This window comes from Bacillus sp. EB01 (genome assembly GCF_000613125.1).
Classification (GTDB): Bacteria; Bacillota; Bacilli; order Bacillales; family Cytobacillaceae; genus Bacillus_D.
Genome location: NZ_HG964497.1, coordinates 1,195,791 through 1,253,461, shown reverse-complemented (window position 1 = coordinate 1,253,461; position 57,671 = coordinate 1,195,791). Strand labels below are relative to the sequence as shown.

The window sequence follows — 57,671 nt, the reverse complement described above, 5'->3', positions numbered from 1 at the left end:
GGGTCAAGGCCGCTTGTTGGCTCATCAAGGATAATCAGCTTCGGCTCATGAAGCAGAGCCTGAACGATCCCAACCTTTTTTCTGTTACCAAAAGAAAGATCGTCGATTCGCTTTTTCAGGTCGAGGTCCATGATGCTAGCCAGCTTATTAATCCGCTTTCTGCAATCCTTTTTATAAAAACTGGCGGAATACTTTAATAAGTCAATGACTTTCATTTTGTCATAATAAAACACCTCGGACGGGAGATAGCCTATGTCTTTCGCAATCTCTGGGGCAAATTTGATGCAGTCCTTCCCGAAAATTGTCGCGCTCCCGCTATCAGGGTAGATGAGCGATAGCAGGGTTCTAATAGTCGTAGACTTCCCTGCTCCATTCGGGCCAATGAACCCAAATATCTCGCCTTCCTTGACATTGAAACTCACATCAATAATGCCTCTAGACTTTCCATAGCTTTTGTTCAGACCGTTAATTTCGATAACATTCATGACGGCTTCCTCCTATATTATAGAAGCAACTCGCAATTCATTCTTGACCTCATTATAAACCTATTCCATTTCCCGCGGAGTAGTCTTTCTATAACTTTTTATACGTAAAACGCCATCTATTTTTTGGAACGGCGGCGTTAGTATCAAATTGGATGGAGTTACGATGATTGGAAGAATTGGCTGCTTTGGAGCCCAAGTATTCCTAGGTTATATTTTGGGTTTTCCCAAAACGGACAAAATGGATTATACTTAATGGACAAGCCAATCCAAACAAGGAGAGATTTCAATGAGCGAATCAAATGAGCCAAAAAAGAAAATTAGCCTCCAAGAGGCAATGAAACAGCAGCTTGCCAATAAAAAGAACCAGGCAGCCGCAAATAAAGGGAATGCAAATGGGGATATGTCGACAAAGAAAATGAAAAGTCAGCTTACGAAAAAGCCAAGCAATACTCGAAGGAAAATGGGTACCTAATGGATGGCCGCAGCCGCAAGGATATCACTCCCGGGTTTTCAGTGGATATAGTCCTAAAAGCCGACCAGAGGACAGGCAAGCTTACCCGGGGCATTGTAAAGGATATCCTGACCAATTCACCGTCACACCCACATGGAATTAAAGTCAGGCTGACAGATGGCCAGGTCGGCCGGGTTCAAAAAATCTATACAGATTGAACGAAAAATCCGATAAAAAATAGCAACTATCCCAATGGATAGTTGCTATTTTTAATTCAAGAGTACTTGGCTTACAGCCTTGTATCCCACTTATTGCACCAGACAAGTTCATTTGGAGTTCCTTTGAATTCGGACTCGCCCATGAGTTTATCAATGGTTTTTGTGATAGTGATTTCATCATCGTTGTAGGCGTTAATATATGCTTTCACCATAGGAACATCAGTCAAGTGAGTAGTGAAGTTCAAGGATACGAATACGGTTGGAACTTCATATACATACCATGGCACTTCATTGCTCATTGCTGTTTTCCATTGGATACGGTAGTTGTTTTGCGCGCCATAGCCGACGACATTGGCAAATACCAGAGCTGCATCAACCTCATCACGATATTTTAAAGTTGGGCCCTTGATACGGGTTGTTCCATCGTTCACTGTTACTTCAAAGCCGCGTCTTTCAAGCTCTGCTTTAATGAAATTCAGTGTTTCAGATCCTGCTTCATAAATTCCGCCCTTTTCACCTTCCAGGTAGTACAAACGGATGCGTTTATGTGTTTCGGGACGGATTGGCAGTTGGTCAAGAGTGTTCTTGACAAGAGTAATGCCCTTATCGGCAGCGGCTTTTGCACGCTCAATATGGTCCTCAGAGCCAACTACTTTCAGGTCGTCCCTAGTACGGAGCAATCCGCCTTCCTGTTGAGCTTTATGAAGGCCTAGAGAAGCCTTAAGGCCAAGAATTCTTTCAAGTGCATCCTGAAGGCGTTCTTCCGTAATCACGCCGTTTTTATAGCCGTTTAGCATGAAGTTATAGTCTTCATCGATATCGTTGAAGAATAAGAACATGTCACATCCGGCTGCAATCGCTTGAGGCACATACTCTTCGCGTTTCATGGCTGCAGTCATTCCCAGCATGTGGGCAGCATCAGTCAATACAAGGCCATTGAAGCCAAGCTTCGTTTTAAGTAACCCGTTAATAAGTTCTGGGGCAAGAGTTGCCGGCAGGACATCACGGTCGTCGAGGCCAGGAATCAATTGCTTTTGGTATTCAGGCAATGCAATATGCCCTGCCATGATAGAATGAACGCCGTTTTCGATGTGGTTGCGGTATACTTGACCGAACGATTCTTCCCACTCGTCTACGCCTAGTTCATTGACACCCATAACCAAGTGCTGGTCACGTTCCTCTGTACCGTCGCCAGGCCAGTGCTTGATACATACGCCGATGTTGCTTTCAGTCAAACCTTCAATATACGCATTAGTATGCTTAATAACCGTTTCAGCGTCTGTTCCATATGCACGGGTGTTGACGATGGTATTGCGCCAGTTTTTCAAGATATCGACGCAAGGGTCAAAATTCCAGTTAACTCCGATAGCTTGCTCCTCGCGGCCGCTGACATAACCGGCATCATAGGACACCTGTGTATCTCCGGAAGCTTCACACATTGCAGCCTTCGCTACATATGTACCGTCCTTCATAGCGCCATTACCGCCAGAGTCACAGTTTGCTGCCACAAGCAATGGCACCTTGGAGCCAGATTGCAAGCTGTTAATCAAATCCTGCACTTGCTCACCTGTACCGCCTTGATAACGAGCTCCACCGATATGGTACTTTTTCAAGATTTCTTCATTTGTCAAGTTGTTACCGCTGAATTGGTCTCCGCCAAAGAAGAAAAGATTAATGAACAATTGGCCGATTTTTTCTTCATCTGTCATTCCGGAAATTGTTTCTTGCACCCATTTAATGTCTTCATCGGATAAATTGTATGGCTTTGCCTTAAGATCGACTCTTGGCATTGGGATGTTTTTTCCTGCTATTTTCCGTTGCATTTTCAACACTCCTGATCTATTTCAAGTTGTCATTAAACTCATCAATCAGCATCTGCTGGTATTCACCCGCAAAGCTTCCATCAATGAATTTGCCTAGAGCTTCATTTCTAAAGCGGTCCCAGGAGAATTTTTCTTTGTTTACGAGGATTGGGTAAAAGAAAACGCCGTTTTTGTTGGCAGCATCCAAGTCGCCAGGCGCATCTCCAACCATTAATACCTGGCTTTCGTTAAAGCCGAATTCCTTCAATTGGCCAATGCAGTATGCCTTTGTGCCAGCTTCCTGGCCAAGCATAACGTCGACATGCGGAGCAAGCTCATGCCTTGTCCATTCATCCAATACTGCGGCACCATTAGCCGAAGAAACAATCGCAACATTCGCAACGTTTTGGGAAGCCTCAAGGCCTTCCTTTGCACCTTCGAAAGGTTTGTCTACTCCGGATAATTGTTCAATGGAATGATTAACAGCCTTACTCCACTCCAACGCTTTCTTTAGCTGCTCATCATTTGTTTTGTCAATTTCCCTTTGGAGAGCAGGTGCGGAAAGTTCAGGAGTTGTTTCAGTCCAGTTTTTAAAAGAAGAAATGTCAGGCATTTCAATGCCTTCTTTTTCAAGAGCTTCAAAAGTAGCTACTACACCTTTAAAACGGTTAATACCTCTAGTCATAGTGTAAAGGTTTAAATTGTTCCATACTTCAAGGAACCGATCCTCAATATGATGAAGTTTCCAGATGTTCACTGCCTCTGGACCAAAGGATTTCCGGTGCTTGACTTCCATCGTATCCATCGCACACCCATCGGAATCAACACATACCAGGAAGTCCTTCGTTTTTATGAACTCATTAATATTTTCTTTCATTGTTAGCCTCCACCTGTAAACAGTCATCTGTTGAAAACTGAAAACGTTTTTTGGAAAACACATAAAGGCTGCCCTGTCCGAAATCAATCCGGGCAGGGCAACCGAAAAATTGGTTAATTAAACTCCAGTGTAAGAAGAGAAACCACCGTCGATTGGAAGAACAACGCCTGTAACAAAGCTTGCTGCTTCTTCACTAGCCAAGAACAAGAGTCCGCCAACTAGCTCTTCAGGTTCGCCGAAGCGCTCCATTGGAGTGCTGTTCAGGATCTTGCCTGTACGTGCTGTTGGAGTTCCATCTTCGTTGAACAATAGCGCCCTATTTTGTGCAGTTGCCAGGAAGCCTGGTGCAATCGCATTAACACGGATGCCTGCTTTTGCAAAGTATGTTGCAAGCCATTGAGTAAAGTTTGAAATCGCTGCTTTAGCACCGCTGTATGCAGGGATTTTAGTCAATGGAGTGTATGCATTCATTGAAGAAACGTTGATGATGCAAGTACCTTTTTTCTCAGTCATGCCCTTCGCAAATACTTGGGAAGGAAGCAAAGTTCCAAGGAAGTTCAAGTCGAATACGAAGCCAACACCCTTAGGGTCAAGTTCGAAGAAAGTCTTTAGATCTGGGTTGTTTTTAACTTCCTCTGCATTGTAAAACTCATCATCTGTTGTACCGCGAGGGTTGTTTCCGCCTGCACCGTTTAGAAGAATATCGCAAGTGCCAAGCTCTTTCTCTACGATTTCGCGAGCTTTTTCAAGTGCTTCACGGTCAAGTACGTTAGCCGCAACACCAATCGCAGTACCGCCAGCTTCCTTGATTTCTGCAGCGATTCTATCAGCTGGTTCTTGGTTAAGGTCAAGGATTGCCACCTTCGCACCGCATTCAGCCAATGCTTTTGCAAAATATGAACCCAATACACCGCCGCCGCCTGTTACAACTGCGACTTTATTTGTTAAATCTACTTTAAATGGAACTGCCATTTCGGAATCCTCCTAAGTGTGAAAATTATTTGTTTTTTCTGCTCTTTTGTTCTGCTTCCCATAGGCCGTACAGGTAAGTTGCGCCAAGTGCGCGGTCATACAGGCCGTAACCAGGCTTTCCAGTTTCGCCCCAAATCATGCGGCCATGGTCAGGACGGATTGGGCCTTCGTAGTTGAAATCAGCCATTGAGCGAATCACTTCATACATATCGACTGAACCGTAAACAGATGGATGAGCTGATTCTTCGAACGAGAATCCGCCTGTCAGCTTAACGTTACGTGCATGAACAAAGTTCACGCGGCCTTTTTGGCCAAAGTATCGAAGCATTTCAGGGAAATCATTGTCAGGATGAGAACCAAGGGATCCACTGCACATTGTCAAACCGTTGTACGGGCTGTCGTAAAGATTGATGAAACGCTCAAGATTTTCTTTATTTGTAATGATACGCGGCAAGCCGAAGATGTCGAATGGAGGATCATCCGGGTGGATGGCCATCTTCACGCCAGCTTCTTCTGCAACCGGAATGATTTCCTTAATGAAATACTCAAGGTTTTCCCAAAGCTTTTCATGATCGACCTTGCTGTAGTGGTCAAACAATACTTGCAAATCTTCTTTTTTGTAGCTTGAATCCCAGCCTGGCAGGGAAAGTTCGCCTGTTAGCGGGTCCATCTTCTTGGCTACCTCTTCTTCGAAAATAAGAGCTGTTGAACCATCTGGAAGACGGTAATCAAGATCCGTACGTGTCCAGTCAAAGATTGGCATGAAGTTGTAGCAAACTACCGGAATGCCAGCTTTACCTAGATTGCGAAGAGTTTCTTTATAATTTTCAATGTACTTGTCGCGTGTTGGAAGACCGATTTTGATGTCTTCGTGAACAGGAACACTCTCAATAACAGAGATTTCAAGGCCTGCGTCTTCTACAGACTTTTTCAATTCCTCGATTTTATCCATTGGCCATGCTTCGCCAACCGGGATATCATAAATCGCAGTTACGATGCCTTTCATTCCGGGAATTTGGCGGATATACTCCAAAGGGATACTGTCTGTTTTGCCATACCAGCGAAAACTCATTTGCATAATAAAGTTCCTCCTTTTATTTCACTTCAATACTGAAGTAGTTCTTTGCATTGTTGTAACAAATATTTTCGATAAGCTTTTTCAATAAATCCTTATCGTTTGGTACTTCCCCATCCTCAACCCATTCTCCAAAAAGGTTGCAAAGGATGCGGCGGAAGTATTCATGGCGGCTGTAAGAAATAAAGCTTCGGGAGTCAGTCAACATACCGACAAAGTGCATAAGCAAGCCTTGGTCTGCCAATGCATTCAGCTGGCGCAGCATCCCTTGTTTTGTATCATTGAACCACCAGCCGGAACCAAATTGAATCTTGCCGGCTACCCCTGGTTCAGTTTGGAAATTCGCAAGCGTACTTCCAATCAAATCGTTATGGATAGGGTTCAGGTTATAAAGAATCGTTTTTGGAAGAGAGTTGTCCTTGTCCAGGGCATCAAGCAGCGCATTAAGCGGTGCTGCAACTTCACCTTCGTCATTGATGGAATCAAAGCCAGCATCTGCTCCCAGTTTGTTAAACATTCTTGTGTTGTTATTGCGAATCGCACCAAAGTGGATTTGCATTGCCCAATCGCGTTCCTTGTAGCACCTTCCTAAAAACACAAGAACAGCTGTTTTAAATTTCTCTTCGTCCTCAGCGCGCACGCTTTGGCCACCCAGTCCAGCTTCAAAAATTTTCTCGAGTTCAGCTGGCTCGGCCTTTGCAAATGGAATTGCTCCCAGGCCATGGTCGGAAAGCCTGCCGCCTTTTTGATGGAAGTACTCAACCCGCTCTTCCAGGGCTTTCAAGTAATCCTCAAATGATGTAATTTCCCGTCCAACAACAGTGCCAAGCAGCTCAACAAAGCCTTTGAAGGTATCTTTGTTGATTTCCACACCTTTATCCGGACGGAAGGTTGGCAATACGGTAACCGGAAAATCGCTGTTTGCAATTTGCTCATGGTATTGCAAGTCATCCGTCGGATCATCAGTGGTACAAATTACTTTTACATTAGAACGAAGGATTAGGTTTTGTACGGAGTACTCATCCTTTTCCAATAATTCGTTGCATTTGTCCCAAATTTTTTCCCAGCTGTTTTCGTCAAGCAACTCTTCAATACCGAAGTACTTTTTAAGTTCAAGATGAGTCCAGTGATAGAGCGGATTGCCGAGTGTGTTAGGAACTGTTTTTGCCCATGCGGCAAACTTTTCCTTTGGATCGGCGTCTCCTGTAATGAACCGTTCCTCTACTCCATTTGCTCTCAACGCTCTCCACTTATAGTGGTCACCCTCAAGCCAAAGCTCTGTGATATTGCTGAATTTCCTGTTTTCAGCGATATCCTTTGGTGAGAGATGGCAATGGTAATCATAAATCGGCAAATCTTTGGCATAGCTGTGGTACAAATCTACAGCTGTCTTATTTTTAAGCATAAAATTGTCGTGAATGAATACTGCCAAGTCACACACCTCCTAAAAGTAAAATGATTAACGATCAATTGCAAAAGACCGTGACATGTATCTCTCTACATCGGAAATCGGGATTAGATTGGCGTCGCCTTCAATCGTATGCTTTAAAGCGAAGCATCCGGTCGCAAATTCTATCGCATCTTGAGGCTTATAGTCGCTTATTAATGCATAGATGATTCCGGCCGAAAACGCATCGCCAGTGCCAACACGGTCAATAATGTCTACTTCCACTTCTCTGGACTGATAAATTTCCTTGCCATCATAGAGAAGAGCATAAAGCCGGTTTCGGTTAACAGAAACATGCTCACGCTTTGTCATGACAACATGTTTAAAGCCGAAACGCCTGCATAGAGCATCCATTATCTCCTGGTAATCCTTTGCAGATGGAGTTTCCGGGAGACGCTCTTTTAAATCCTGGCCGTTCTCATCAGGCAGGTTTAAAGGCTCTATGCCGATACAAACATCTACGTCCTTGATAAGCTCAGTCATTTTATTGCGTGCCACATCAAAAGGCCATAAAGCACTTCTGTAGTTAAGGTCGCAGCTTGTTGTCAGCCCCTTTTTCTTCGCAGCTGAGAGCGCTTCCTTGGCAATCATGAACAATTCGTCATTCAATGCCGGAGTGATTCCGCTTATATGGAACCAATCGGCATCCTCAAAAATTGCATCGAAGTCATATTCTTCTAGCTTGGACTCAGCAAAGGCACTGTGTTTCCGGTCATAATAAACCTTTGAAGAGCGGATCGAATACCCTTTTTCAAAAAAATAAATGCCAAGTCTATCTCCACCGCGCAGGACATGGCTCGTATCAACGCCAAACCTGTTTAGCTGCTGCTCAGCACTAGTACCTACAGCATTTTGAGGGAGTTTTGTAACAAACGAGCTTTGAAGGCCAAACTTTGCCAATGAAACAGCCACATTTGCTTCTCCTCCGCCATAAACTGCATCAAAAGATTGTGCCTGGACAATCTTTTGAAAGTTTGGGGCAGAAAGCCGAAGCATAATTTCCCCAAGTGTAACTATTTTTTTCATTGAGTTAGTCCGCCTTTACTTCAGCAAGCTTGTTCATAAACGAACGGGCTACTTCCTGTACAGAGCTGTAATCTCCATTTGTAACGCCCTTTGTTAGTGCGCTTCCGATTCCAACAGCAAATGCGCCATTTTTTACCCATTTATCAATATTATCGAGGCTTACTCCGCCGGACGGCATCAGTTCCACGTGAGGGATTGGGCCTTTAACATCCTTTATAAATGAAGGTCCCATAAGGCTTCCTGGGAACAACTTCACAACGTCTACGCCATATGAGAGAGCTTCCATAATTTCAGTTACAGATCCACAGCCAGGAAGATAAGGAACAGCATAGCGATTGCACATTGTGGCAATAGCTCCATCAAAATGAGGGCTTACTACATATCTAGCGCCCTTCATAATTGCGATTCGCGCTGTCTCTGCATCCAGGACCGTGCCTGCACCGATGATCATATTGCTGTCACCAAGCTTTGTTAGTTCTTCTATGGCATCCTCTGCTCCAGGTGTTGAAAACGTCACTTCAAGGGAGCGGATACCACCCGCGAAAGCTTGTTTGGAAATTTCCACAGCTTCTTCTTTGTTCTTGCCTCGAATAACAGCTACTAGATAGCCTTTGTGCATTTCATTGAGGACTTCGTATTTTGGTAGCATTGTTTTACCCCTTTCCTAATTTGGTTTGGAAAGAATCTATATTTCCGGACGTTTCCAATAAAAAATGTCGTATCCCGCAGGCACTTTTAACTAATCTTAGTGTGCATAACAACCTGCGTCCTATACGAAAACTTTTTCCATTTTGAAACGCCTTTCATATACACTTGTATACTAGCATACATCAAAGTTTAATGCTAGTTATAATGTTTATTTTTAACGAACTTTTTTCTCGGATGAAATTAGTGGAAATTTCACCCCATACTGACCCCCTTTTCAAGCGATTTCTAACCTTAAAAGAGGCTAACCTACTATCTAGAAGAGACCGATTATGAATCGGGACAACTTTTTATAGAATCAGGACAACTTTTTCAAAATACAGGACAGTTCCTGAAGGATACAGGACAGTTTTTGGACGATTTGGGACAAAGTTCATTCCAATGGAAAAGTCTCGCTCTACTTAGTGCACCCTACAATCAGTTTTTTCTAAAAAGCTGTGTTAATTGTTGGTTTGAGCGGAAGGCGCGAAAACTTGTTCGAAAATCCTCAACATCCTCAATTATGTAACGCTTAATTTCGCGCAATAATAACTTCCTTAGGGGAGTGAAAAGCAGACAAGCACAAACCCTTTTATGTGTTATCCTATAAATCCTATTAGGATGACATACTCCTGATAATTTATAAAAAAATCACAAATTCACCTAAAAAATGTCCATCATTAAAATTTAAGAATTGAAATTATAATAAGGGTAAGATTGAAAACGCTTTCTAAAGGAGGCAGCTAAGTGGAAATTCTCAAAAGAATAGGACTTATTATTGATTCTCTTTTCGAAAAATTCGCCCTGGCCTCATTATTGGGGCTGGTAGCAGTTGTATCCACTCAGGTCGTGACAAGGAAATTGTTTAACTTTGTTTTCTACTGGTCGGAAGAGATTACCTTACTGCTGCTTGTATGGTTCGCCTTTATGGCAATCGCGATTGGGTTTCGCGAAAACATTCATATGGGTGTGGATTCATTCACAGAATTCCTCGGTAAAGCATTCAACAAATTCTGGGATAAGGTCATTCACCTGAGCACTTTTGCTTTTGGAGCGTATCTTGTCATCCAGGGCTGGGACTTCACGGTACTAATGCTTGATTCAACATTGCCGGCAACCAAACTCCCTAGCAGTATTACGTATTTGGCTATGCCGATCTCCGGTATCATGATCTGTGCGTATTCCCTGCTGCAATTATTCAAAATAAACACATCCAGATATAAAGATTTGGAGGAGGGCCTCTAGGCATGGATACAAACACAATTGCCATAATTATTCTTTTAACAAGCTTTGTCCTGCTAATCATACTTCGCTTCCCAATTGCATTAACACTCGTCATCTCATCACTGTTAACAGTTATGTATCTGCAAGTCCCGCTTCCAGTCATTGGGCAGCAAATGGTTCAAGGAATGAATTCCTTTTCCTTGCTCGCTATACCATTCTTCATTTTGACAGGTCAGATCATGAGTGAAGGCGGCCTGGCCACACGGATTGTTAACCTGGCCAGCTTGATGGTCGGACGAATCCGCGGTGGGCTGGCAATGGTCAGTTCAGTGGCCTCATTGTTTTTCGGAAACATTTCCGGTTCCGCGGTTGCTGATGTATCATCCGTTGGTTCCGTCATGATTCCGATGATGAAGAAGAATGGATATGAAGCCGATTATGCAGTCGGCGTAACGATAGCGTCCGCCATTCAGGGCGTTGTTGTACCTCCATCCCACAACCTGGTCCTTTATTCACTGGCAGCAGGCGGGGTGTCAATCGCAAGCCTATTTATGGCTGGTGTCGTTCCTGGTCTCATTATGCTGGTTGCTTTATTGATTACTGGTTATATCATTGCAAGAAAACGCGGCTACCAGAAAGCCGATCCGATTCCAAGAAGGCAATGGGCAAGTGTGCTAATCCACGGGTTCTTATCGTTAAGCCCTGCAGTCATCATTCTCGGCGGTATTATGACAGGCTGGTTCACTGCAACTGAATCTGGCGCTCTAGCATGCATTTATTCTTTCATTCTTGCATTCGGAATCTATCGCGATGCTCCATTTTCAAAGATAGTGCCGATTTTAAAAAGAACAATGAGAACAGTTTCAATGGTATTTTTCCTGATTGCCGCTTCTGCTTCGTTCGGCTGGATCCTGGCATATTTGAAAATACCGTCTATGGTAACAGACTTGTTCCTGAGCATTTCAGATAATCCGCTAATCATCCTGTTAATCATCAATATTCTGCTTCTACTGCTTGGAGCTCCAATGGATATGGCACCAATGATATTAATCATGACTCCAATCCTGCTGCCGGTTGTTACAAGCTTCGGCATGGATCCAGTCCATTTTGGAATTGTCCTGATACTAAATGCCGGAATTGGCCTTTTGACACCACCGGTCGGGACCGTGCTTTTCGTTGGGTCGGCAATTGGAAAAATATCAATTCAACAATCAACAAAAGGTATGATGCCTTTCTTCTACGCATTGCTTGTCGTTCTGTTAATTATCACTTACATCCCTGAAGTAGTTATGTGGCTTCCAAATATGCTGGCTAACTAATTTGGGAAAAGTGTTACTTATAAAAAATAAGAGTAAGGGGCGTTGAATTTTGAAAAAAAGTAAATTTGCTTATTGCTTGGCTTCTGTATTAATTGCAGGCTCCCTCTTGGGCGCTTGCTCTAGCGGGGAAAAGAGCAGCTCAACTGAAGGCGAAAAATCCAAGGGACCTGAATACACTTTCCGCCTTGCCGACAACCAGCCCGTTGATTACCCAACCGTCATTGGTGATCAAAAGTTTGCAGATCTTGTGAATGAAAGAACCGATGGGCGTATTAAAATTGAAGTCTTCCCATCAGGGCAGCTTGGTGATGAGAAATCAGTTCTTGAACAGGTTCAACTTGGTGCAATTGAGTTCACTCGTGTAAACGCAAGCCCACTTTCCGAATTCAATAAAGATTTCACTGTTTTCTCCGTTCCTTATTTGTTTGATACAGAAGAACACCTTTGGAAGTTTCTAAATGGCGAAACTGGCACGAAATTGCTCGACGGATTAGAGTCTGCCAAAATGAAAGGCTTGGCTTACTATGATTCTGGTTCCCGAAACTTCTATGCTACTAAGCCATTGGAGAGTGTTGAAGACCTTAAAGGTTTGAAAATCCGCGTTCAACAAAGCACCATGAACATCGCAATGATGGAAGCCTTAAAAGCCAGCGCAACTCCAATGCCATACGGGGAAGTATTCTCTGCTTTGCAAACCGGTATCATTGACGGCGCCGAAAACAACCTGCCAAGCTTTGACTCAGCAAACCATTATCAGGAAGCGAAACACCTTATCATGGATCACCATCAGCGCGTACCTGAAGTGCTGCTGATCAGCAAGGCTGCCTGGGATAAACTTTCCAAGGAAGACCAGGAAATTATTAAAAAAGCTGCGCTAGACTCTGTAGAAACACAAAGGGAAGCTTGGGCTCAATATGAAGAAAAGTCACTTTCCAAAGTAAAAGATGCTGGCGTAACAATCACTGAAGTGGAAGATGTAACTCCTTGGAAAGATGCAGTAAAAGACGTTCAGGCTGGTTTCGGCAAAGACTTCCCTGACCTGTTTAAAGCTGTGGAAGATGCAAAGTAACAAGAAAAGCGTGAGTGCTTTTACGGCAGGCATAGAAATCCTGTCTCGCGAATGTTAATTCATCTAATTTACTTGTGGAGCTGGACACATCCGCACTTTATAAATAGTAAAAATATTCTTCTTTGTTAAAAAATAAGTAGCCTGTCTGGTAAATCTTTTGTTTACCAGTCAGGTTTTTTGCATTAAAATGAAGAACATAATCTTATGTATACTAGTATATAAGTGGATGGTGCTGCAATGAAGAAAAGTTGGAAGCATGTTCAAGAAATAGTCGAACGATACATTCTCCTAAAGAACCAGCCACTTATGATTAAGCTCGGTGTTTTTTCTACTATTCTAGTTATTTTACCTGTGCTCTCGGTCGGCATTGCCTCTTATAACAGCTCCGCCATACACCTGGAAGAGGAAACTAGACGTTCAAGCAGGCAAATCATTTATCAGGTTGAAATGCAAATTGAAAATTATATGCATGATTTTGAAATAGCGAGTTTGAAAATCATTAATTCTTCAGTCTTTATTCCTTATTTAAAAAGCACATCCATCTATAGAGGATATCTTGGATACTCAGCTGAACCTGTTCGGCATGTTCTCAAAGAGGCACAATACTCAAGAGCTGATATCACGAATATCACTGTGTATATGGATAATGGATTTGTTGTCGATACATTAAAAGACCGAAATTATTATCCGGTTACTAAGATGAAGGATGAATATTGGTTCCACTCTGTTCCTAACAACGGAATGGTATTGCTTGTTAGCCGGACCCTTAAACTTAAGGATCAGGAGATTCCTGTAATCTCGCTTATAAGGCGGCTTTATAATCCGGAAACCCTTAAGCCGGTTGGGATGCTTATTATTGATATTAACTTCAAAAGAATCAAGGAAATCTCTGATATGGTCACCGTAAGTAAAACTGGTACTTTCTTTATCCTGGATTCTAAAGGGCATTATGTTTATCATCCTGATTTTACAAAGCTGGGGAAAAGAATCGAATACGAGGAACTTCTATATGTAAATGGCAGCGGTTCCACCCTATTGGATAATGACCGGGAAGATTTTATAGCTTATTCCCACTCATCAAATCTTGGTTGGAGCTTCTTCACGGCCGTCCCCTACGATGAATTGACTGGCGGCAATAAAGAAATTGCTATGGTTATTACCACTACGATTTTAATAGCCCTCTTTTTTGCTTACACCATTGGGTTTCTTTTCTCAAAGCGGCTGGTCCGGCCCATCCGCAAACTTCAGCAATTTATGAAAGACGTGGAAATCGGTAATCTCAGCGGCAGTGTCGGTGTAGAATCAAATGATGAAATTGGCCAACTGACCCATGGCTTTAATAAGACAGTATCGAAATTATCCAAGTTGCTTGATGAGGTTTATGTATCGAAGCTTCGGGAAGCCGAGCTTTCCCTTAAGCAAAAGGAAATAGAAATTAAAATGCTTCAGTCCCAAATGAATCCTCACTTTCTCTACAATTCTTTAGAAACCATCAGGGGAATGGCACTTGAGGAGGACAAGGAAAACATTGCAAGAATGTCCTTGCTTTTAGGAAAATTGCTTCGTTATAATTTGCGAAACAATTCTGCTACTGTCACACTTGGTGAAGAAATCAGGTTTTGTGAGATGTTCCTGCAAATTCAGAAGGTTCGTTTTGAGGATAGATTTGAATATGAGGTTACCATTCCAAAGTGGGCAGTTGACCTTCAGGTCATAAAGTTTTCCCTGCAGCCACTCGTTGAAAATTGTTTTGTCCATAGTTTCGGAGAAGATGTCGGAAAAATTAAAATTCAACTATCAGTAATCCGAGTAAATGATTTTTCTTTTGCAATAAAAATTAGTGATACTGGAGCAGGTATCCATAAAGAAAAGCTTGAAAAGCTGACTGCAAAGATTAAGCAAAATCTGCCTTCCCTCGATGGGAATCACATTGGCATCATCAATGTACATCAACGGATTCAATATATTTTTGGATCCCAATATGGTATTAAGATTGACAGTGCCAAGGGGAATGGTACCCAGGTAACCATTCATCTGCCCATGCAAAAACAGAGCGAGGGGGATTTGCTTGAAAAAAGTATTGTTGGTTGATGATGAGCGCTATGTTCGGAAAACGTTAGCCTGGACGATAACCAAGCTGAATCTGCCTTTGAAAATTGTCCATGAATGCACCAACGGACTTGAAGCCCTAGACTGGTTGAAAGAGCATGATGCCGATTTAATCATGACAGATATCCGAATGCCCGTCATGGACGGTTTAACCTTAATCAAGGCACTGCGGGGCCAAAATGCAGATGTGGATATTATCGTTATTAGCGTGCATGATGAATTTCAGTTTGTGCAACAGGCACTAAGGTCCGGAGTCGTGGATTATCTTCAGAAACCCATTGAGGAAACGGAGCTTCGCGAATGCCTGAAGGGATGGCTTGATAGGCAGTTACAGCAAACTGTTGAAAAAGAACCATTGATAAAATTGGATCCTGAGCTTCCTTCCTCAACAATTGAACAAGTTATGGACTATATAAAAAGAACACCGCTGGGAGAGATTTCTTTAAAGGATGCGGCCAGAAATGTCCATATGAACCCAAGTTATCTCAGCCAATTATTCAAACAACAGACTCACAAGAAATTTGTTGACTATATAACTGAACTGAAAATTGAGGAAGGAAAACGGCTATTGAAGCAAACGTCGCTAAGGATGTCCGAGATTGCCGAGCGCCTCGGTTACCAGGATTTAGCCTATTTTAGCAATACATTTAAAAAAATTACTGGAAGAGCGCCTTCTGACTTCCGGAAGAGTAATGAAACTTAGTCGTCGGATATTTTTTCTTGTTGGCTCAGCGAGGTTACGCGTGTAAAAATGTGGACAGCCCAATAAATTTTTATTGGGCTGTTTTAATATTTAATTTCAAACAGGTTACCGCACGGCTGCTGAAGTAGCGAGACTGTTTAATACAAGCTCACTTACTTTATAGGCGCTAGAGAATGAGAGTTCGGATAATTGGCCTTCACCTTCACACCAGTCTCCACAGAAAAATAGGTTTCGGATAGGCATGAAGTAAATCGGCATCCCTTTTTGGGTCATATTGCACTTAATTTCCTGCACAACTGCTCTTTGGAATATCCTTGGTACGAAATTGATATATTGGTTCTCAGTATATATAAAAAACCGGAACTCCTTTTATAGGAATACCGGTCTTGATGTTGGCAGTTCAAAGTAGTTCAAATAAGGGCTATTATCCCTGAACAAATCTTCCCAAAGAGGCATTGGTTCCAGTATGTGTCGTCTGGCAATTTCCTCTACAGATTCACATTCCTTATTTTCAATAATCTCCACAATTCTTTCATGCTGGGCAATAGCATCATCAAAATTATGCTGCATCTCGGATAATAGCCTTATTCTATTATAATGAGTGCTAATTCGGGTAATGGCAGCCCAGACATTTTCTTTCTGGTTTCCTTCAAAAATAGTTCTGTGAAATTCTTTATCCAGTCTATGAAACTCCCTCTCGGACCCTTTCTGTCCAACCAATTCCTTTTGAAGCGCTACATTCTTTTTCAAATCAAAAAGGTTCGGGATGGGAAAGGATTCACAAGAAAGCTTAAGAATTTCCCGTTCCAAAGTAAATCTCATAAAGGATGCTTCCATTATTAGCTGAGGCTTGATTTTAGAAATATACGTTCCTACTTGCGGAAATACCTCGACCAAATGTTCCTCACGAAGTTTTGCTAGCACTTCCCTGATAGGAGTTCTTGAAATCTGAAGAGCTTCAGCCAATTCTATTTCGCTAATTGACTTCCCTGGTTCAAGCTCGAGTGACATAATGGAATCCTTAATTACTCGGTATGAATATTCCTTAATATTTTCACCAGGCAGCCTAGGTGATAGTGTAACCATGCATTTTTGCACTCCCCATTTTATATACCATTGCTATAACCAATGATAGCATTCTCCCGTAAATCAAACAATAAGTTACCTAAATATCTTGTCTTTCTGTTAAAAAACCAATATTCAATCGTATTTCTTATAAAAAAGGACCATTCACCCAACCAGTTGAGGAATGATCCTTAAATATAATTACCTAGAACAAAACTTATTAAATCCTTGTATCAATAAAACCGCAGAATGCATCTACTGGGCTTTCACCTTTGAACTCGGATTTGCCCATCAGCTTATCTACTAGTACTTCTAGTGTTTGCTTTCTGCTGTCATACGTATTGATGTATGTTTTAACTTGTGGAACATCTGCCAAATGGTAAGGGTATTGAACAGATACAAAGATAGTCGGCAATTCATGTACATAGAATGGAATATCCGGAGTACCTTTACTTGCCGGCCATACGATTCTTTGTACGGTTCCTGGATTAACGTTTGCAATATTGATAACAAGGTCATAGTTATCTGTCAACTCGGTAATAGGACGCTTCTGAGCATAAACATTGGCGATCGCTGCTCCTCTTTCTTCTTCAGGAAGCTTCATGATTCTCTCTTCTGTCGATTCCCAAACTGTTACTTCGAAGCCTTGTGATTCGAGCAATTCCTTCATGATATCGACAGCTTTTTCTTTGCTTCCGATTAACGCGCCGAATCCGCCTGCTACACCTTTTACATCTACCAATAGTACACGCTTGTATTTTTCAGGAGTAACTGGCCAGATATCCTGCTTGTCTTTTACCAAAGTGATGGCTCTGTCAGCTACTTCCTTGAACAATGCTTTGTTTTCTGGAAGGCCAATTTTAGCAAGAGCTTCTTCTTTTGGAGGAAGAATTTCGGTTTTAGCAGTCTTATGAAGTCCGAGCTTAGCTTTCAAGCCAAGAATACGAGTTAGTGCTTCTTCAAGACGCTCGTCGGTAAGGATGCCATTTTTGTATCCGTCCATCATGTAACCAAAGTCTTCATCTGGATCATTGAAGAACAAGAACAGGTCACAGCCAGCAGCAATGGAAGTAGGAAGCAGTTCGCTCCTCTTCATTGCACCTGTCAGGCCAAGCATGTGGCTCGCATCTGTTACCACAACACCGTTAAAGCCTAATTTTCCTCGCAGCAAGTCAGTTGTAATTTCTTTCGAAAGAGTAGCTGGCATTAGCTCTTCATCTTTAATATCAGGGTTAAAGTGTCTCTCATAGGATGGCAGGTGGATATGTCCAGCCATGATGGATGGAAGGCCTGCATCGATCAAACCTTTGTAAACTTTACCGAAAGTATTATCCCACTCTTCAGTTGAAAGGCTATTTACGCTGAAAGATAGATGCTGGTCCCGCTCGTCAATACCGTCTCCAGGCCAGTGTTTTGCAGCAGGAGCGATTCCGCTTTCCTGAATACCCTTCATGTAAGCAAGGCTCATTTCTAGAACCTTATCTGGATCAGAGGAAAAAGAACGAGTAGAAATGATAGGGTTGCGCCAGTTATAGTTAATGTCTACGATTGGTGCGAAACTCCAGTTACAGCCAATTGCTGATGCCTCTACACCAGAAACACGGCCCATTTCATAAGCCCATTTAGGATCATTCGTTGCAGCAATTTTAACTTCCACGCCGACTTCGGTGCCATCTGTACAAGCACCGTTCCCGCCTGCTTCAGTGTTTGCAGCAATCAGCAAAGGAATTTTACTTTTTTCTTGAAGAATCCTGTTCTGCTCGTATACTTCCTCTGCTTTTCCAGGGTTATAACGAACAGCCCCAATATGATAGTTGTTAACCATTTCAGTCAAGTATTCTTCTGTACGGCTTGAACCCATGTTTACGAATAGCTGTCCAATTTTCTCTTCTAGAGTCATGGATCCAATGGTTTCTTTAACCCATTTAATGTCCTCATCAGTGAGGTTATAAGGTACTGATTTTAAATCTACCTTTGTCAATGTTGTCCACTCCTTTACAAATTAACGTTCAAATAAGATTGCTCAAAATAGGTTTTCCGGCCACTCGGACCACTATACCATTTAGGCATCTCTTTTGAACTGTCCTATCTATTGTATAGGCTTTCATTTGTATACTAGCATACATGTATAATTTTTAACAAGCCATTACTATTATGAAAGAAGATAGTTACACAATGGCAACTATCTTCCTATTATGACTATTATTTCCCTGCGCGCTTTGCAGCTAGATCTTCAGCCAATTGAAGAGTGCGCTTTTTATTCAATGGATATAGGAATACCATGATTAGGAATACAGCTATGAATGTAAGTGCAGGAACTAAGGTAGCAAGAGTATGAATTCCTGAAAGAGTTTCAGCTGATTGTTCACCAAGCTTCGCATTATAGCCAACTGCTGCAATTGCAGCACCACCAACACCACCTGCTACAGCCTGGCCAATTTTGCGTGCCATGGAATAGATAGAGTAAACTGTAGCATCTTCACGAAGGCCAGTTAAATATTCATGATAGTCGATAACGTCAGTAACGAAAGCCCAAACAACAAGGTTGAAGACACCGTAACCAAGCATAGCAACTGTCAGGATGGCAATAAACGTCGTTGCTGTAACGTTTGGAAGCAAATACAGAATAAAGTATACAACAGCTGCTACCAATAAGCCGCCAGAAGCAACTTCTTTTTTACCAAATTTCTTAACGAGCGGACCAACAAATGGCATAGCAACAAATACTGCCAATGATTGAAGAAGTCCAACTATACTTAAGGCTTTAGCATTTTCGAAGTAATTCTTAAACAAGTAGACGTTTACAGTACCAATAAGCATAAATACAATCATGAATGTTAAAGCGGCTACAAGGAACACCATTAGCGGCTTGTTTTTCACAAGTCCTTTCATGGTTTTGTTCATGTTTGTTTTTGGTTTTGACGTTTCGTCCATAACAATACGTTCTGTTGACATGTAGTAACAAGCAAGGTAGCAAGCAATTGCAAGGCCTCCAAAAATTAGCGCACCTAATAGGAAACGATCCGCATCAGCCTTATTGTTAACAAATAGAATCATTGGTCCAACTACGTTGATAACTAAACCAGCCATTTGAGCACCAGCGGTTCTCCAGCTTGATAATGCAGTACGCTCAACAGGATCAGCTGTAATAACAGAAGCCATTGAACCATAAGGGATGTTAACAGTTGAATACAATGTTCCCCAAACGATATAGGTTACATAAGCATAAGCAAGATAAAAACCATCAGATTGTCCAGGAATGGTTACGAACATAAGGACACCGGAAACAACGAGGGGAACTGACATCCTTAAAATCCAAGGCTTGAATTTCCCGTTTTTAGTTGCTTTCCTCGTATCAATGAAGCGGCCCCATGCTACGTCAGCAAAGGCATCCCACAAACGCGCAATCGTGAATAGCAACCCGACTGCTGCTGGATTCAAACCAAAAACATCTGTATAAAATACCATTAAGAATGCTGCTACAAGAATAAAGAAGAAATCATTCCCGAAATCACCAAACAAATAACCTAATTTGTCTCTCATGCCGAATGGGCGAACTTTTTTATCACTCATGTTTCTCACCTCAAAATAAGAATGTGTTCTATAAAAGTGCTTTTTGAATCCTGTGAAGCTTAAATAGAAATGAAGAATTAGTATTGCAGTATACCCTTTTTAAACACCTAAGGTTAATTTCTCTATTAGTTATTAGTTAACCCGGCTGCAATCATTCTTTAAATTGCTAGTAGAATTTCGGGTATTAGAAATTCCCCCCTCACTTGTTATACTAGTATACTAGCATCCCTTGTATACGTTTGCAAGAAAAAAGTGAAACCGGTAACAATTTGTTCAAAATTTTATTTTTTATTATTTCCATCTTTCTATTTTTCTTGCATTTTAGTGTTTTTCACTATCTAAGTTATAGAAAACTATTCCTATCTGCTTGTTACTGTTGATAGAATAGGCATTTTAGAAGGTTTTTCTCCCAGGATGCTCAATTTTAGCTGCTATAAAAAAAAACCACTTTTCAGTGGTTTCACGTGTTAACAGTTTGTATGGAATGATCAACAAAGCTTTTCTTTTCCCAGACCCGGCTTTTCCATCTAAAGTACATGATGATTCCCCGGAACCATTCATCAAATATAAATGCGATCCAAATGCCTGAGAGGCCGAGGCCCATTGTAATTCCCAGGAAGTAACCTAATGGAACGCTTATTGCCCACATTGACAGGAAAGCCATTTTAACAGGGAAGTTGACATCCCCAGCCGCCCTGAGTGCACTGATAATTACCATATTAAATGTTCGCCCTGGCTCCAGGATAAGGCAAAGCAGCAAAAGCTTAGCTCCTTCCTGGATAATAGCATTATTGTCAGTAAAAATGCCTAAAAGCGGTTCCCTTATCAAAACAATCGGAATAACCGAGACAATCGTCAACATCAGGCTCAGCCTAAGACTTTTCAAAAGGCGTCGATATGCACCGTCAAAATCCCCAGCACCAACTTTATAGCCAATCAGAATTTGCGTCCCCTGCCCCAGAGACATGCCAAACAGCATCATGAAGGACATAATATTCCATGTATATACCCTGGTTGTGAGTGCCATCGCGCCAATAAGGGCAATAATTGCAGTCATTGCCATTTGGCTTGTATTATACATAAGGTTTTCACCAGCAGACGGGATGCCAATCCTAAGGATTTTTTTAATATAGGAGAGATTGAAGCTGGTATAATCCTTCTGTCTAATTTTGAAAGGCAGGCGTTTATACATAATCCAAAAGATAAGCCCTACAGCAATCAATCGGCTAAGTGCAGTTGAAATGGCAACACCCTGGATACCAAGCTGAGGGATCCCGAACAAGCCATAAATGAACAAGCTGTTTCCTATAAGATGGATAATGTTCATTAAAACAGAAATAAACATAGCTTCTTTTGTAAAACCATTCGCACGTAGAATTGAGGACACTGTTACGAGCAAAGCCTGGGAAAACAGAGTTGCACCGACAATCAGCAAATATTGTTCTGCAAGCACATGGATTTCCGGAGTAAGCTGAAATAGACTTAAAAATTGATCCCTGAATAAGACAACCAATGAACTGACAACAAGCCCAAAAATGAGGTTCAAGGAAATAGAAACACCAGAGATACTCCTGGCCTCCTTGATGAGCCCTGCCCCCAGATTTTGCGAGATGAGCACTGTCGTCCCAGTCGCCACGAACTGGAATACCAGAATAGCAAAGAAAACCAGCTGATTCGCGACACCAACAGCCGCAACTGCTTCATCCGAAACATAAGCAAGCATAAAGGTATCGGTGCTGCCCATTAAAATATATAAAAATGATTCTATGAATATCGGCCATGTTAAGGTAAATAGGCCAGGCTCGATAAAGGCCTTTTTCTGTGCTGCCTGCATTACATTTCCCCTTCTTTCAACACGCAGCTTAGCGCATTTATTAGATAAGGCGAATCCTCCTTCAGCAGGATTTTTCACTGATGATTAGTCCCGCAAAGCCCATTGTTTTACATAGAGCTAAAGCCCGAAGAACAATCACAATTAATTCAATCGGACCTTCAAGTTGAAAACATACAAACCTATATTACTCTTTTTCAAAAAGATGTCTATAGGCAATTTTCAATAAAGAAACAGTGTATGCGCCTTGTTGACAAAATATCAGGCCTGCGCCGTAAATAACGTAGAAAGTGTCAGGAGCTTCAATAAATCCTGACACTTTCATTCATTAAGTAATTGTTTCAAATTGTACCTTATGGAGGTTGGCAAAAATGCCACCCCGCTCAATCAGTTCTGTATGAGTACCTTCTTCGGCAATTCCGTCTTCTGTGACGACGATAATTCGATCTGCATTGCGGATTGTTGCCAGCCTGTGGGCAATGACAAGAGTCGTACGATCCTTCGCCAATTCATTCAGTGCCCTTTGGATAATCCGCTCTGTTTCTGTATCAAGGGCGGAAGTGGCTTCATCAAGAATGAGGATTGGCGGGTTTTTCAAAAACATCCTTGCGATGGCAATCCGCTGTTTCTGGCCGCCTGATAACTTCAAGCCGCGCTCACCGATTTGGGTTTCATAGCCTTCGGGGAGACCCGCAATAAAATCTTTTAGATGCGCCCTGCGTGCAGCTTCCTCAATATCATCCTGGGTTGAATCCAATGAACCGTAGGCAATATTCTCGCGAAGCGTCCCGGTAAACAGAAAGACGTCTTGTTGAACGATACCGATTTGGGAACGCAAAGACTTTTTAGTCATATTGCGGATATCAATTCCATCTATTGTGATACAACCGCCGTTGACGTCATAAAAGCGTGGTATTAATGAACATATAGTTGTTTTACCTGCTCCAGAAGGACCAACGAAGGCAATCGTCTCACCATGGCGAATCTGAAGGTCAATTCCCTTTAATACCGGTTTATTGTCATCATAGCTGAAGGTCACATTGGTAAAGTCTATATTTCCATTTAGGCTGCTGACTTCAATTGCATCCTCGACATCAATTACATCGGGAGTCTGATCGATCAGCTCGGTAAACCGTTTGAAACCAGCCATTCCTTTAGGATAAAGCTCGAGAATGGCACTAATCTTGTCAATTGGTTTGAACAGAACATTTACATATAAGACAAACCCAACCAGTTCTCCATAGGTCATCGTACCAGTAAAGCTAAGCCACGCTCCATAAACAAGAACAATCAAGACCATAATCCTGGTTGAAAAATACATGCCCGCAAGGCTAAACGACATAACTTTGTAGCCAGTTAATTTAGCGAGGCGGAATTTCCGGTTATTTTTCTTGAATCTTTCAATCTCAAAATCTTCATTCGTAAACGACTGAACGACGCGAATTCCAGCGACACTATCCTCGACCCGGGCATTAACATCCGCAATGTTGCTGTACATGTTTTTCCATGCCGCATTCATCCTCTTGTTTGAATAATACATCAGCCAGATGAGGAACGGTACAATCATCATGATGACAAGGGCCAGTTTTACATTAATGGTAAGCATTATCCAGAATGCGCCAACGAAGGTCATCGCCGCAATAAATAAATCCTCGGGACCATGATGGGCCAGCTCGCCAAGATCAAACAAGTCATTTGTTATTCTGCTCATGATATGACCTGTCTTTGTGTTATCAAAAAAGCGGAAGGATTGTCTTTGGACATGCTGAAAAAGCTCCTGCCTCATATCCGTTTCAATATTGATACCAAGCTTATGGCCCCAGTAGTTGACGATATATTGAAGGCAAGTGCTTAAAACATATAAAAGCAATAGCCCGATGCTAACACCGACAATGGCATTCCAGTTTTGACCCGGCAGCAGTTTATCAATGAACCATTGGACTGCCATCGGAAATGCAAGCTCAAGCAATGCGACAATCACTGCACATGTGAAATCAATAATGAATAACCGCTTATGCGGTTTGTAGTATGTAAAAAAACGATGAATCATCCTGAGTTATCCCCCTTTGTCTTACCGATTATAGTCCACCGTTGGCAGATTTTACAATACTTAAATAGGGGATTTGGTCAGGGTCATACTCTTTTACTTCTATATAATAAACTTTTACAATCTTTTAACCTCTAGTTAAAAAGTAAAGAGTATTAGTCCTCTATAATGAAGGAAACTGAGATTATGGAGGGTTGATCAGTATGACAAAATTCATTCAGACCTGTTACGACTTTGAGTGTCAGCTTTTCTATAGCATCAATCGCCATTTCGAGCATAAAATCATGAGTAAATGGATTGGATTGATTACCCATTTTGGCGGCGCTACTTTTACAATCGGAACCGTACTATTTCTCCTGTTTTTTACAACAGGCAAAGCTGCTACTGCAGCTACAGCCTGCGCATGGGCACTTGCATTAAGCCATCTGCCCGTTTATATAATCAAGAAACTCTTCCCCCGCAAACGCCCTTACCTGGCACTTGAAAGAGCGTTAATACCTGAAAACCCTTTAAAGGATCATTCGTTTCCATCCGGACACACGACTGCAGTCTTCTCGGTTGTAACACCGCTATCCATCCAGTTTCCTGTCCTTTCACTTTTTCTTATCCCTTTGGCATTTTTAGTTGGACTATCAAGGGTTTTTCTTGGTCTCCATTATCCTTCGGACGTACTGGCTGGAGCCTTGCTTGGAGTTGCTACGGGAGCCATTTGTTTATCACTTTTATAAAAACAAAAGCGCAAGTGAATCGATGTTGACTTATCGTAACGAGGGGAACGAAGTACACTAGGCGATAGGTGCTGGAGCTAGACGTAGAAAAACCCGATATAATAGCAACTATTGTTGCGAAAAGCTATATTTGTGTATGCATGAAGCAAAAAGGAACGGGAAGCCGTTCCTTTTGTCGTGAAATTAAAATCCCGGAAAATTGGATAAGTCTGACCAGCGGATGTATAAAAGAACAAATGCTAACACCCCAAGAACAAGGATTGTTACGGTTTGCTTAAAAGGGTCCTTTGCCCTTAAGTGGGTCACGACTCCACCAATCCCAGTTATTCCGAGGAGGAGTGCACCTGCTGCAGCCCAGCTTGGATGCCAATAGCCAACAATTAACGCCAAAGCACTCGCCACTTCAACCAGCCCAGTTACAACCCTGAACCATTGCGGCAGGCGCCAATGCGTAAAGTTATCGACATGCATTTTGGATCCTGTAATCTTCCCTGAACCAGCCATTAAGAACATGGCAGCCAACAGTCCTTGCAGCACGTACGCTAAAATTTCCATTTGCCTCGCCTCCTAATAAATATATATGCGGTGCAAATAGGAAATTTCCATGAACAAAAGCTTTTAATTGAAGCCTATAAAAAAAATGCATAACCCTTTTTAAAAATTGCTTTTGTAACCTTATTTTAATATGCTCTCTATTCTATGCAGCTCTTCCGGGCTGAACTTTAGGTTTTGCAATGCCTTCACATTTTCCTCCAGCTGACTTACCTTACTGGCTCCAATCAATGCCGAAGTTATTTTTCCATCCCACAGCACCCACGCTAAAGCCATCTGGGCAAGTGATTGGCCTCGTTCTGATGCAAGTTCGTTTAAACTCCTTACCTTTTCCAGCTTTTCCTCTGTAACATCGCTTTCCTGTAAGAAGCTCTTTGGTTTCATGGCCCTGGAATCAGAAGGAATCCCATTTAAGTACCGGTTTGTCAGCAAACCTTGTGCAAGGGGAACGAATGCAATCGACCCGACACCTTCTTCCTGCAGCAAGTCTGTAAGTCCGCCCTCAATCCAGCGGTCAAACATGGAGTAGGATGGCTGATGAATTAAAAGTGGAGTTCCAAGTTCCTTAAGAATGGAAATTGCTTTCCTCGCTTCTTCGGCACGATAGTTTGAGATTCCAACATATAGCGCCTTCCCCTGCCTGACAACATGGTCAAGTGCCATCATCGTTTCCTCAAGCGGGGTTTCAGGGTCTGGGCGATGATGATAGAAAATATCGACATAGTCCAAGCCAATTCTTTTCAGGCTTTGGTCTAGACTTGAAACGAGGTACTTTCTCGAACCCCAGTCGCCATAAGGGCCTTGCCACATCGTATAGCCGGCTTTTGTTGAAATAATCATTTCATCCCTATAAGAAGCAAAATCCTTTTTTAATATCTGCCCGAAGTTCTCTTCAGCGGATCCTGGGGGAGGTCCATAGTTGTTTGCAAGATCGAAATGGGTGATTCCAAGATCAAAAGCTTTACGTATCAAAGACCGCCCGTTTTCAAAAACATCCATGCCGCCGAAATTATGCCAAAGACCCAATGAAATTGCTGGCAGCTTCACCCCTGAGCGCCCGCAGCGGTTATAAACCATTGAATCATATCGCTGTTCACTTGCTTGATAGACCATATATCTTACCTCCCTGATTAAAAACCCCTTATAAATTAACCATACTCTAACTTACACAATCGGGCATGCTCAGGGAAAGAATTTATTAGGTCTATAGAAATCAACAACCCGGGCCTTAAAGCCACGGGCTGGAATTGCTTATTCCTTTATACGAGCCTCGGAAACAGCATAAAAGACTTCGTTGTACATCTTTTCCACGCCAGCTTCGGATGCTTCAAACGTATAGGCATTTTCCTTTTGAATGCCAAGGTTATCGGCTTCTTTTGTGACGTCGATATTGGCACCCATAAAAATGAACTCCCAGTTGTATTTCTTCTGCTGATGATTGATCAGTTCCTTTACCTTTTTATAGGTAAATTCACGGCTTGCGTTTTCAAAGCCGTCTGTCGTAATCACAAAAATAACCTTTCCGGGCCGCTGTTCATCCGGGGTTCCCGCAAGCCTGCTGCCTACATCCAATATTGTTTTTCCTACTGCATCCAAAAGGGCTGTGGTTCCTCTGACATAATACTCATTGTGTGTCAGGATAGCGTTTTGTGCTTGAATCCCATTCCAAAGGACCTCATAACTGTCATCAAAGAGCACCGTCGTTAAACGCGTTTCTCCTTCGAGACTGCCCTGCCGTTTGATAAATGAATTGAAGCCTCCGATTGTATTGCTCTCTAGCCCGGCCATTGAGCCGCTTCGGTCCAATAAAAAAATGATTTCGGTTAAATTCTTGTTCACTATCCATCATCCTCCTTTTTGCTTCTGATATAATAGTAAACTGAATAATCGATTATATGGTCGCTTGAGAGGCGACAATTGGAGGACTTGGCGGATGCTTACTCAATCTCTTTTGCAGGAACTGCAGGAATACCTGCTTGAACATCAACAAATCAGAATGTTCGACGATTCTAGTAGTTCGAAGGAATCTTATGAGAGTGAACGGGTTCTTCAAAACATCTCTCCGCTCGAAATTGAAGATTTCATCAAGGGCAACCGTAAGAAGTCGTTAAGAGAAGTCCTTTTTTCTTTTATTGATGAAAAAGGATTGGCAGATTCCGAGATTTATAAAAAGGCCCTCATTGATCGCCGCCATTTCTCGAAAATCCGTTCCAACTTAAATTACAGGCCTAAAAAGAATACTGTGATCGCACTTGCACTCGCACTTGAACTAAATGAAGATGAAATTGAAGAGCTATTAAGTTCCGCTGGTTACTCCCTATCAGATAGCGATACTTCTGACCTGATTGTAAGATATTTCATTGAACACCATATATACGACATCCACCAAATCAATGAAGCTCTCGAATACTTCAGTGCAAAACCGCTAAGCGGCAGAGTTTCTCAGGCAGATTAAAAAAGCGGGCTTTGGCCCGCTTTTCCTGTTATATGGCTAGTGATTCTATGAGTATACTAGAGAAAACTACCAGGAGGCTTATCCACATAGCCACAAAGTGCCGGTTGTAGCGCATAGTACTTCTAATACTCAGAGGAGTTGTACTTTTTACCGCCAACAATAATTTAGAAACTAGCTTACTCGCAGGAAGGGAAGTTTATGTTTTTAGCTGTCAGGTTGGCGGTTAAAGCCTTTTTCCTGAAATAGTGGGGGCATAACTACAGTTGTTACGAATAACATTAGAAACTTAAGACATTAAAAGTTAAACCGGAAAACCCGGCAGATATGATTAATCTGCCGGGCTTCTAACCTTGAATTATTGGAGCTCTTCCTTAAGCATACTCAAGCTCCTACTCCCATTTATGCTCTTTATAGCCCTTCTCTTTGATTCCTTTGTTTACTTCATCAATAATAGCTTTGCCACCACGCTGCATGTATTCGTCCACAAGTTTATCCCAGTCTGATACCGGTCTTTGGCCTGCAATCATTTTCGCTTGTTCGTTCATGATGAACTGCTTTAGGTCGGCACCCTTTTCTTGACTCGTGTTCGAAATAACTCCATGGGACGGATTAATATACATATTATGAGACTCATAGATTTCCTGCAGGGAGGTAACCAGTGCCTTCATTTCAGGAGTTTTGTAATCATCGGCATATACCACGTTTGCATCTGAAGGAACATGTTCCCTGTTATCCAGGAAATATGTAGATGGTGCCAGCCCTTCAGAAGAGAAAGTTTCAACACGGACTGCTGCATTGCCTTCCATGTTGTAACCAGTGCCTGCTTTCCCCCACATCCAATCGAAATCAGCGTTATCCGGTGTTTTTTGGTCCAGCGGGAAAAATTTCTTTCCGAAATCCACCATTTCTAGAGCCCTATAGGCTTTTCCTTCGTCGTCACCAAGCTTTGCATTCAGTGCCAATATACCTGAATAGCCAGATCCCATTGTAAAGCCCTGTGAGTTATCTGGTGCTTTAAATGGCGGCAGGGCAACGAACTCGGCATCAGGTTGAATTTTCTTTAATCCAGTCAAGTAATCTTCACTCATCCCGGATACGCCAGCAACAAAAATACCAGCTTTTCCAGAGTAAAATTCATTATTGGTATCGGCCCAGTTCAGTACAGCAAAATCTTTCGTCATGGCCCCATCCTTATACAGATTGGCAAAGAATTGGATCACTTCTTTACGGCCGTCCGAAATAATTCCGGGGATGAAGTTCCCGTCCTTATCTTGATGGTACCATGCGTCAGCATCCCAATAGGCCCCCATATTGTAGTTCGGGTTAATTCCTTCTCCAATTGCAAGGCCATACGTATCATTTTTGCCGTTTTTATCCGGATCATTTTTCGTGAAAGCTACCGCAACGTCCTCAAGCTCCTTATAGCTTGTAGGAACCTTCAATCCAAGGTTATCGAGCCAATCCTTTCGGATGATTGGTGTTAACGGGTAAGGGTTTGAATAACGAGGGATTCCATAAACCTTACCATTTACTTTAAAAGAATCATAAACATGATCAGGAATTTTCCCAAGAGTATCATAGTGTTTCAGGTAGTCATCAAGCGGCAGAAAAGCCCCTTCCTGAGCCCATTGGTAAAACCTTGGGTCATCAGCGGTAAAGCCGATTAGATCCGGCATGCTGCCAGAAGCAACAACTGCGGAGGATTTTTCTGCATAGTCTGCCTGCGGGATAATTTCCGGCTTGTAATCTACATTAAAACGTTCATTAATCATATCAAGGCCCGGGCTTGTTGCTGGAGGCGGATCACCGAAACGCCATGTCATACCAGTTATCGTATATTTCTCGCTATGATCAAACGGGTCAATAGCGGTTTCCTTATCATCTTTTTTGTCACTCTCGCCCTTTGTTTCATCCGAGCTGCAAGCAATTGCCGTAAAGCTGAGACCTAGAATTAACAAGCCAGATAAAAGATCCTTTTTTCTCAAATTAACCCCTCCGGTTCATATTTTCAATGGGTAATAACATTTTTAGACTAGTGGCATCTCACATAGAAAATCAGCCTTTTACAGATCCCAGCATCACCCCTTTTGCAAAATGTTTTTGAAGAAACGGATACACAATTAAAATTGGAACGGTAGCTAAAAGAATTGCTGCCATTTGAACCGTTTCAGGCGGCGGCAAGGATTCCATCATTTCATGGCCGCCAAGAGCGGCATTGGGTTCGTTAACTATAACAATTTGTCTGAGGATAACCTGGATGGGCCACATTGCCGGATCACTCAAGTACAATACTCCGGTAAAGTAGCTATTCCAGTGGCTGACTGCGTAAAAGAGACCAAAGGCTGCAATTGCAGGCTTGGACAATGGCAATATGATTTTAGCAAATATTTGCAAATCATTTGCCCCATCAATGACTGCAGCTTCTGTCAGCTCTTCAGGAATTCCCATAAAAAACTGTCTCATGATAATTAAATTGTATGGACTGATTGCTACAGGGATTATCAAGGCCCACCAAGTATTAAGCAGACCAGTTTCCTTTACAATCATGTAGGTTGGAATCATACCGGCAGAAAATAACATTGTAAAAAGAACCAGGAAGAGGAGAATCCGTTGCCCAGATATCTTTCGGGTCAAAGCATAAGCCATTGTTGATGTAAAAAACAAGTTTACAAATGTTCCCACTACTGTAATATAAATCGTTACAAAGATAGAACGGATGAATTGATCGGAGCCAAGAATATATGTATAGGCATCCGTTACCCATTCCTTTGGCCATAGAAAAAAGTCATTCTCCAGGAAATCGCTCAAAGTTGAAAATGAGACTGCAAATATATAGAGAAAAGGTAATACCATAGCTGCGGCAATAATGAGAAGTAAAATATTGTTTGCACCGTCAAAGATTTTTTCACCCGTTGTTCCTTTATACAAGCAACTCCCTCCATTTCATATCAATATAGGCCTTCTTCCCCGAACCGCTTGGCAAGCCTGTTAGCGAGTACTACCAAAATCAATCCAATAACTCCCTTGAATAAACCAACGGCTGTGGCAAAACTATAATTAGCCTGTTGAATCCCCTTAAAATACACAAATGTATCAAGGACATTGCCAGATTCCATATTGAAGGGGTTGAGCATCAAAAAGATTTGTTCAAACCCGCTGTCCATCACGGTTCCCAGACGCAAGATTAATAGAATGATAATCGTGCTCTTCAATGCAGGGAGAGTGATATGCCATATTTGCCTCCAGCGGTTCGCGCCATCCATCACCGCTGCTTCATACAGGTGAGGGCTTATACCAGAAAGGGCTGCAAGGAAAATGATAGTTCCCCAGCCCGATTCCTTCCAAATAATCTGTAATACTATTAAAGGTTTAAACCAGGCAGGGTCAGTTAAGAAGGGAAGCGCTTCCATTTTAAATGCATCATTCAAAAAATTGTTGACAATCCCTTCACTTCTTAAAAAGATGACGGTAATACCTACTACGACTACCCATGATAGAAAATGTGGCATATAGACAATGGACTGAAGGAATCTTTTGTATACCTGGCTTCTTAATTCGTTTAGCATTAGGGCAAGCAAAATGGAAATTGGAAAGGCGAATATGATTTGGAGCAATGAAATTTGTAAGGTGTTCCATACTACCCGGATGACCTCGGGATCTTCAAAAATAAGTTTAAAATATTTCATGCCCACCCAAGGGCTGTCTGCAAAGCCGCGAAACGGGCTGTAGTCTTTAAATGCCAGTAAAAGGCCGGCCATTGGAATATAGCGATAAATCAAGAAAAACAAAACTCCTGGGAGAAGCAGCAAGATCAAGTATCGGTCGCGCCATAGTTTGTTTTTAAGTTTGCTCAATTTGGTGTCACGCTGTGGTTTATTTTGAATGACTAGGGAAGGATTTTGTTCTGAGCTTTTCTTTACCTCCAATATCCAACTCCCCTTTCCTATGTATTTATCAATTGCCATCGTCTCTTTAATACATGTATACGACATGTATTTATAATGAAACAATAATACAAATTTTATGAAAATTCAATGCTTATTTTATGAATCATGTGATTTTTTCTACTCCCAGGCTTTTTTATCTAGAAGTTCAAAGAGACGACATGAGAGAAACATTAAGGGAAGGGCAATTAAGCTCCCCCCAAAAAAAGGAAGCAGCCCGGGGATTTTCATCAGTAAATAATAAGGGAAGTAAAATCCCAGAGCCATAAAAACAGAATATAATGGATTGGATACGGTGATTAGAACCGTGTTCCTTATGTATTGAAGAATAGTTAATTTAAACTGGACATAAACAGGAAAAGCAAAAAGAAGAGCTGCAAGATAGACTGCGCCAAGTAAAAAAAAGAAATAGGCAAGAATGGTTGACCATAAAGCGGGAATTCCCCGGAAGAATTGAAGGTCTACATACAGGATTCCTCCAATGATGACCCACGAATACCCATATACGTTCGATTTTAAAAATTCTCTGCGGTATTCCTCCTTGAAATGTGAAAACAAAGGTACGTCAAGATTTCCCTCTATATGCCATTTTCGAATCACTGAAAACATGGCAACAGTGGAAGGGAAAAAGCCAACAATCCCTGCTCCCAGGGCAATTCCCGCCAGCCATACGATATTAAGGTAAGCCAGCTTCATTCCCCAATTTCCGAAGCGGTATAAACTTCCCTTCCATCCTGTAAATTCCATCCTCCTGCACCCTTTCCACACATCCACCTCAAATAGGACACTTGAAAATATAATCCTATTTTACTCAGAGTTTTCCAATATGCCAGATTACCTAATTATCTCAATTTCACTTCTACCCTCAGGCAAATCAAGCACTAGCTCCCCTGTTTCCGGAAGGAAAACAAACTGGTTTGCTTCGGCTACAGCACCATTGATGATTACCCTTGAAGGTTCGCTGATAAGAAAAGAAACCTTTGTCCGCTGCTTTGCTTCCACCGTTCCCGTTGCTCCCGCTTCATGGAAATGGACGGATACACAAACAATTCCGCTGGCGTGAAAAACAGCAGTTTTATTCACTAGTAATTGGTTGCCATTTATCAAGGTGTATTTTAAAGGTTCAGCATCTCCTTGCCTGAGTGAAACCCATCCCTGTTCACCCATTAACTCTACTATTTTATCTCTGGATGATTGATAAGCAGTAGACCGGTCCTCATTGGTCAACATGTAATCGATAAGCGACTGGGACGCATCTTCCACCTTCAATTCGAACATTGCACCTGAATGGATGACACGGCAGGTTAATCGGTTTCCGTCAGCACCATGAACATCCTCTGGCTGAATCAAAACAACCTGATAGTCAACTTCATTGGAACCATTCACTGACACTTCAAGGCAGGATCCATACCTCTCAGCTCCCGGATACTGGCTGATAGTTTTAGCGGTATCTGGCGGATAGCATATGGTTAGCGCCACTGCTGCCTGCTCCCCAATAAACCGTATCGTGTTTTCTGATGTCTCATCCCGTGGATGTAATTCCTTCCCCCCAGCCTGAATGGCTGCTGGGGTATGGTACAGGAAGGAAAGTCTGCTATCCTTCTTTTTCTTAACGGCCCTATCAACAATGAGAAAATATCGCCTATCCAGGTGGATTATTTTCCGTTCCCACTGCATAATTCCTTTATCATAAGCATCGCCTGCTTCCCCGATGACACAAGAGAAGTCCTTGGAAGTAAACCACTCTGTTAAATTGCCTCCGCCTCTTTGTATCTGGCCTCTGCCGTCAACAAGCATACTGTTATGGCCAATCGTTCCCAGGGTGAATTCCCTCCTCGGACCTTCCACGTAGTCCTGATAGCCAGGATTTGTAATAAGCCATTCACCTGCAGCATGCAGGATGAAGTTGTTCTGGTCATAATGGTTATGGTCCTTTGCAGACTGGCTCGACGAAAACGCAAGAAAATGGTCTCCTTGCTTCCATCCGCTTCTGAAAGCAGCCCAGCCAATAAGCGGGAATACCTTTGAAGGACGGCCCTTGTAGAAACTCTCAGGCTCAACCGGCGCCGGTACTTTTTTCAAATCTATTAATATATCGAATTTCGGTTCAAAGTATCGATGAATGTACCAGCTTGATAATCTGTTACCTGTGTTGGATGCAAGTACTGACATTAAATAATATAGATCAAGATCATAAAAGGAGTCCGAGAAATTGACAAAACCCGGCTTATTTCCCGTACCTAGCAAATAAATAAAAAGATCGGGAAGGTGTCGGAAATAGTCATGTTTGATAAGCTCGTCGTTTCCGGTTGACCGTTTCAAAATGTCAGCTGCCAGCAAAATATGTCGGGCAGCGACGTTCAAATATAACAAGCCCTCAATCTCGGGATCACTCAGCCGATTGTCCAGGTACCTGCTAATATACCCAAATGAATTTGTCAGAAATGGATTTATTTCATCATGGTTGCTGTCATCTAGAATCGCCAGCGAGCCAATCATCATCGCAACACGCTTTGATGCAATAATATTATGGCTATCAAAATTCAGAAAATCTATTTCGAGAGGCTTAAGTCCCCTTTGAAAAATCGTATGTTCAATTATTTGTTTTTCTTCGTTCGTAAGAGTAGTAAAGATAGCATCATACCCTATAGCCATACCTATTGTGAAATGGGCAATGCTTAAATTGCCTTCCGCTCCTCTGTCCCCGAATTCAAACCACTTCGCAAATTTTGTTATAGACAAAAGATATTCCTTAACCTTTAAGGCAAATCGCTCTTCCCCTGTCATTCCGTAAGCAAATGACAGAACCTTGATCCTCTCTTCGATTGCCCTGGAGTACATGGTCCAAAATGGAAAATCTATATAGCCAGGCGGGTCCCCAACAGGTTCAAGCTGAACAAGGGGCAGTGGGATGTCTAGTACCACATTGCAGCTGGGATAGTGAACAGAAAATTCCCGTTCACTGAAATATTCCTCAGCAAGAAGTTCCACACTGCTCCATATCTCGTCAAAACGGATGGTACTCCCTGTTCCATTGGCATTTAGGCGAGACTTAATTTCGGATATTTCTCCCTCATTGAACAAAACTCTTGGATGAGGCCTTACAGTTTCTATGAACCAATTCGTATCCATACATCCAACAAATCCTTTCTGAAGCAAAGAGTCGAGGGTCGGTTCCAGCAACAAGAAAAACCTTTTACTATTCGACCCTAGGCGCCTTAAGAGATGGCCATTTCCTGATTCAGAAGCATATCAATTCTTTTGCATGAATCCTCGGGCGTTTCCATATTGGCCCAAAGCAGGTGAAGTTCATTTTCAATAAGTTCCAGTTCCTTAATTGTTACATTTAATTCTCTCATTGTCACTGCATGGGGCATTATATCCTTAAACGCATTGTAGTGAGTGGGATGCACTCCAGGCTGAAGTAAATAATTATCTTCCGCTACAAATCGGAGGACAGGAATTGTACAGCCATTCTGTTTAAGCATCGCTTGGGCTTCAGTACTGATCATATAGCTTATCAGTGCCTGGGCAGCCTCCTTCATGGTGCTATTGGCATTCACTCCAAGCCCGCCGCCAAGGAGCAATGTGCCTTGTTTAGCGTTTTTAGGCGGCGGCAGGATATCCCATTTAATTTTATGATCTCTGAACTCGTTCATAAAATAATAGGTTGTAAGGATCATCCCGGCCCTTTCCCGCATGAATAGATTTTCGGCAAGGTCATTGCTGCCATGTGAAAATATTGGGGATACCTGATGCTTATACATTAGATCAACGCAATATTGGAGTGCTTCAATATTTTCCTTGCTGTTCATAACTGACTTTGAACGGTCATCAGTCATAAATCGTCCTTCATTTTGTAAAAGGAAGACAGGCCACCGATTCGATGATGCAGAAAAACAAAAGCCATATTGATCGATTAAATTGTTCCCGTCAAGGTCCCTAGTATTTTGGCGGGCAATTTCAAGCAGTTGATTCCATGTATCCATTGTAAAGTTTTCGGGAACACCTGCTTGGTCAAACATTTTTTTGTTATAGCAGATCATGACAGGTGAAAATACGAAAGGCGTAACGAGGACTTTGTTTTGATAGGTGAACATATCAAAGACCTTTTTATAGCTATCCTTTTCCGGATCAAAGTGATCAGGTAGAAAAGGTTCTATAATATCAAGCCGATCTGTTTCTACAAGCTGGCGAAAGTGGTAATCAGAAACAATAAAAACATCCGGGCCGTTATCTATATCAATAGATTTGGTTAAATTGTAGATATATTGACTATTTGGCATAACCTGCAAATCAACCTTTATAAAGGGATTCAGCTGTTCAAACCTCTCAATAATCTGCTCGATAATCTCTATTTCATATGAATCTGAAAACCAGCCGAGCGTGAGGGTTTGCTTTTGGGTATCATGGGGAATTGTTACCCGATTTCCCTTTCCCGGGATTTTTTCAATCAAGCCCTCCTCAACGAGCTGAGCCAGAGCTTTTCGGATTGAAACCCTGCTTAAGTCATATTCTTTGCTTAATGTATTTTCAGGAAGAATAAACTCGCCTGGTTTAATTAAACCAGAAATAATTTCTTCCTTTAATTCGTGGATAAATTTATTATATCGGTCTTCAAAATCACTTTTTCTTTTAAGCATATATACAGCTCCCATACAGCATGATAACCCTTATTTTAGTTGAGTTATATAGGTTTTGCAAAACCCTTTTCCTTGCCGCCTTAATCCTCATTCGCATACAGCCAGTGATCAAGGAAAGAATAAGCAAGCTCTCTAATTTCAGGAGGGAAATCATGGCCTGAATTACCGATTAATGAAACAAATTTTCCCTCTTCGCCTAGCCAGCTGTATAATGCAGCCAAATCAGCCAGCCCCTGGGCGGCCGGCTGCCAATGCGGGAAAATCTTGTCGCTCTGTCCCATCCAGAAAAATAGAGGAATTGGTGCGGCCAGAGCAGCAATTTCATTAAATTCATAGGGGACTTTTCCATTGTTAATATACTCGCTTATTCTTGGGATATGGGAAAACCAATCCCGCTTTCCCCATCTATGGGTTTCAGGATCACCGGCAAAAGTCGAGAAGCCGCAGCTGCAGACAGCAGCCTTAATCCTTGAATCTATCCCGGCCAGAAAATAAGCGTTATAACCGCCCAAGGAATGCCCAATCGCGCCTATTTTCTCTGAATTTACCAGATTTATAGTTTCTAGTAGAGAGATACCTTGCCTATGATCGGAAATCATCTTTGCAACAGCAGACCATTCGGGGTGCTGATTATAAAATGGCGCTGTATGGAACGGTTTCTCATTCGGGAGAATCCGTTCGCCTGCTGCAATCGTATCAGGGGCCAGCACAATATAGCCCCTTCTCACAAGCTCTAGTGCGTAGATGCGATTATCCCTTCCAGACGCGAGGGAGATATCATCCTTCCCAACCTCACTGGTCGGATGAAGGGCAAGTACAGCCGGATAAGCATTTCCACCAGTATTCCCACCATGAAACAACAAGTGCTTTATATCCTCTTCGGCCAACAACTTACGACTAGGTTCTCCTTCCACAGGGACTAGTATATTAGCTGGAACCCTGTCGGCATGAACGGAAGAATAACGGACTTTGATTAGCAAATGATCATCAAATATAACCCAGGAAACAATATCCACTTCAACTTCTACAAGTGGCGGGATTCCCCCGATGGACTCCAGCCATACGTTTAAAATCGATTCTCTTTTTCTCTTCCATTGATCAAGTGTGCTGACATTTTTGAGCAAGGGAGGAACTCCGGACGAGGCCATTTCTGCTAAGGAGTACAAACTCTCATCTCCAATTGGTTTTATAGTCATTCAAGGACAAGGCTAACCGCTACTCCATTTCGGCATATATGCTGCAGAGATGGCTGCCGCTTCCGTAAAAAATCCTGCCTTCATAAAAGGCTATCCCACTTGTTGCATGTAAGGGTAAGGACATGTTAATATTCGGTTCCAGTAAAGCCCCTTCTTGTATCCTGATAGACAAAACCGCCTTGTTCAGCAGGACAAACAGAGTGCTGGAGGAGCGCTCGAACGCAAATCCATTCCGCACTATAGTACCGCAATCGGAAACATCCTTTTGAAATAGCACTTCCTGGGTAAATGGATTGCAGACAAAGTAAAGACTTTTGTCTGTCAGGCAATGGGCTCTGTCGAACGGGTCGACAAAGATTTGGGCAATTTCACGTGCCCCTGCAATAGGGACAAAACTATCCGCCGCTTTTTGCAACTTCCGATCAAAGAGATACAAGCGGGCTTCTTTTTCAGATGTTCTAGCTCCTCCAGGGGTATCAATGCTTGTTCCCCCCAGTATCTCTCCCGTTTTCATTTCGCCAAGGCTGATTGTGCTTTGATTAGGAACCAGCCGGTCATGGGTAACAACAATATTCTTTTGTGTTTCCACATTGTATATACCAAGGCCGCCGCCAACCATGCCGTAACCAGGGAATCCTCCCCATGCGATATGCTGATTGTCCCTTAAAGAAATTGCACAGCGCGGCCGGTGAATATCCTCGGTCCGAAGGAGAAGCCTTGGGTTTTTCCCCTGCACAATAGGCTGCTTCAAATCAAAGCTATACAGCTTGCCACCTGCATAGGCAACGCCGATCATGTAATCGCCCTGGGAGGCATAGGCTGGTATGTTTCCGCCTCCACCTTCTTCAATGACCTCGCCACCGTAATTAGTAATCTCCCCAGTTATGAATTCATAGCGAAATAACTGCAGTGGATGCATCGATGTTCCGTATAGATACCCATCCGGACTGCTATACAAGGTTGATAAAGCTGTCCCGTCCGAATGATACAGTAGTTTTCTCCGTTTTGACAGTCCAATTTCTTTATTCAGAAAAACGGCATATCCCTCCGAAAGGCTATATGAGAGAACCCTATGCTCCGCTTCATTATTCCTGTGGACTTTTTGGAAACCACTGCCGGAAAAATGGGAGGAAGGCAGCTCGGTATCGCTTATTTCCTGGTGAGTACCTTCCGTGAATGTTAGCCACCTGGAAGAATGGTTCACTTCCCTCATATCATTGGCTTGCCAATGCCCGTAAACCGCATTGTCCGTACCCAGGTAAACATACCCGGCTCCTTTATTCCGTTCGGACTTGGGGACGAGGCTTTTTTTTATGCCTTTTACAGAATGGAAAGCGACAATGTCTTTATGCTCGGTACCTATCCCGATATAAACCCATCCCTCCCCATCCACCGCAAGGCTTCCCGCGTATTTTTCAACCGGGTCCATGGAACCGTAATCCACGATTTCCTTGCTTTCAGGGCTGTACCGCAGCAAATGGCAATGGGGGTAAGAAGTAAAGTAAATAAACCCTTGGCGGTCTTCCGCAAAGCTGAGGCCAACAATTTCTTCCCCATTATCAATAGCCTTAGAGAAAACAAAACCTTCCTCCAAAAAGGGGTCAAGAACCAAAAGCATATTTCCGGCACCAGTATAAAAAAGCCCTTTGCTACTAAAAGAGGAATAAGGGTACTCTTTATTGCCATCCGGGAATAAAACCTGCCTCGAAGCTCCAGTTTCAGGGTCTACAATTAATGCAAATCCTTTCGCAGCTATGACAAACCTCGTCTGGCCCTCCTTGATGCAAAAAGCGGCAGTCCTTTCCTCTTCAGCCTGAACCGGAATTCCGTGGTCCATAAATAGCGAGCTTCTTCCCAATGACGTTCCTCCTTTCAACTGTGATAAATCTCGGAAAAAGGGGCCTGCCCTTCTTAACGGGTATAATAAGCGGCAACTTTTTGAATAGCCCCGATCATTTCCTCAACGTCCCCATCAGTATAAAATTCATTAAGGTTAACGCGAATCGCAGTCCCCAGGATAAGTTCCGCGTTAGGGCAGCTGCCTGGCGAATAATCATAAGAATCCTGCTCAAAAGGAAAATGGCTGTTTTTATAGGCATGTTGATTCTGAAACAAAGCCTGAGCATAAAGAACCTTTGGAATATAGCCGGCCTGATTTGGAATGCCTTCAGCTTCGAGGGCTTCGGAAAACTCCTCTCTGGAGCAGGTCAGTTCATCCAAATTCAATGTAAACATATAAAACCAATAGCTGCACCAGCCGCCTTCGGTTATTTTCATAGGATTTATGCCCTTTAATCCGTTCAACCCTTGATTCAGCTTCTCTCCAAGCTGATTCCTCCTTGTGCAAATCCAATCGAGCTTCTTTAGCTGCGCTATGCCGACAGCCCCCTGCAGCTCGGTCATCCGGTAATTCGGTGCCAGGTATTCCAAATCCTTTGTAACCGAACTGCCATGCCGTTGATAGTTTTTATCCGCAAAAGCATGTGTGGTGTAATAATCTTTCTCGTCTCCCGAGTTTACCGTAACAATGCCGCCATCCCCAGTTGAGATATGCTTAAAATCGTTTGTGCTAAAACAGCCATAATCGCCGATTGTCCCAGTGAGTCTTCCTTTGTAGGTTGTAAGATAGCTTTGGGCACAATCTTCTATCACCTTAAGATTATATTTTTTTGCAACCTCCATTATTGAATCCATTTCGCACGGGTTCCCTGCCAGATGGACTACAAGGATTGCTTTGGTTCTCTTCGTAATCTGTTTTTCAATGCTTTCAGCTGTAAGATTGTAGCTATGGGGATCCAAATCGGCAAAGACCGGGACAGCATTTTGATAGAGTATCCCAATGATTGTGCCTTGATCTGTAATCGGGCTCGTAATGACCTCATCGCCCACCGTCACTCCGGCAGCTCCAAGTGCTATATGGAGGGCAGCTGTCCCTGATGAGGCAGCGACGCTGTATTTAACATTGTAGAGATCATTAAAATCGGAGAGAAAGCGCTTAACCTTGTTTCCAAAGTGATAAAACAGTGTGTTCTGTTCCAGTGCCTCCAGTAATTCCCTGGCTTCCTCCAGCCCGAATCGTTTTCCCGTACCAAATGGAGTTGTTTTTACCTTTGGCCCCCCGTTAATTGCCAAGTGGGTGTCCGTATTAATCATTTCGCTCCGCTCCTTTTACAAGACATATGATACTGGCTTGACTTTCCGGCACTGGAAACCAAATCTTGTAACAGATTCCGTATCTCCCTGTAATTGCTTGGTGCCTTTGTCGGCTTCAATAGGAATAAGCAAGACAAGCCCGTCCCGTTCAACTTGGCCGTCAATCTCTATTTCGCCTGAAATTCCTTTTATGGATACTTTTCTTCTTTCCCGTTCCCATTTATTGATTTCTGCACTCGTCCAAAACGTAAATCCCTGGCTTTTGGCCGTTTTAATCAACTTAATAAGTGCCTCCCTGACAGGCGGCTGATTGTAAATATGGAATTGATGGAATAGAAAATGGGCTACGCCATTGACACGTTTCACACCATCAAGGAATGGTTGGATAACACTTGAATCAGCCAATGTATTATGATTTAAATCCTGTGTCAGGAACCCTATTTCCACAACATCATAAAAACGGTTTTTCTCATCCGCCCAGGCAACCGGGAAATAAGGATGGCTTGTGCCGAACAGAAAGCCTATATTCCCCTTTTTGCTTGGCCCTCTTGTCTGGTCGGCCTGAATCCCATGCTTTTCGCACCATGAGAACAGTTCACCCCAACCTTTAAAAAGTGTATAGTGATTCTTATTGGATACAATCTTCTTTGTTTCCGTCGAATTTTTGACCCAGTCCAATTGTGAGATGAATTCAGCCTCCGACCAGATTCCATCATCCTTCTCGAGCGCATTATAATGAAGGGCAATTTCATGGCCTTCATTTTTGATTTTTTCATAGATTGCCGTGCTGTATCCAGGAGCAATCATACACCAGGTTGAATTGACCCCTTCCGATTTCAATGTCTCTAGCGTAATCAAAGCAGATTCATCAACGTTGAGGTCACTATCATGTGAAATCATCGCCATATGCTCGATACCATCCGGCCAATAATCAAGAAATGGAAGTGTCATCCCTTTTTCTGCTGCACATGCAAATACATGCTCCACGATTGCCTCCTTCCAGAGGTCTGCATACGGCAGGTTAAAGTACGGCATTCCTGTGTCAGTCATAGACCGGTCCATGACCCAATCCAATTCGAACCCATCATCCGCTTTTAATAAATCCTCATCCAAATTAGCCGTTCCATCCGGTGCAGGAATGCCATCTTTTTCAACAGGGCCAGTCCCTTGCTGAAATCCTACGATAGTCCTGGGAACCGAAATGGACCAGCGCTCGATTTTCCCATCACCATATTCAATCCGTTGGAATGCAGATTGAGCGAATTGTCCCGGAGCGTCTTTTGTGGTGCTTAACATGCCTTTTGACGACATGGACGAAACGCCCGCAGTATTTTCCCAGGTTTGGGCATTGAGGAAACGAAGCGGCGGCATTTCCTTTGACAACAGGTCTGATAAAAGTGCATATCCTTTTTCCACTCTTCTACCTGCCGCCAAGCCCAGACTTTCTTTCAATCCATCCAAGCCTCCATAGGAAATAAGTGTCCCTCCTGATTGTATATAAGATAATAGTTTTTCAGTTATCACCCCTTGATCCCTGCAAAAAACTTCAATTATCACATCATAGGAATGAAAAGGGGCCTCAATATCGATTTTTTCATATGGAATTCTTAAATGGTCAAACACCTCGAATAGATAAACCTCAAATACATTTTCCCCATCTGCCCATCGCTTTTCCGCTTCTTGCTGGTCAAAAAGAAGACCTAAATTGGCCATCCTCATACTAATTTCACCGTCTCCCTAAATACATGTATGTAACATGTATCTCATTTTCCTTTATAGTATTATACTTTTTAATTTCTTTCAATGAATTGTTCGACAATTAAGAATTATATCTCGCTCTCCCCCGGGTCTATTTTAGCGGCATAAAACGCCCGGGGAAGTAATTCTCTCCCCGGGCTGAAACAAACCAATTATTTTTATTCTTCTTTATTCCCACCTTCATTGTTGATCCAGATTGCAACAGGCTTTGTTTCAACCGTCACACCGTCCAGATTGACCGTTGCGGTTATCAGTACCCTTCCGCTTTTTAAAGCAGTTAAAACGCCATTTTCAATCGAGAGCATTTTTGGCTTGTCAATTTTGTATTCCACAGTTGCACCAGCAAGCTCCAATGTACTTCTTCCCTTTTCAAGGAGTCCTTTCATTTTCAACGGAACGCTGTCTCCAACTCTCAGCTTCTGGTCTTCAACAATGAGTTCCGCATCTTGAAGCTTTACATGAAGCGATTCATCTGAATACTTGAACAGATTAATCCCGCTAGATAGGTAGAAGGAACCGAAGTCATCCTGTGCCATATGATCGACATTGCCCGCAATAAATTCATATGCACCGGTTGCTGGCTCGAATTTAAAAAACTTCCTACTGATGATTCCATAAAAATTCCCGTCTGTGCCTATCTCCAAATAAGCATTTCGCCAGTTGCTTGATGCTTTCGGGTCCAGTTGATGAGAGGAAATGATCTCGTTTGTCTCAGGATTAAGTGAGAACAGGACTCCATCGGCCATTCCCCAAACATTTCCGTCCGGCCCGACTGTCAAAGCTGTTAAAGCCCTCTTGCCGGGAACAGGAACGAATTCAGCGATTTTTTCCTTTTTTTCCACATCCCATACGAAAATCTTTGCTTCTGTAGTGGTGGGTACTGATCCCTGTCCGCCAGCAACTGTAGTTCCGCCGTATACCAAGCCATTTTTATAGGCGAGGGAAACGATACTCTGGTCCGGAATTAGGTTCCAATATACCTCTGGCGCCTTTTCGCTGCCTGGTTCATATATTGCAAACGCTCCGCCCAGATTTCCGTTTTTCGGTACCGTACCTATAAACAGTTGATTATATTCGGAGACGCCTAGCATGGCAAATGGCCGATCCTGAGGGGTATAACCAGGTATTTCTGTATTCTTTTCAAGGCTGAATAGTAAATCAGGATTCAGTGAACTTGAATCGGTCCGATTCCATTCTTTGAATGGATCAAACTCATAAAACTTGGCATTTGGATAGATTCCAAGATACATTTTGCCATTCAGATTGGCCATCCCTTCACTCTGGCCAATCCCATCGAATCGAATATTTTCCCCTGTCGTAGGAACATACGCGCCCATATTCCCAGGAAGATACCCGGCACTGTAGATTTTTCCATCTGGTCCTTTGTTTAGATCATGGATTAAAACCGGCTCAGAAGGCAGTGCCAAATCAGTAAGCTTCAATTTTCCGGTCTCCAGGTTATATTTATACATTTTCCCGCTGTTGCCCGAGAGCCCGACCATGGTATAACCCGGGAAGCCATCTTCATCCAATTGCAAAAACTTGTAGCTGATTGCGCTTCCTTTAATATCAACCCCAAGTGACTTGAACGTATTTGTATCGAGGTCATACTCGTGAAGAATCCCAAGGTGAGTATAATATACTTTGTTCGACACAGGGGATTTACCCGAAGTACCTCGTGACGATTCAGGGATATCAAAGGTTTTTTGTCCCGTATCCCCATTTACTGCTTCGACCAATTGGCCCGTCGCCGTATCAAGGACAAACATTTCAAAGGTGTTTTCTTTCTGAGCAAACAGCTTTCCGTCCACTAAATTCATGTCATATACCGAAATAATATTCGAATATTGAGGCGGCAAGATATTGCGCTTTTCCCCGGTCGCAATGTCAAACTCAATCAGATGCGCTTTATTGCCGACACCTGCATAAAACTTGTGGTTCTTTTCATCATAGACGGTACTCCTTACCCAGCCTTGACCTTCTGCCAATGTTCCAAAGTTCGTAAATTGGTTTGTTGAGGGATCGTACTGATATACACTTCCAGAGCTATATGCGCCTCCGTAAATCGTCCCGTCACTGGCTGTATCCATTGGGTACAGGACCGCATCCGTCGATTTTACTGGATGGCCAAGGTTTACTAATGTATCGGTTTCTGGTATATAGCGGAAGAGATAGCCTTTGTTATAGCCGCCTAAGTAAACGCTTCCATCCGCAGCAACCTTAACTCCCCAAGCACCTGAAGTGTCCTCGAGTGGATAGCTTTTGATAAGCTGCTCTGTTTCAACGTCCACAATCGCAAACTTGGCAGGTGCACCTGCAACAACGGTATATAAAACATCCCGCCCGTTTGCATCCTTGCCAATATCGCCAAGCATGACAGTCGTCTTGGAGACCTGGATACCTAAATCCTCGCCAACCTTTTCAATTGGCAAAATTGGCTTGATTTCAGTCAGGCTGGCATCATCAAAATAATAAGTCCCGGTATTGGCTTGGCCCGAATAGAACAAAATCGCTGCCGAAGCTGCATTATTAGGAGCGGTTGCTGTAACACTGATTTCCTTCCATTCAAGAACAGGCCCTCTCACTGCTTGATTAAAACCGGTAATATATTTACCGGTCTCGTCAAAAAAACGAATATAAATTTCCCCTGACCCTCCGGTATTCTTATGTTTTGCAGAAGCACGATACTCCCAACCTGGGTTGACTGATACATTCTCACTGATCAAGCCGTAGTTTCCTTTATCACTATCCTTTATTTCAAGGCTCTGTTTGCCTGATGCATGCTCATGCGAGGCAACCGTAACGCCGACCGTCCCAAAATTCTGCTTCCAGCCTGGTATTACTCCATTTTCTGCTAGTTCTTCAAACCCCGGATTTACGATTTTCAATTCGGTTTCATTTCCCTGTGCGGATACAAACTTTTGTGTAATTGGATAACCAAGCTGCAAAAACAAGATGCAGCACACTAAAACAATAAAACTTCTTTTCTTGATCATGCTCCCACCCCAATCATTTAAATTTATAAAACTTTTTTAAAAATCCCTCCCATTTTTTAGAATAGTAAGTTAAAATACATGTATGTTACTTGTATTTATATTAAAGTTAATCCCGATTGTTTGAAAAATCAATTATTTTTTGAACGATTGGAAAGAACAGGACTTTTGCCTTATGAACATAATCACGCTTAACACAAAAGCATCATTTGCTCACCCTTTGGAGTCATGAAAACTTGTAGGTGTTCTCACCTCGTTTAGGTTTGCTCTTACGGTCGTCAAGAAGGTCCGTTGGTGACAAGAAGAAAGTTCAGTTTGCTCGCCACGGTCAGCCGAATCCTATGGATTCTCTAAATAGAAACAAGCTCACGGTTGTTGTTTCTACCGTCAAAGGTTGGCAATAGGCAGTTTTATTACTAACAAATGAAATAGAGGTGGCTGGTTTGAAAACAATTGAACAAGTTGAAGAGATTATGACGATTCCTAGCAATGAGTTAATCGAGGATCTCAAAAAGCTGGATGGCGACATTATGATTCTTGGGGTTGCGGGTAAAATGGGGCCTACTTTAGCCAAAATGGCAGTCCGCGCACTAAGGGAAGGCGCTATTTCAAAAAGGGTAATCGGCGTTTCAAGGTTCTCGTCCGGAACCCTCCAAAGTGAGCTTGAGCAAGCTGGCGTTGAAACAATTGCTGCCGATTTACTCGATGATCAGCAGCTTATGGGCCTGCCTGATGTAAAAAATATCATTTATATGGCTGGAACCAAATTTGGTACGAAGGGCAATGAACATAATACATGGGCCATGAATGCTTACCTGCCCGGCAGGGTCGCTGTAAAATTTAAGCAATCACGTATCGTCGTATTCTCAACAGGAAACGTGTACCCCCTTGTTCCAGTTGCAACAGGCGGCTGCGATGAGAATCACTCAGTCAACCCAATCGGGGAGTATGCACAATCTTGCTTGGGAAGGGAAAGAATTTTCACTAATTTCTCAGTCAAAAACCAAACCCCTTTAACGATCTTTCGATTAAATTATGCAATCGATATGCGCTACGGTGTCCTATTGGAAATCGCCCGTCAGGTATTTGCAGGAAAAACCGTCGATTTGACAATGGGTCACGTGAATGTAATCTGGCAGGGAGATGCCAACGAATACGCAATCAGGTCGCTTCTTTTGGCAAATACACCTCCAGAAATCCTGAATGCAACCGGGCCTGAAACAATTTCAGTGCGCTGGCTGGCGGAACAATTTGGAAAGGCTTTTAACAAAGAGGTTTCTTTTGCCAATGAAGAACAGCCTACCGCCTTGCTTAACAACTCTGGAAAGGCCCATAAACTTTTTGGCTACCCGAGGGTTTCTTTGAATCAAATGATCGCGTGGACAGCCGAGTGGGTTGCCGGTGGTGGCGTTACTATAAATAAACCGACCCATTTCCAGGAACGCCAAGGTGCTTATTAATATGTTAAAAAAAGAAATTAAATCGTTATTATTTGACGGAACCGTCATCCCCGCCCAACCTTTGGCGCTTGATAACAACAGGCAATTAGATGAAGAAGCACAGCGAAGGCTGACAAACTACTATATGGATGCTGGCGCCGGAGGCATTGCAGTCGGCGTACATACAACACAATTCGAGATTCGGGATCCGCAATTCAATCTTTTTGAAAAAGTACTGCGCCTTGCAATTGAAGAAATAGATAAGAAAAAGCTCAACCGCCCGTTTATCAAAGTTGCTGGAATTTGCGGACCGACTGAGCAGGCAATAGAGGAAGCACGTACTGCGAGTGGCCTGGGGTATGATTTAGGGCTGCTGAGCAACGGCGGATTGACGTCGATGACAGAGGCTGAACTGCTTGAAAGGACAAGGCGGGTTGCCGAAATCATTCCAGTATTCGGCTTCTATCTCCAGCCTACTGTTGGAGGGCGAGTTTTTAGCTTTGATTTCTGGAGGGAATTTGCAGAAATTCCGAATGTTTATGGAATCAAAATGGCACCCTTTAACCGATATCAAACATTAGATGTTGTCAGGGCTGTCTGCTATTCATCACGATATGACGAAATCGCCCTCTACACCGGCAATGACGACAATATTGTGGCTGATCTGCTTACAACGTATCGCTTTAACGTAAACGGAAGGTTGATTGAAAAACCTATCATCGGCGGCTTGCTGGGCCACTGGGCCGTTTGGACTAAAAAAGCTGTTGAATTGTTTGAAGAAATTAAGCATGTCCGAAACGGGCATATCCTCCCCTCTTCCCTTTTGATTACAGCCCAGGAGGTCACAGATGCAAATGCAGCTTTTTTCGATTCAGCCAATGGATTTAAAGGTTGTATTGCCGGCATTAATGAAGTGCTGGCCAGACAGGGATTGCTAAAAGGAAACTGGTGCCTGCTTGAAAAAGAGAAATTGAGCCCTGGCCAATCAGAAGAAATTAATCGAGTCTACAGAGATTATCCTCACTTAAATGATGATGATTTTGTAAAATCCTTTTTAGGGAAGTATAGAAAAGTGACATCTTAAAAAACATCGGAAAAGGAACACTTTCCAACTGGTTGGAGTGTTCCTTTTTTATCAGGAGAATCCAAGAAAACTATTAAAATTGACATGATTGCCACTAACATTCACTTCCCATACTTTTCATAGATTGGGTGATTTCCCATTAAAGTATCTTTACAGCCCCAGCCCCTGGCGTACGGCCGTCTAATATAAAACCACTATTCGGATCGTTCTTCACCACAAAGTTAGCTCCTTTTCGACATGAAGCATTTTAATCAAACGTTTGATTAAATTTCTTCAATAGGTTGAGTCTTCTGGGCTTAGCCAAAAAAGTCCCTGCAGAAAAAGTCGAAAAACCTGCTGCTGCCTCCCCCAAAATAGGGCATCCCACAACGGGACACCCTCTTCATTCCAACTATGCTTCTTGCTTTACTGCTTTATCTTTTTCAAAAAATACTATTAGCCCCGGCAGCAATATGCCTCTGATTAGGAACGTATCGAGAAGGATGCCGACCGCGACGATGAAACCGAACACGAACAGCAGCTGGATTGGCTGGGTCATTAGGACAGCAAATGTTGCGGCAACAATAATTCCCGCCGAAGAAATGACGCCTCCTGTATTGGCTACTGCAATTTCAACTGCTTCTTTCACGCTATGCTTTTTCCTTTCCTCCTGGAAGCGGGAAATCAGCATAATATTATAGTCAATTCCAAGAGCAACCAGGAATACAAACGAGTATAGCGGAACTCTGTTTGAAATCGTATCAATATCGAAGAACAGATTCGTCAGGAACATCCCCAGCCCAAGCGCAGCCAAAAATGAGACCAGGATTGTGCCCATCATGTAAATCGGCATTCTGATCGTTTTAGTCAGGACAATCAGCATGATAAAAATGAGCAGTGTTTCGAGAGCGACAATGACAAGTAAATCCCTGTCATTGATTGCACGGTCATCAACAGATCCCGCGGTTTCACCCGCAAAGTACAAATCACCATCCAGTCCGCTGGCATCGGCAATTTTATCCTTGTCAGTAATCATGTCTTCCATCGCATTAATAGATTCAACCGAGTAGGGGCTATCCTCAAATGTCAGCTGGTAATTCAGGACCTTGCCATCCTCCGCGGTTCCGTTAAGGCGGACATTGCTTACCAATGTCTGAGCGGACAGTTCGTCTGCAAGTGCCTTCTGCTGTTCTTCGGATACCGCCTCCGTGCCCTCAAAAATTACAGTTGTCGGGGCAAGGTCGCCTTTTTCAAATTTTTCTTCGAGGATATTATAGCCCTGGCGAGACGGCATGTCCTCAGGGAAGGAATTCATCGTATTAAACTCGTATTTCAGATTGAACATATTACTTGCCGACAACAGGAGGAAGATTGAAACCAATGCAACCGCCACACCAGGCTTTCTGGTTACAAAGCGGCCAATCCTGCTCCAAATCGAATTGTTCTTAACTTTTTCATCTCCAACATGAGGGACCTTTGGCCAAAAAGACTTTCTTCCAAACAGTGTGAATAAAGCTGGAACAAGTGTAACCGATGCAATCATGATGATCGCCATAGCTGTTGCGAATGTTGGTGCAAAATTGCGGTAATCTCCAAATTGAGCAAAGAACAGGACAAGCATCGCGGCAAGAACCGTACCTCCAGAGAAAAATACCGGCATACCTGTTTCCCGCATAGCCAGACTCATTGCCTCGAATTTATCTTCATGTTGCTTTAGTTCTTCACGGTATCGGGAGAATACAAATAGAGAGTAATCAATAACGGCAGCAAACAACAGGATCGACATGATTGACAACGTCTGATTGCCTATTTCCAAACCTACCATTCCCATCAAACCAAGAACCTGCATGACCGCTTCATATACAAATGCAGCTGCCAGCAGAGGAATGAGTGCCAATAGTGGCGACCGGTAAATGACGATAAGTAAAACAAGAATTAGTCCAACGGTCGACAGGATTAATACTACATCCGCACGAGAAAATAAGTCCAGCGAGTCGGAAGCGATTCCTGCCGGGCCGGTAATATACAAATTTAAGTTGGAGGCATCACCAGCAACCTCCTTGATCTTCTCCTTGGACTCTTTGATTTCCTTATTATCAAGTGAAGCATCAAGTATCAGGGGGATTACCGCGGTTGATTTATCCTCTGATAAAAATCCAGCCGCTGCCTGTGGAGGTAACGCGGACAAAGGAATCACTTCGTCAACACCGTTAATTTCTGCTACTGAAATTTCATCCATTACCTTAGCAAGATCTGCAATTTCAATATCACCTTGGCCGGACTGAAACACCAATATTGGAGGTATCCCTGCATTATCTGAAAAATAATCATCCACCTTACTTTGAGCTAGTACAGATTGAGCGTCTTTCGGGAGGGAATCGATACTGGTAACCTCATATTCTTTCGCTCCCGGTGCAAAAACCGCCAATGCCATAGTGGCGACAAGCCAGACAGCCAGTGTAATCCACATTCCCTTTTTCGTCGTCACCCGGTCTGTTATGGTCTGCAGGAATGTTGTCAATTCCCCACTTCCTTTCTTTTCGCCCTTTATAGTGACACATCTGTCACTTTGATAAAAAAATAAATGACACCTCTGTCACAAAGAAATTATCCTTTAAAGTAACAGCAGTGTCAATTAATTATTTTTTACCATTCCATAGCAAATTAGTTTACCGATGCCTGCTATCCACTCATCCTGAGGAATCCCAAAATGGTTCGGGATTGAAACAGATTGAAAGATATAACCAAGAATTAAAGCATCAGGCAGCCCGGGCTTAAGCATCCCTTCTTGTCGCCCTGTCTCAATAAAGGCTTGAAGGCTGTCATACATTTTGAGATGGAGCTTTTCCAGCTGCGCTTTGTTTTGCCTCACCTTCTCATTAATAACCGCCGGGACTTGCTGGCCAATTTCAATTAACTGTTTCAACTCGGGATTCTTGAACATTAGATTTAACAGGAAATCCAATTGGGGCAAAAATCCTTCAATAGAATGAATCTCCTCTACTTCGAAAAGAAACTGGTTCATTTCATATAGCATGAATTCGGTAATCAATTCTTCCCGGTTCTCATAATACTTATATAAGGTCCCCCTTGACACATTCAGGGCTTCAGCCAATATGCTAAAGGTAAACCCTTCATAGCCATGCTCGAGCAACAGCCTTTGTGTCTCACGAAACAATTCATCTGTGGAAAATTTACGGTCCCTCGCCATACAATCGCTCCTTTGGGACGAACACCCATCCCTTTCTCCGATGGTATCACCTTCTGAAAAAACCTTCAAGCCAAGCAGGGTTCGGTAATTTGATTTCCTTCAATAAAAAATCCCGGCAAAGGTTTTATTCTGCCGGGGTGATCATTCCTTCTCGTTAACTTCGCAGCACCCATCGACGCAAAAGTCCGTTCCTGAACTTGTGCCGTGGATTTTTTGGACGGGTCTGTCTTTCTCTTCTTCCCATACCTTTTCAAGTGCCTGCAATAATACTTCCGCAGGCTGGGCACCGGATAACGCATATTTGTCGTTTAATACAAAAAACGGTACCCCCCTTACCCCAATTTGCCGAGCCTCATCTATATCGTTGCGCACATCCTTAGCAAAACGATTCGTACTCAGGACCTCCTCAACCTCGGATCTTTCAAGCCCCGATTCGATAGCTAATTCAATAAGCGTCTCATGATCGCTGAGTAGCCTTGACTCCGTAAAATATGCATGCAGAAAACGCTCGGTAACTTCTATACCCTTTCCTTTTTGTTCTGCAAGCTTAGCTATCCGCTGAGCATCAAATGTATTTGTATATTTCATTGTGTCGAATTTATAATTCAAACCAACTGTTTTGGCCTGCTGGGCTACCTGCTGATTCATTGCAATTGTTTGATTGAGCGGCAGTCCCTTCAGCTCTGAAAATGTTTCATAAAAGTTCTTTCCCGGGATATGTCTTGCGTTTGGATCCAATTGGTAACTTTTATGTTCTATGGTAATCTTATCGCTGTGTGCAAACTGTTCCAGTGCAGCCTCCAGCCGCCTTTTCCCGATGTAGCAGAATGGACATACGAAATCTGACCAAACTTCTATTTTCATACATACGCTCCTCGTATTACTGCTTTAAACACTAGTTTTTACTATTAACAATATGATTATATACCCGTTGTATGAAATGGTCTTCTATCCTGCCTGAATTTACACTGGTCGTAATTCAAGATTCTTCCTATTTATATTATAGAAGGCATGATGGCTTCAAGTACTTTTGCTCGATGTGGATGATCCGAATGGATGAACTCAAAAGCGGAGAAAATCCCTTTCTTAATTTGCTCTTTTGTTGGGACGGGTTCCGCTTCTGATGGTTTAAAATAAAGGTACATTGGAATCGCTCCAGTTTCTGTAGGAAGTTTATAATCAACCTTCAAGCGAATTGCGCCATTTTTTTCATAGAACCGAATACGGCTGACTTGTTCTTGCCTAGCTGCACCTTCAGTTTCCTAAGGAATCTCCACCTCTATAAACAAACCAAGATAGCCCTCCACATGAGATTTGGAGAGCATGTCTAGAAAAATACTGCCGTACCCTCCCTGACGGAATTCTTTCGTAATGGCCAGGTAGTCCAGCCAACTGGCGTTTAGTGATGGGAGATTGTAAACAAAAGCATAGCCAACTATCTCTCCGGACTCAATCGTTTTTGCAAGTATAAGCTTATATCTTTGATTTTCCATTAGAGCATGTAACTGCCTGTAGGATTTTAATTCCTCCGGAGCAAAGTCCTCTTTTGCTAATTCATATATATGTTCCAGATCGTCATATGATCCTTCGGCTAATTCAATTTTCTTCATGTTTTATCCCTTCGGTTAAGTTATAGAAACAGAATAACACTTGTTTTCTAAATAGAAAGTGCCGGTGATTCAATTCTTACCATGAATTGTCTTATGTTATCTCTTCTAGGCAAATTTTCACCATAAAAAAAGCCGCCTGGGATATTTGTCCCGGCGGCCATCTTACCTTCATCACATTAACGGTTATTCCCGATGTTCAAACGTTTTGCAGGCGGTTTCCATTACGTTTGCAGCTTCATTGTCATGATGGGCGATAACCATAATCGAGTCGGCAACGCATTGGTCCCCTTCTGCCCAATATTTGCAGTTTTCCACATCACATTTCACTTCAATCTTCATGGTGGCACCTCCTATAAGGTCTGTACTCTCTTGTACCCGAATATGGAGGTAAGTAATCCTTTAAGGCCACAACTCTATCAATCTACCGCTTGTCCCTGCCCTGGCCCGAAAAATTGGAGGACTGCAACACCAAGAACAATTAAAGCAATTCCGATTATACTCCCAGGAGTAACCTTCTCTTTCCAAAGTAAGACAGAAATGATCACAGTTGCGACTGTCCCAAGCCCTGACCAAAGTGCGTAGGCTATATTCAGCGGAATCGTTTTAAGGCTAAGTGACAGAAAGTAGAAAGCAATGAAAAAGCTCGCAAGGACTCCAATCGTGGGCAACAGCTTTGAAAATCCTGCGGACGCTTTGATTAGTGATGTTCCAATCAGTTCAGCCACAATTGCAAATGCCAGATAGTAATAGCCCAAGTGTTGTCCTCCCTTTTGATGTGTGAATATGTGTATTTCTTTAAGGCCTTTTGGCTATCATTTCTATTTCGACCTCAGCCCCAAGCGGTAACCCAAGGACTGCAACAGTTGTCCTTGCTGGGAAGGGTTCTGAAAAACGGGCAGCATACACTTCATTCATATCAGCGAAGTTCTTCATATCTGTCAAAAACACATTAACTTTCATAACATCGTCAGGGGTAAGACCTGAAGCCTCAAGAACAGCGAACAAGTTCTTAAAGCATTGTGCTGTCTGTTCCTTGATTCCACCCTTTACTAACTCTCCTGTTTCAGCATTGACTGGGGTCTGACCCGAAAGAAATACCAACTCTCCAGCTTCAACAGCATGGGAGTACGGCCCGACTGATTTTGCTCCCTTTGCTTCAAATACTCTTCTACTCATGATGTTCTCCCTAATTTTTATTTTTTTACAACATATTTATTAGTTCGGTTCAATGATGCTCTTTTCCTTCATAGAGCAAAAAACTTAACCCACACCATGGGCTAAGTTTTTCAAGACATGTTCACGATGCCGATCCAGTACAGGTGAAGGACAGCCAATAATGAGTAAATGCTATTACCTGTTATCAATGAATATTTGAAAACTGGTTTCTTCAATTCAACCTTATAGAGAATATATAGAAGCGCCAGACTCAAAAGGGCTTTCAACCCCAAAATGCCTTCAGGGGGCATCCAGGCAAGTACTGGATTACCTTCCTCAATTAAATTCAACTTCAGGCCTGCATAAGTACATAATCCATCAAAGAAGTTCAAGGCCGCAAACAAATAACCCCATCTTTTCAAGGAATCCAACCCTTCCCACAATACTAGCTATCATGATCCTTAGTATTGTTTTTCCATTCCTACTTTACCTTATTCACCAATTCCTTAAACTAGCAGCGAAAAAGGAAATGTAAGCAGTGGGATTTGGGAAATATCATTAAAAGCTGGTTAACACCTGATAGGCCATATAAAGCGCCAGTGCCCAAATAATAAATGCGGAAACCCGGTTTAGTTTTTTCAAAAGAATGCCGTCAGTATCAAGCTGCCCAGTCTTCCTTCCGGCAAAGGCCAGCCCAAAGAACCACAACCACGAGACAGCCACACATCCCATGGCAAACAAGCCTTTCTCAAATCCAGGATAAATGGCAGATGTTGTTCCAATAACACCAATTGTATCCATAATGGCGTGCGGGTTAAGAAGAGAGACCGAAGCAGCAAAGGCAACCTGCCTTTTAGCAGACATTACCGTGGCTTTTTCTTTTTTTCCAGGTGAGACATTCGTTCTCCATAACGTCCAGCCCATATAAAACAGGAATAAGCAGCCAACCGTAAAAAACAAATTCTGGATCCAGCTAAATCTTAAGATGATCACCGATACCCCGCCAACTGCAAGGAGAATCAGTATCGTATCGCAAATGGCCGCGGTTAAGATGGCCGGAAGCGCTCCTTTATAGCGGCTTTGAACGGCACCTTGATTAAAAATAAACACATTTTGTACTCCAAGCGGCAAAATCAGGCCAAAAGCCAGCAACATTCCATGCAACAAAGCCTCCAAATTAAATTCCTCCATTGGGAAATAAGACCAATAACTTTCCTTTTCGTATAATTAAAAATATACTGATAGTATACTTAAAAACTGTTTTGTGAGGTTACTATGACTGAACAACCTGAATTGAAGTTACTAATGGAAAAAAACCAGCAGCTTGAGAATCGAATTCTTGAGCTTGAAAATCTTGTCCGCAATGTTTCTGTGCCGATCATCCCTTCCATTATACCCGGAGTTATCTTAATTCCAATTGCGGGTGAAGCATCCCCCGCCCTGTTCGATTTGATTACACCGGAGATACTGCGCCATGCAAGCAACGAGGAAATCGACACCGCAGTTCTTGACTTTACTGCGATTAGCGTGAAGGAACTTGGGGATTTGAGTGTTCTCGGCCACTACTTGATGAACCTGGTCACATCTCTGAACCTGATAGGCGTGCAGGTGGCCATCGTCGGAATTACTCCGCAGTTTGCCCAGGAATTGGTCCTCTCAAAGCTAGGATTTATTCACACGCTTCAAACCTTTTCTACTTTTAAGGCCGCTCTCCAGCATTTGATGAAGGAAAAAGGCATAAAGTTCGCCCGGACAACCTAACTTCTCTTGGAAAAAGCAGCCCGGACCTCATGTCCAGGCTGCTGCTGCTGTTAATAGAGTCAACTAAGCCACTTGTATATCTCAAGCACCGTTTTTTCGACATTTGACTGGCCTTTTAAATAATAAACCCGAATTCCTGTTCCTCTTAGTTCTTTCATAATCCTATTGTAGAAAGCATGCGATAGAACCGAAGTATTGATAAAGATGGCATCGGCACGCTTGATTTTTGATAAACTCCTGCTTTTTAAGTCGATGTCAAAAAACTCAATAGATGATAAGACAGTTCTAATTTTCTGCTGCCAGTTTTGGCTTCCGCCGAAAATGATAACTCGTTTAGAAGCAATCAGGTCTGCCATAGCTTCAAGAGATGGAGCTTTTTCTAGAAGGCAGTCAGGGTCTTCCTCCATGTAAACAAAATCCCTTAAAGCATGGACCTCATCACTGTAATCCTCCATGCTTTCAAGTCTCTGCTCCAACTGCCGTATTCTCATTCTAGCCTCACGAAGTTCATTTTCAAGGCATGTGCGTTCATTTTCTAAGCTCTTTCTTGAAAGCTGCCACTCCCGTTCCTTCTTTAGCTGTACGGCTTCCTGTTGAAGGATGGCTGCCTCTTTCGATTTCAATTCAACATAATGCTCCTGCTTCGACTCATCCAGGAAAAACTGCTTTGCTTCTTTATATAATGACGCAATGCAGCTCAAGTACAGGCTTGCGATGAAAAACAAATCCTGTTCTTCCGCTGAAATTTCATTGTATTTTTTAGCATAAAGGAGCTCTAGAAGTGCGCGGTCAAGATCCTTCTTTGTAAACGGAACTTGTTCTGTGGCATCGAGTTCGTTTATACCAATTGCCTTTAGCCATCCTCCCATTGCACCGATGTACTTCCCCGGTGATAGCTGGAACATTTTCTGATGGGCAGCTTCCGAATCAAACTGCATATCCTGCTCGTATACTTTTCGAAGGCTTATCCCAAGCATGTACTCAAGAAAGGAACCGAGGGAGTCGAATTCTGGATTCTCTGGTATCCTATATGCCTCATACAAGGAGCCAATTTCCTCACGATAATCCTCAATATGCTGATCAGAGAAATTCAATTCCCCTACTTTAGCTTCGCGCAAGGAGGAATGCAGCATGTCCTGGAACGATTCCCATGTAACCGAAAGCTTCTGGATTGGCTTGTCCTCCCTGCTGCATAAGTACCAAAGGACAATATTTTGGTAAAACAATTCAATTTCTTTAATCGTCCTGTACTTTTGCCGTTTTGCATAGGCTCGTATGAATTGTTCGAAGTCTATTTGTTCGTTCCGCTGTACGAATAACCAGGCAAATTTGTAGCCTTTTTTAATCAGGGAATCGAGCTGGGCATATTTCCCGTGCTCGGTACACCACTCCACAATCCCCACAACCTGCCTAATTTTCTCTTCATTCTTGGTGGAATACATGGAAAACAGCGGGTTTCCTTTCAGCCCGCTTCGAAGATACGCTTCATAATAATCCCATTCCTTGGTCCGATAGGTTTCGTCAATCTGCTGGTGCAAGAAGGGATTACCACCAAGGGCTATGCTCAAAAACAGCTTCTGTTCCTCTTGAAGGTCGGGGGGTTGGTTGGCCATAGAGCAGCACATCCTGTTCAAAAAACAGTATCTACCATTTTACTATACTATTATCCGGTACATTGTGTTGAAAAAACCTTTGAAATTGGGCAGATATTTATCCGGATTTGGCTTATTTTAGTGTAACTTTTTTTCATACAACATCAATAAGTCTAGGATTCCGAGCACAAAACTTCTTCCGTAAGGTGCAGCCATATATAATAAAGATAAAAGAAAGAAAAGGGGGCGACCCAGTTGCAAATACTAATGGATAAAGAGTCGAAACGATGGATTGAGGCGAAGGGAAGAGAACTGACTGTTAAAATTCTTGAAGCCAAGGCCTGCTGCGCACCAGGCGTACAGGAGGTAATCGCCGTACCGGGGAAACCGAAGAAGACCGAATACTTTAATCAAGTAAACTATGAAGACCTTTCCATTTAT

50 protein-coding genes (1 of these 50 only partly in view) are annotated in these 57,671 nt (G+C 42.7%); 13 read left to right on the top strand and 37 right to left on the bottom strand.

What is annotated here, in order from left to right; genetic code table 11:
* Positions 1 to 485: the 5' portion of an ABC transporter ATP-binding protein gene (locus TY16_RS05715; protein WP_043930835.1), read on the bottom strand. Its footprint begins 409 nt before the window's first position; the window shows 485 of its 894 coding nt (coding positions 1-485); it begins with the start codon at positions 483 to 485; the stop codon falls past the left edge of the window.
* A gap of 286 nt (positions 486 to 771) precedes the next feature.
* Here TY16_RS05715 and TY16_RS05710 point away from each other — a divergent pair, with 286 nt between their 5' ends.
* Both TY16_RS05710 and TY16_RS05705 read left to right on the top strand, forming a co-directional pair.
* Positions 772 to 957: a hypothetical protein gene (locus TY16_RS05710; protein WP_043930834.1), complete on the top strand. Its 186-nt coding sequence runs from the start codon at positions 772 to 774 to the stop codon at positions 955 to 957.
* The gene (locus tag TY16_RS05705) at positions 957 to 1,154 is read left to right on the top strand and encodes a YwbE family protein (protein ID WP_043930833.1); all 198 of its coding nucleotides are present in this window, start codon (positions 957 to 959) and stop codon (positions 1,152 to 1,154) included. The genes TY16_RS05710 and TY16_RS05705 overlap by 1 nt, the downstream gene beginning before the upstream one ends.
* A gap of 71 nt (positions 1,155 to 1,225) precedes the next feature.
* Here the strand turns inward: TY16_RS05705 and TY16_RS05700 are convergent, their stop codons facing one another.
* The 7 genes from TY16_RS05700 to TY16_RS05670 all read right to left on the bottom strand — a co-directional run bounded on the left by TY16_RS05700 (position 1,226) and on the right by TY16_RS05670 (position 9,002).
* Positions 1,226 to 2,944: a glycoside hydrolase family 3 protein gene (locus tag TY16_RS05700; protein WP_043934532.1), complete on the bottom strand. Its 1,719-nt coding sequence runs from the start codon at positions 2,942 to 2,944 to the stop codon at positions 1,226 to 1,228.
* Between the two features lie 49 nt (positions 2,945 to 2,993).
* Positions 2,994 to 3,833, bottom strand: a complete 840-nt coding sequence (locus TY16_RS05695) for an HAD family hydrolase (RefSeq protein ID WP_043930831.1) — start codon at positions 3,831 to 3,833, stop codon at positions 2,994 to 2,996.
* 117 nt (positions 3,834 to 3,950) lie between these two features.
* Positions 3,951 to 4,805, bottom strand: coding sequence for an SDR family oxidoreductase (locus tag TY16_RS05690; protein WP_043930830.1), 855 nt, complete (start codon positions 4,803 to 4,805; stop codon positions 3,951 to 3,953).
* A 25-nt stretch (positions 4,806 to 4,830) separates the two neighbouring features.
* Positions 4,831 to 5,883 (bottom strand): mannonate dehydratase, encoded by a 1,053-nt coding sequence (gene uxuA, locus TY16_RS05685; protein WP_043930828.1) that lies wholly within the window; start codon positions 5,881 to 5,883, stop codon positions 4,831 to 4,833.
* A 16-nt stretch (positions 5,884 to 5,899) separates the two neighbouring features.
* Positions 5,900 to 7,312 (bottom strand): glucuronate isomerase, encoded by a 1,413-nt coding sequence (gene uxaC / locus TY16_RS05680; RefSeq protein ID WP_081772895.1) that lies wholly within the window; start codon positions 7,310 to 7,312, stop codon positions 5,900 to 5,902.
* A 27-nt stretch (positions 7,313 to 7,339) separates the two neighbouring features.
* Positions 7,340 to 8,353: a sugar kinase gene (locus TY16_RS05675; protein ID WP_043930826.1), complete on the bottom strand. Its 1,014-nt coding sequence runs from the start codon at positions 8,351 to 8,353 to the stop codon at positions 7,340 to 7,342.
* Between the two features lie 4 nt (positions 8,354 to 8,357).
* Positions 8,358 to 9,002: a bifunctional 2-keto-4-hydroxyglutarate aldolase/2-keto-3-deoxy-6-phosphogluconate aldolase gene (locus TY16_RS05670; RefSeq protein WP_043930825.1), complete on the bottom strand. Its 645-nt coding sequence runs from the start codon at positions 9,000 to 9,002 to the stop codon at positions 8,358 to 8,360.
* A 782-nt stretch (positions 9,003 to 9,784) separates the two neighbouring features.
* Here TY16_RS05670 and TY16_RS05665 point away from each other — a divergent pair.
* The 5 genes from TY16_RS05665 to TY16_RS05645 all read left to right on the top strand — a co-directional run bounded on the left by TY16_RS05665 (position 9,785) and on the right by TY16_RS05645 (position 15,461).
* Entirely contained in the window at positions 9,785 to 10,282 is a 498-nt protein-coding gene (locus TY16_RS05665; RefSeq protein ID WP_043930823.1) for a TRAP transporter small permease, read from the top strand.
* 2 nt (positions 10,283 to 10,284) lie between these two features.
* Positions 10,285 to 11,580, top strand: a complete 1,296-nt coding sequence (locus TY16_RS05660; protein WP_043930822.1) for a TRAP transporter large permease — start codon at positions 10,285 to 10,287, stop codon at positions 11,578 to 11,580.
* Between the two features lie 49 nt (positions 11,581 to 11,629).
* Positions 11,630 to 12,649, top strand: a complete 1,020-nt coding sequence (locus TY16_RS05655; protein ID WP_155922154.1) for a TRAP transporter substrate-binding protein — start codon at positions 11,630 to 11,632, stop codon at positions 12,647 to 12,649.
* Between the two features lie 237 nt (positions 12,650 to 12,886).
* On the top strand, positions 12,887 to 14,740 hold the full coding sequence (locus TY16_RS05650; RefSeq protein ID WP_043930820.1) for a sensor histidine kinase: 1,854 nt from the start codon (positions 12,887 to 12,889) through the stop codon (positions 14,738 to 14,740).
* Entirely contained in the window at positions 14,718 to 15,461 is a 744-nt protein-coding gene (locus TY16_RS05645) for a response regulator transcription factor (protein ID WP_043930819.1), read from the top strand. Before TY16_RS05650 ends, TY16_RS05645 begins: the two co-directional genes overlap by 23 nt.
* 369 nt (positions 15,462 to 15,830) lie before the next feature.
* Here the strand turns inward: TY16_RS05645 and TY16_RS05640 are convergent, their stop codons facing one another.
* From TY16_RS05640 to TY16_RS05620, 5 genes are all read right to left on the bottom strand, one after another.
* Positions 15,831 to 16,547: a GntR family transcriptional regulator gene (locus tag TY16_RS05640; protein ID WP_043930817.1), complete on the bottom strand. Its 717-nt coding sequence runs from the start codon at positions 16,545 to 16,547 to the stop codon at positions 15,831 to 15,833.
* Between the two features lie 199 nt (positions 16,548 to 16,746).
* Positions 16,747 to 18,507, bottom strand: a complete 1,761-nt coding sequence (locus tag TY16_RS05635) for a glycoside hydrolase family 3 protein (RefSeq protein ID WP_043930815.1) — start codon at positions 18,505 to 18,507, stop codon at positions 16,747 to 16,749.
* A gap of 221 nt (positions 18,508 to 18,728) precedes the next feature.
* The gene (locus tag TY16_RS05630; RefSeq protein ID WP_043930814.1) at positions 18,729 to 20,099 is read right to left on the bottom strand and encodes an MFS transporter; all 1,371 of its coding nucleotides are present in this window, start codon (positions 20,097 to 20,099) and stop codon (positions 18,729 to 18,731) included.
* A 460-nt stretch (positions 20,100 to 20,559) separates the two neighbouring features.
* Complete coding sequence (locus TY16_RS05625) at positions 20,560 to 21,933, bottom strand: MATE family efflux transporter (RefSeq protein WP_043930813.1); 1,374 nt, start codon at positions 21,931 to 21,933, stop codon at positions 20,560 to 20,562.
* 325 nt (positions 21,934 to 22,258) lie between these two features.
* On the bottom strand, positions 22,259 to 23,980 hold the full coding sequence (locus TY16_RS05620; RefSeq protein ID WP_043930812.1) for an ABC transporter ATP-binding protein: 1,722 nt from the start codon (positions 23,978 to 23,980) through the stop codon (positions 22,259 to 22,261).
* 200 nt (positions 23,981 to 24,180) lie between these two features.
* Between TY16_RS05620 and TY16_RS05615 the strand changes: the two genes are divergently transcribed.
* Entirely contained in the window at positions 24,181 to 24,705 is a 525-nt protein-coding gene (locus tag TY16_RS05615; protein ID WP_043930810.1) for a phosphatase PAP2 family protein, read from the top strand.
* A gap of 183 nt (positions 24,706 to 24,888) precedes the next feature.
* On the opposite strand, the gene TY16_RS05610 is transcribed toward TY16_RS05615, so the two are convergent.
* The 3 genes from TY16_RS05610 to TY16_RS05600 form a co-directional block, all read right to left on the bottom strand.
* Positions 24,889 to 25,260 (bottom strand): DoxX family protein, encoded by a 372-nt coding sequence (locus TY16_RS05610; RefSeq protein ID WP_043930809.1) that lies wholly within the window; start codon positions 25,258 to 25,260, stop codon positions 24,889 to 24,891.
* 120 nt (positions 25,261 to 25,380) lie between these two features.
* A complete protein-coding gene (gene mgrA, locus TY16_RS05605) occupies positions 25,381 to 26,370 on the bottom strand; it encodes an L-glyceraldehyde 3-phosphate reductase (RefSeq protein ID WP_043930808.1) in 990 nt (329 codons plus the stop codon).
* A gap of 138 nt (positions 26,371 to 26,508) precedes the next feature.
* Positions 26,509 to 27,096, bottom strand: a complete 588-nt coding sequence (locus TY16_RS05600; RefSeq protein WP_043930807.1) for a vWA domain-containing protein — start codon at positions 27,094 to 27,096, stop codon at positions 26,509 to 26,511.
* Between the two features lie 94 nt (positions 27,097 to 27,190).
* Here TY16_RS05600 and TY16_RS05595 point away from each other — a divergent pair, with 94 nt between their 5' ends.
* Entirely contained in the window at positions 27,191 to 27,712 is a 522-nt protein-coding gene (locus TY16_RS05595) for a hypothetical protein (protein WP_043930806.1), read from the top strand.
* Positions 27,713 to 28,101: 389 nt separating this feature from the next.
* Here the strand turns inward: TY16_RS05595 and TY16_RS05590 are convergent, their stop codons facing one another.
* From TY16_RS05590 to TY16_RS05540, 11 genes are all read right to left on the bottom strand, one after another.
* Positions 28,102 to 29,697, bottom strand: coding sequence for an extracellular solute-binding protein (locus TY16_RS05590; protein WP_043930805.1), 1,596 nt, complete (start codon positions 29,695 to 29,697; stop codon positions 28,102 to 28,104).
* A gap of 70 nt (positions 29,698 to 29,767) precedes the next feature.
* A complete protein-coding gene (locus TY16_RS05585; RefSeq protein ID WP_043930804.1) occupies positions 29,768 to 30,640 on the bottom strand; it encodes a carbohydrate ABC transporter permease in 873 nt (290 codons plus the stop codon).
* A 20-nt stretch (positions 30,641 to 30,660) separates the two neighbouring features.
* Entirely contained in the window at positions 30,661 to 31,596 is a 936-nt protein-coding gene (locus tag TY16_RS05580) for an ABC transporter permease (RefSeq protein WP_043934529.1), read from the bottom strand.
* Between the two features lie 180 nt (positions 31,597 to 31,776).
* A complete protein-coding gene (locus TY16_RS05575; protein WP_043930802.1) occupies positions 31,777 to 32,403 on the bottom strand; it encodes a YesL family protein in 627 nt (208 codons plus the stop codon).
* An 87-nt stretch (positions 32,404 to 32,490) separates the two neighbouring features.
* Positions 32,491 to 34,788, bottom strand: a complete 2,298-nt coding sequence (locus tag TY16_RS05570) for a heparinase II/III domain-containing protein (RefSeq protein WP_155922153.1) — start codon at positions 34,786 to 34,788, stop codon at positions 32,491 to 32,493.
* An 86-nt stretch (positions 34,789 to 34,874) separates the two neighbouring features.
* Positions 34,875 to 36,299 (bottom strand): extracellular solute-binding protein, encoded by a 1,425-nt coding sequence (locus TY16_RS05565; protein WP_043930801.1) that lies wholly within the window; start codon positions 36,297 to 36,299, stop codon positions 34,875 to 34,877.
* Between the two features lie 80 nt (positions 36,300 to 36,379).
* Complete coding sequence (locus TY16_RS05560) at positions 36,380 to 37,465, bottom strand: alpha/beta hydrolase family protein (RefSeq protein WP_052342609.1); 1,086 nt, start codon at positions 37,463 to 37,465, stop codon at positions 36,380 to 36,382.
* A 49-nt stretch (positions 37,466 to 37,514) separates the two neighbouring features.
* Positions 37,515 to 39,353: a hypothetical protein gene (locus TY16_RS05555; protein ID WP_043930800.1), complete on the bottom strand. Its 1,839-nt coding sequence runs from the start codon at positions 39,351 to 39,353 to the stop codon at positions 37,515 to 37,517.
* Between the two features lie 53 nt (positions 39,354 to 39,406).
* Positions 39,407 to 40,648 (bottom strand): DegT/DnrJ/EryC1/StrS family aminotransferase, encoded by a 1,242-nt coding sequence (locus TY16_RS05550; RefSeq protein ID WP_043930798.1) that lies wholly within the window; start codon positions 40,646 to 40,648, stop codon positions 39,407 to 39,409.
* 15 nt (positions 40,649 to 40,663) lie between these two features.
* The gene (locus TY16_RS05545; RefSeq protein ID WP_043930797.1) at positions 40,664 to 42,367 is read right to left on the bottom strand and encodes a hypothetical protein; all 1,704 of its coding nucleotides are present in this window, start codon (positions 42,365 to 42,367) and stop codon (positions 40,664 to 40,666) included.
* 197 nt (positions 42,368 to 42,564) lie between these two features.
* Positions 42,565 to 45,402: a carbohydrate binding domain-containing protein gene (locus TY16_RS05540; protein WP_043930796.1), complete on the bottom strand. Its 2,838-nt coding sequence runs from the start codon at positions 45,400 to 45,402 to the stop codon at positions 42,565 to 42,567.
* 440 nt (positions 45,403 to 45,842) lie between these two features.
* On the opposite strand from TY16_RS05540, the gene TY16_RS05535 reads away from it, so the two are divergent.
* A complete protein-coding gene (locus tag TY16_RS05535) occupies positions 45,843 to 46,859 on the top strand; it encodes an NAD-dependent epimerase/dehydratase family protein (protein ID WP_043930795.1) in 1,017 nt (338 codons plus the stop codon).
* Position 46,860: 1 nt separating this feature from the next.
* On the top strand, positions 46,861 to 47,922 hold the full coding sequence (locus TY16_RS05530) for a dihydrodipicolinate synthase family protein (RefSeq protein ID WP_043930793.1): 1,062 nt from the start codon (positions 46,861 to 46,863) through the stop codon (positions 47,920 to 47,922).
* A 391-nt stretch (positions 47,923 to 48,313) separates the two neighbouring features.
* Here TY16_RS05530 and TY16_RS05525 read toward each other — a convergent pair whose 3' ends face one another.
* The 9 genes from TY16_RS05525 to TY16_RS05485 all read right to left on the bottom strand — a co-directional run bounded on the left by TY16_RS05525 (position 48,314) and on the right by TY16_RS05485 (position 55,053).
* The gene (locus TY16_RS05525) at positions 48,314 to 50,422 is read right to left on the bottom strand and encodes an MMPL family transporter (RefSeq protein WP_155922151.1); all 2,109 of its coding nucleotides are present in this window, start codon (positions 50,420 to 50,422) and stop codon (positions 48,314 to 48,316) included.
* Between the two features lie 114 nt (positions 50,423 to 50,536).
* Positions 50,537 to 51,112 (bottom strand): TetR/AcrR family transcriptional regulator, encoded by a 576-nt coding sequence (locus TY16_RS05520; protein ID WP_043930792.1) that lies wholly within the window; start codon positions 51,110 to 51,112, stop codon positions 50,537 to 50,539.
* A 141-nt stretch (positions 51,113 to 51,253) separates the two neighbouring features.
* Complete coding sequence (locus TY16_RS05515) at positions 51,254 to 51,976, bottom strand: DsbA family oxidoreductase (RefSeq protein WP_043930791.1); 723 nt, start codon at positions 51,974 to 51,976, stop codon at positions 51,254 to 51,256.
* A gap of 398 nt (positions 51,977 to 52,374) precedes the next feature.
* On the bottom strand, positions 52,375 to 52,722 hold the full coding sequence (locus TY16_RS05505; protein ID WP_043930789.1) for a GNAT family N-acetyltransferase: 348 nt from the start codon (positions 52,720 to 52,722) through the stop codon (positions 52,375 to 52,377).
* Positions 52,723 to 52,905: 183 nt separating this feature from the next.
* Positions 52,906 to 53,061, bottom strand: coding sequence for a DUF1540 domain-containing protein (locus tag TY16_RS25565; protein ID WP_081772893.1), 156 nt, complete (start codon positions 53,059 to 53,061; stop codon positions 52,906 to 52,908).
* 77 nt (positions 53,062 to 53,138) lie between these two features.
* Entirely contained in the window at positions 53,139 to 53,477 is a 339-nt protein-coding gene (locus tag TY16_RS05500; RefSeq protein ID WP_043930787.1) for a DMT family transporter, read from the bottom strand.
* A 40-nt stretch (positions 53,478 to 53,517) separates the two neighbouring features.
* Positions 53,518 to 53,898 carry a RidA family protein gene (locus tag TY16_RS05495; protein WP_043930786.1) on the bottom strand — a complete coding sequence of 127 codons (381 nt, stop codon included), beginning with the start codon at positions 53,896 to 53,898 and terminating at the stop codon, positions 53,518 to 53,520.
* Between the two features lie 110 nt (positions 53,899 to 54,008).
* Positions 54,009 to 54,299, bottom strand: a complete 291-nt coding sequence (locus TY16_RS05490) for a DUF5658 family protein (RefSeq protein WP_043930785.1) — start codon at positions 54,297 to 54,299, stop codon at positions 54,009 to 54,011.
* A gap of 136 nt (positions 54,300 to 54,435) precedes the next feature.
* A complete protein-coding gene (locus TY16_RS05485) occupies positions 54,436 to 55,053 on the bottom strand; it encodes a LysE/ArgO family amino acid transporter (RefSeq protein ID WP_043930784.1) in 618 nt (205 codons plus the stop codon).
* A 99-nt stretch (positions 55,054 to 55,152) separates the two neighbouring features.
* Here TY16_RS05485 and TY16_RS05480 point away from each other — a divergent pair, with 99 nt between their 5' ends.
* Positions 55,153 to 55,638 (top strand): STAS domain-containing protein, encoded by a 486-nt coding sequence (locus tag TY16_RS05480; protein WP_052342607.1) that lies wholly within the window; start codon positions 55,153 to 55,155, stop codon positions 55,636 to 55,638.
* Between the two features lie 59 nt (positions 55,639 to 55,697).
* Here the strand turns inward: TY16_RS05480 and TY16_RS05475 are convergent, their stop codons facing one another.
* Positions 55,698 to 57,251, bottom strand: coding sequence for a hypothetical protein (locus TY16_RS05475; RefSeq protein ID WP_043930783.1), 1,554 nt, complete (start codon positions 57,249 to 57,251; stop codon positions 55,698 to 55,700).
* A 234-nt stretch (positions 57,252 to 57,485) separates the two neighbouring features.
* Here TY16_RS05475 and TY16_RS26520 point away from each other — a divergent pair.
* Positions 57,486 to 57,671 (top strand): hypothetical protein (locus TY16_RS26520; protein ID WP_052342606.1); only part of this gene is annotated, 186 nt, incomplete at its 3' end.

What these genes read in the sequence shown, in the direction of transcription:
- TY16_RS05710 (WP_043930834.1), top strand. Translation starts at nt 772, where the DNA reads ATGAGCGAATCAAATGAGCCAAAAAAGAAAATTAGCCTCCAAGAGGCA.
- TY16_RS05705 (WP_043930833.1), top strand. Translation starts at nt 957, where the DNA reads ATGGATGGCCGCAGCCGCAAGGATATCACTCCCGGGTTTTCAGTGGAT.
- TY16_RS05700 (WP_043934532.1), bottom strand. Translation starts at nt 2,944, where the DNA reads ATGCCAAGAGTCGATCTTAAGGCAAAGCCATACAATTTATCCGATGAA.
- TY16_RS05695 (WP_043930831.1), bottom strand. Translation starts at nt 3,833, where the DNA reads ATGAAAGAAAATATTAATGAGTTCATAAAAACGAAGGACTTCCTGGTA.
- TY16_RS05690 (WP_043930830.1), bottom strand. Translation starts at nt 4,805, where the DNA reads ATGGCAGTTCCATTTAAAGTAGATTTAACAAATAAAGTCGCAGTTGTA.
- uxuA (WP_043930828.1), bottom strand. Translation starts at nt 5,883, where the DNA reads ATGCAAATGAGTTTTCGCTGGTATGGCAAAACAGACAGTATCCCTTTG.
- TY16_RS05675 (WP_043930826.1), bottom strand. Translation starts at nt 8,353, where the DNA reads ATGAAAAAAATAGTTACACTTGGGGAAATTATGCTTCGGCTTTCTGCC.
- TY16_RS05670 (WP_043930825.1), bottom strand. Translation starts at nt 9,002, where the DNA reads ATGCTACCAAAATACGAAGTCCTCAATGAAATGCACAAAGGCTATCTA.
- TY16_RS05660 (WP_043930822.1), top strand. Translation starts at nt 10,285, where the DNA reads ATGGATACAAACACAATTGCCATAATTATTCTTTTAACAAGCTTTGTC.
- TY16_RS05650 (WP_043930820.1), top strand. Translation starts at nt 12,887, where the DNA reads ATGAAGAAAAGTTGGAAGCATGTTCAAGAAATAGTCGAACGATACATT.
- TY16_RS05640 (WP_043930817.1), bottom strand. Translation starts at nt 16,547, where the DNA reads ATGGTTACACTATCACCTAGGCTGCCTGGTGAAAATATTAAGGAATAT.
- TY16_RS05630 (WP_043930814.1), bottom strand. Translation starts at nt 20,099, where the DNA reads ATGAGTGATAAAAAAGTTCGCCCATTCGGCATGAGAGACAAATTAGGT.
- TY16_RS05625 (WP_043930813.1), bottom strand. Translation starts at nt 21,933, where the DNA reads ATGCAGGCAGCACAGAAAAAGGCCTTTATCGAGCCTGGCCTATTTACC.
- TY16_RS05620 (WP_043930812.1), bottom strand. Translation starts at nt 23,980, where the DNA reads ATGATTCATCGTTTTTTTACATACTACAAACCGCATAAGCGGTTATTC.
- TY16_RS05615 (WP_043930810.1), top strand. Translation starts at nt 24,181, where the DNA reads ATGACAAAATTCATTCAGACCTGTTACGACTTTGAGTGTCAGCTTTTC.
- TY16_RS05610 (WP_043930809.1), bottom strand. Translation starts at nt 25,260, where the DNA reads ATGGAAATTTTAGCGTACGTGCTGCAAGGACTGTTGGCTGCCATGTTC.
- mgrA (WP_043930808.1), bottom strand. Translation starts at nt 26,370, where the DNA reads ATGGTCTATCAAGCAAGTGAACAGCGATATGATTCAATGGTTTATAAC.
- TY16_RS05595 (WP_043930806.1), top strand. Translation starts at nt 27,191, where the DNA reads ATGCTTACTCAATCTCTTTTGCAGGAACTGCAGGAATACCTGCTTGAA.
- TY16_RS05575 (WP_043930802.1), bottom strand. Translation starts at nt 32,403, where the DNA reads ATGGAATTTACAGGATGGAAGGGAAGTTTATACCGCTTCGGAAATTGG.
- TY16_RS05570 (WP_155922153.1), bottom strand. Translation starts at nt 34,788, where the DNA reads ATGGATACGAATTGGTTCATAGAAACTGTAAGGCCTCATCCAAGAGTT.
- TY16_RS05565 (WP_043930801.1), bottom strand. Translation starts at nt 36,299, where the DNA reads ATGCTTAAAAGAAAAAGTGATTTTGAAGACCGATATAATAAATTTATC.
- TY16_RS05550 (WP_043930798.1), bottom strand. Translation starts at nt 40,648, where the DNA reads ATGATTAATACGGACACCCACTTGGCAATTAACGGGGGGCCAAAGGTA.
- TY16_RS05545 (WP_043930797.1), bottom strand. Translation starts at nt 42,367, where the DNA reads ATGAGGATGGCCAATTTAGGTCTTCTTTTTGACCAGCAAGAAGCGGAA.
- TY16_RS05540 (WP_043930796.1), bottom strand. Translation starts at nt 45,402, where the DNA reads ATGATCAAGAAAAGAAGTTTTATTGTTTTAGTGTGCTGCATCTTGTTT.
- TY16_RS05530 (WP_043930793.1), top strand. Translation starts at nt 46,861, where the DNA reads ATGTTAAAAAAAGAAATTAAATCGTTATTATTTGACGGAACCGTCATC.
- TY16_RS05520 (WP_043930792.1), bottom strand. Translation starts at nt 51,112, where the DNA reads ATGGCGAGGGACCGTAAATTTTCCACAGATGAATTGTTTCGTGAGACA.
- TY16_RS05515 (WP_043930791.1), bottom strand. Translation starts at nt 51,976, where the DNA reads ATGAAAATAGAAGTTTGGTCAGATTTCGTATGTCCATTCTGCTACATC.
- TY16_RS05505 (WP_043930789.1), bottom strand. Translation starts at nt 52,722, where the DNA reads ATGAAGAAAATTGAATTAGCCGAAGGATCATATGACGATCTGGAACAT.
- TY16_RS25565 (WP_081772893.1), bottom strand. Translation starts at nt 53,061, where the DNA reads ATGAAGATTGAAGTGAAATGTGATGTGGAAAACTGCAAATATTGGGCA.
- TY16_RS05495 (WP_043930786.1), bottom strand. Translation starts at nt 53,898, where the DNA reads ATGAGTAGAAGAGTATTTGAAGCAAAGGGAGCAAAATCAGTCGGGCCG.
- TY16_RS05480 (WP_052342607.1), top strand. Translation starts at nt 55,153, where the DNA reads ATGACTGAACAACCTGAATTGAAGTTACTAATGGAAAAAAACCAGCAG.
- TY16_RS05475 (WP_043930783.1), bottom strand. Translation starts at nt 57,251, where the DNA reads ATGGCCAACCAACCCCCCGACCTTCAAGAGGAACAGAAGCTGTTTTTG.